Consider the following 57671-nt stretch of genomic DNA (forward strand, 5'->3'; position numbering starts at 1 on the left):
AACATCCCGTCGCCGTTATGCCCGACTCCGGGAACTTCCACCAGGCGCTGATTCACTCCCTCCGGGTGCCGGCGCAGCAGATAACCGAAATACAACTTGCCACGCTCCAGGCGATAAGCCCCTTGCGCCTGGGCGGCGCAACTCTTGTCCAGCGCAGGGTGCTGCGGGTCGATGTCCTGCTGCCCGAGCAGATAAGTCACCTCACGTTTGACGTAACGGCTCTCAAGCTGCAATGGCGTTTGCCCTCCGGCGTACACCGGCATGTCTGACAGGCCGTACTTCCAGCGATTGAAGCCCAGACACTGCGCGTGGTCGAAGGCCACGGGGCGCTGTTCATTGAAGTAGGCATAGGACGACGGGTTGGCGACCACGTAGCGCAAGCCGATGCCATTGACCTTCAGCGCTGGCTGATCCTTGGCGAGCAACGCATAACGCTGCACCACCTGACCGCCACCGGAGTGGCCGAAGATCACGATCTGCTTCACGTCCGGAAACTGCTTGCGATCACTGATCCGCGCGACGATCTCGTCCAGTGCCGCGTAAGAACTCAACGGATTGGGGCCTGTGGATAACCCGCCGCCCATCCATTCATTGTCTTTCCAGCGCAGCAACGTCTCGGGCAACGAATACAGCGCCACATCACTTTCGTTGAGAAATTGCGGGGCGATCACCAGCGTATGTGCGGTTTGTCCGGCCAGTTCGGCGGCGCTTTCCGCGCTTTTGCGATAGGTCTCGGCGTTGCGCAAGCGGCCATGAACAACGATCAGGACGCGCTCTATTTTCTCCGGTGCCGGACCAATCCCGACCGCCATTTCCCCGGCCTTCAATTGCAGGCGACCGGGGCTGATGGCGTCGACGCCGGCGGCTTGCGCGGCGCTGCCAATGAACAGTAGAACCCAAAGCCATTTGTGCATTTACAGGTTTTTCGCCGCGAAGGTGTCGCACTGACCGACCTGGCCTTGCGCGAATCCGGTTTTGAACCAGCGCACCCTTTGCGCCGACGTACCGTGGGTGAACGAGTCAGGCACCACACGGCCCTGACCCTGTTGTTGCAAGCGATCATCACCGATGGCGTTGGCCGCGTTCAAGGCTTCGTCAATGTCGCCCGGTTCCAGCCAGTTCAGACGCTTCTGCGCGCTGTAGGCCCAGACACCGGCCAGACAGTCGGCCTGCAATTCCTGGCGCACCAGCAGGCCGCCGTCGCCTTCCATCTGCCGACCTTGCTGGCGGGCTGTCTGAATTTTCGCCGAGACGCCGAGAAGCGTCTGCACATGGTGTCCGACTTCGTGCGCGATCACGTAGGCCTGGGCGAAATCGCCGGCCGCCTTGAAGCGCTGCGACATTTCCTGGAAGAACGCCATGTCCAGATAGACCTTCTGATCGGCCGGGCAATAGAACGGGCCAGTGGCGGAAGTTGCCAGACCGCAGGCGGAATTGACCCGGTTGCTGAACAGCACCAGCGTCGGGTCCTTATATTGCCGGCCGGCCTGCTGGAAAATCGCGCCCCAGGTGTCTTCGGTATCGCCGAGGATCGAACGCACGAACTCCGCCTGTTCATCGTTGGCCGGCGGAGCCTGGCGGGTTTGCGAGGTCGGCGCCGATGACTGTGTGGATTGCCCGGCGAGTTGACCGAGGATCTGCAATGGATCTTGCCCGGTGATCCAGCCGATGCCGACGATCAGCAGAATCGCCCCGAGGCTCAAGCCCTTGCCACCACCGAACCGCATCCCGCCACCGCCGCCGGTCTCATCACCACGGGCGTCGACGACGTTGTCACTGCGTCGGCCTTTTTTCCATAGCATGTGGGAATCCTCTTCGTATGCGGTGTGAACGGTTGCGTGGGGTTGAGTGTTGCTGGTGTGTGAGTGTGGCGCCAGTCCGGTCGTCCGTCTATTCGCACACGCAAACAGGCCCGGCCTCGCATGACGAGGTCGGGCCTGTTATTGACGTTCATACGGCCGGCGAATTCAATTGCGTGGCGAAGTCAAGTCGTGGCTATCAACGATGTAGTGCCGAGGCGATCTCCTGTTCGAAAGCAGTAATGCCGGCAATGTGCCGGGCGGCGATGTAACCGAACGTCAGCGCCGGGCCGATATTGATGCCGCCCGCCGGGTAGTGGCCGCCCATGATGCTGGCCATGTCGCCACCCGCCGCGTAAAGCCCTGTGATGGGGTGTTCGTTGGCATCCAGCACTTGCGCGTGCGGGTTGACCTTGAGCCCGGCGAAGGTGCCGAAGCAGCCCGGCTGGACTTTCACGGCGTAGAACGGGCCAGTGTCTATTGCGGCAACGCAGGGGTTGGGCAGGTTCGCCGGATCACCTTGCTTACGGTTGTAGGGTGTCGTGCCGCGGCCGAACAGTGGGTCCTCACCATGACGGGCATGGCGGTTGTAGTCGTCGACGGTGTGACGCAATCCGCTCGGATCGATCCCGCAGGCGCGGGCCAATTCTTCAATGGTGTTGCCGCTTTTCAGATAGCCGCTGCGGATGAATTCTGACACTGGCAGCGGAAACGGCCGCGAAATGCCCAGACCGTAGCGCCGTTGAAAGGCATGTGAGCAGATCAGCCAGGAGGCGACTTCTTCGCCTTCCGGTGCTGCGTCGACCATGGCACTGACGTAGTCAAAGTAACCGTTGGCTTCGTTGACGAAGCGCTGGCCGTTGCGCAGCACGCCGATGATGCCCGGTTTGCCACGCTCGATGATGTGTGGGAAATGGCCGATGCTGCCGTCGGAATGCGGCACTTGCGAGACCGGTGCCCACGCCACGGGGGACGCGACATCGGTGTTGATCCGGGCTCCGACGCTTTCGCCCAGGCGCAAGCCATCGCCGTTGACGGCCAGCGGTGGCAATGCCCAGTGTTCATGGCCGGTCGGTGTGCGCGGGAACAAAGCTTTACGCCGCTCGATGTCATTGGCGAAACCACCGGCGGCGAGCACCACGGCTTTGCCTGCATGAATGCGGATCGGGCCTTTGGCGGTGCTGACGACCGCGCCCGAAACGCGTGAGCCCTCACGCAACAGTTCGGTGACCGGCGCCGATTCCCACAGCAACACACCGAGATCCTCGGCGGATTTCGCCAGCCGCGCCACCAGTGCGACGCCGTTGACCAGTTGCATGGCGCGGCCATGGACGGCGAGATCGAACAAATGCCGGATGACGCGCTTGGTCACATGCCATGCGGCTTTCGGCGAGCGCGTCAGATTGAGAAAAGCGCTGAGGTCAGCACCGGCCATGATCGGCATGCCCATGAAGGACGTTTCGCGCATCGTTGTACGAAGGCGTTTGAGCAGGCGTCCGACTTTGCGTCCGTTATAGGGCGCAGCGATCACCGAGCGGCCACCCGTGCCGGCCCCCGGCGTTGCACCATGAATGTCGGCGATGGCGTTGCCGTCAGCGAACTGCAACGCCGTGTGTTGTTGAAAAAACGCGACCATGCGCGGCCCGGCTTCAAGGAAGGCGTCGATCATTGCCGGGTCAAAGTGCTCGCCCAGTTCATGGCGCAAATAGGTGCGGGGCAACTCGACGTCTTCAATGATGCCGGCGTGTCGGGCCAAGGGATTGCAGGGCACCCAGGCCCAACCGCCGGACCACGCAGTGGCACCGCCGAATACCGCATCCTTCTCGACGACGATGACCTTCAGGCCATGCCATGCCGCAGTGACAGCTGCCGACAAACCGGCGGCGCCGGAGCCGATCACCAGTACATCGCAGTTGATATCAGCAAGTTCGGCAGGCATCCGACAAGGCTCCAGTGCAAGATTTTATTGGAATTTGATTCCAGAAAATAACCAGCGCTGGTGGTCGCCGACAAGCCAGAAGTACGTAAAGTGGGCGGTTATCGAACGGTCGGTTCCAGATTTTGCTTTGCTGTCGATGTCTTCTAGAATCGGTGAAATTTCATCTGGATTCACCCATGGCCGGTAGTCAAATCGAACGGGTTTTCAGCGTGCTGGAAAGCCTCACCAGTGAACCGCGCGGGCTGCCGATGCAGACCCTTGCCGAGCAACTCGACATCCCCAAAAGCGCGACGCATCGCTTGCTCGCCGAACTGATCCGCTTGGGTTACGTGCGCCAGAATGCGGAAACCCTGCGTTATCACTTGTCGACGAAACTGGTCGCGATGGGCTTTCAATATTTGTCGAGCAGCGGCGCCGACATTGTGCAACCGGTCCTGGATCGGCTCGCTCAAGAGACCGGCGAACTGGTGCGCCTGGGGGTGATCGATGGCGAGCGCCAGACCTGGATTGCCAAGGCCCAGGGCGCGCGCACCGGGTTGCGTTATGACCCGGACATGGGCCGCGATGCGCCGCTGTTCTACACCGCCTCCGGCCATGCGTGGCTGGCGTGCATGAGCGACGCCGAGGCGCTTTCGCTGGTCGAGCGCCAAGCGGCGGAGGTGCCGGCGGATGTCGGGCCGAATGCGCCACGCTCCAATATCGAATTGCTGGAACGGCTGCGTCTGGCGCGGGAGCAGGGTTACGCCTGCGTTGAGGACAGTTCGGCGGTGGGGACCTCGGCGATTGCGGCGGTGGTGAAGCATCCAACGGATGGACGTGTGATCGGGGTGCTGAGTATCGCCGGACCGAGTGCGCGAATGCCGGGGGCGCGTCTGCATGAGCTGGCGCCGTTGTTGCTGAAGTTTGCCGAGGAAATGTCGGCGGCCAGCCTGGCCTCTGAACTGTTTCCCTAGTTCGTACTCAGCTTGTGGGAGCGAGCCTGCTCGCTCCCACAATTGATGTTGGGTTCTTCCAGAAGTTGTGCGGTGTTCGCACGGTTTTGCCATTCACGGGTGTTTGATTCTGGAACTCGATTCTAAATTGTTGGTGGAGTGTTAGTCCGACAACAATCACAAGAGGATCGCGCCTTGAATTCGCCCCTTCGAATCGCCCTGATCGGCGCCGGCAATATGGGCCAGCAACATCATCGGTATCTGCAAACGCTCAGCGATGCCACACTCTGCGCCGTGGCTGACCCCGGCCCGCAGGCAGCAGCGTTGGCACACGCGTGGGGTGTAAGGCATTTCACCGATCACTGTCAGATGCTGGAGCAAATGCGACCGGATGCGGTGATCGTCGCCAACCCCAACAATCAACACGTCAGCACCGCACTGGATTGCCTGGCGGCGGGCGTCCCGGTGTTATTGGAAAAACCCCTCGGCGTGCATCTGGACGAGGTGCGCGAGTTAGTGGCAGCGGTAAAGCGCAGCGGTGTGCCAGTGTTGGTCGGCCATCATCGTCGGCACAATCCGTTGATCGTGCGGGCCCATGAACTGGTGCAGAGTGGGGCGCTCGGGCGCCTGACCACGGTCACCGCGTTGTTCCAGTTGCGCAAGCCGGACAGCTACTTCGAGATCCCGTGGCGCCGCGAGCCGGGAGCGGGAATGTTGCTGACCAACCTGATTCACGACCTCGATCTGCTGCGCCACTTGTGCGGCGAAGTGCGCTCGGTACAAGCGATCACCGATAACGCCGTGCGCGGTTTTGCCAACGAGGACAGCGCTGCGGTGTTGCTGCAATTCGAGGGCGGTACGCTGGGCACGTTGAGCGGGTCCGATGCGGTGGCGGCACCGTGGAGTTGGGAATTGGCTTCGGGGGAAAATCCGGTGTATCCGCGTCAGACCGATCAGCCGTGTTATCTGCTGGCCGGGACTGCCGGCGCACTGAGCATTCCGCAACTCAAACGCTGGCATTACGCCGCTGATCAGGTCGACGCCGGTTGGCATGAACCCTTGTTGAGGGTCGAAGAGTCCTGCTGCGGTGACGAAGCTTTGCGCTTGCAGTTACAGCATTTCGCAAGCGTAGTGCGGCGTGAAGTCGAACCGCTGGTAAGTGCCGCCGATGCCGCCCGCACGCTGGCGTTGATCGAAGCCATCCGTGAGGCTGCCGCCACTGGCCGCGCTTGCGCCCCTGCACTGATCGAGGCTTGAACATGAGCGAACGAATCCTCTCACTGGCCAGCCTGACGGTCCTGGAGTTGTCGCCACCACAAATGGTCGAGGTCGCGGCGCGTGCCGGTTACAGCCACGTCGGCCTGCGCCTGGCGCCGGCGACGCCTGAGGAATATCACTTTCCGTTGGTGGCCGATGGTGATTTGCGGCGTCAGACATTGGCACAGTTGCGTGACACTGGCATCCGCGTGCTCGACGTGGAAATCCTGCGCTTGCAGCCGCAGACCGTCGTCGCCGATTTCGAGAAGCTTCTGACGGTCGGCGCGCAATTCGGCGCCAGTGAATTACTCGTCGCAGGTAACGATCCGGATGCGCAACGACTCACCGATAACTTCGCGGCGCTGTGTGATCTGGCAGCGCCTTACGGGTTGAATCCGCATCTGGAATTCATGCCCTGGACCGACGTGCGCAACCTTGAGCAAGCGCTGCGAATTGTCGAAAACGCTGACCGGGAAAACGCGGCGGTGCTGGTCGACGCGTTTCACTTTGATCGCTCCGCATCGCGGCTGGAAGACCTGGCGAAAGTGCCGCCGTCAAGCCTGCGCTATGCGCAATTGTGTGACGTGGCGGGGCCGCGTCCGACGGACATGGCCGAGATCTTGCGTCAGGCGCGTCACGAGCGGCGGTTTCCTGGCGAGGGCGACTGCGACTTGCTCGGGTTGCTGAAAGCGTTGCCGGCTAATATTCCCCTCAGCCTGGAAATTCCTGCGGTGAAATTACTGGAGCAGGGCGTGAGCGGATTGCAGCGGGCGCAGATGGCGATTGATACCACCCGAGCGTTGTTGGCGCGGCTGTAAGCAGTGTTGCGCACCTATCGTGGGCGCGCCACGCGCCCACAGAGTCAACGCCTTTCCTGTGGCCGCGCGAACTGCCCGCGAAGCTTTTGATCTTTTATGGCGACACGAGGACATTCAATGACCGTCAGCACCCCGCTCTCCGGTGTCAATCAACCCTTCAAGGGGATCTTGCTGATTGTCGTGGCAACCTTCCTGTTTTCCAGCCATGACGCGCTGTCGAAATACCTCTCCGGTTTCTATCCGATCGTGATGGTGGTGTGGGCGCGTTATGTGGTGCACACCTTGTTGATGGCGGGGATTTTTCTGCCGCAGTCGGGGTTGCGCGTCCTGCGCACCAAGAAGCCTTTGTGGCAGTTGGTTCGGGCACTCTGTCTGCTTGGCACCAGCCTGTTTTTCACCACGGCGCTGCTGTACATCCCGTTGGCTGAAGCCACAGCGGTCAACTTTCTCGCGCCGGTTCTGGTGACTGCCTTGTCCGTGCCGTTGCTCAAGGAACGGGTGACGCGTGGTCAATGGATCGCAGTGATCTGCGGCTTTATCGGCGTGCTGATCATCGTCCATCCCGGCGGTGAGTTGTTCACCCCGGCAGTATTACTGCCGTTTTGTTCGGCGCTGTTTTTCTGCTTCTATCAACTGCTGACCCGCAAACTGGCCGGGGTGGACAGCCCGACCACCAGCAACTTTTTTGCCGGGTTGTGCAACACGTTGGTGATGAGTGCGCTGGTGCCGTTCTTCTGGCAGGTGCCGACGTTGACGCATGCCGGGTTGATGCTGGCGCTGGGCAGTTGCGGGATGACCGCACATCTGTTTCTGACCCAGGCGTTCCGCCATGCCGCGCCGGCACTGCTGGCGCCGTTCGGTTATTGCCAGATTGTGTTTGCGGGATTGTTGGGCTGGCTGCTGTTCAGTCACACGCCGAGCCTGTTGACGGTGATCGGCATTGCGGTGATCTGTTGCAGCGGTCTGGCGGCAGCGTGGCAGCAGAGCCGCCGCTGAAGAAATCGACCCGCCCCTGTGGGAGCGAGCCTGCTCGCTCCCACAGGGGGGTAGTTATTTTATTCGGTGACGGTAGGAATCTTGCGCGGTGCCATGAAGTACATCCACGTCAGCGCAATGAAGTACATCGCCGGAATCAGGGTGAACAACACCGTGTAGTTGTTGTTGGTGACGGTGAGGATATGGCCGACGATCTGGGTCATGAACATCCCGCCAATCGCCGCGCACATGCCGCCGAAGCCGAACACCGTGCTCATCATGTGCTTGGGCGTGTAGTCCATCACCAGGCTCCAGATGTTCGCGGTCCAGGCCTGGTGAGCACCGATGGCCAGGGAAATCGCGGCCACTGCAACCCACAGGTTGGCGGAGCCGGCCGCCATCACGACACCGATGATGCAGCAGGCGAACAGGAACATTGATAGCAGCCGCGCCTTGATCGGGTTCATGCCACGACCGATCAGGAACGAAGACAGAATGCCGCCACCGACGCTGCCGAAGTCGGCGGTCACGTAAATGATGATCAGCGGAATGCCCATCTGGGTGACGTTGATGCCCAGGTTGTATTGCTGATTGAGAAACGGCGGCAGCCAGTACAGGTAGAACCAGAACACCGGCGCGGTCAGCGAGTAGGCGAGGGCGAAAGCCCAGGTGCCACGCATGCGCAGGATTTTCGAGAACGGCACGCGGGCCTGTTCCGGTTCGACTTCTTTCTGGATGTACTCAAGCTCCGACTGTTTCACGCTCGGGTGATCTTCCGGGTTGAAGTACTTCAGGCCCCAGAACAGCAACCAGATCCCGCCCAGCGCCGCCATGCACAGGAACGCCGCTTGCCAGCCCCAGACGTGCAGGACCAGTGGCAGCAGCATCGGCGTGAACATCGCACCGACGTTGGTGCCGGCGTTGAAGATGCCGGTGGCGACCGCACGTTCGCCGGCCGGGAACCACAGGCGCGTGGTTTTCACGCAAGCCGGGTAGTTGGCCGCTTCAGTCAGGCCAAGAATAAATCGGCAGACCATGAAGCCAACGGCTGAAGTTGCCAGACCATGGGCACCGGTGGCCAGGCTCCACAACAGTACGGCGCAGAAGAACACGCGCTTGACGCCGACCCGGTCGATCAAGCGGCCCTGCAGCACAAAGCCGATGGCGTAGCCGACCTGAAACCAGAAGTTGATGTTGGCGTAATCCATCGCCGTCCAGCTCATTTCCTTGGCGAGGATCGGCTGCATGACGCCGAGGGCGGCACGGTCGATGTAGTTCAGGGTAGTGGCGAAAAACACCAGCGCCAGCATGCCCCAACGGGTCTTGCCGACAGCCATGGCGCCACGGATCTTGTCGCCGATGCCACCCGTGGCAGTGCTCATGGCCGGTGCCATGCGGGAAGTCTGTGAAGGAATCATGTGTTCCACCCGTTTTTGGATTTGTTATTTGGTGTGCTTCTTTTAATTGCACGCTGCGACCGGTGGTTCAGAGCCGGACTCAATGTGCAGTCGATGTTGGGCAGTGGACGAAAAATCGTCAATTCGCCAAACCGCCATTGTGTTCGATAATCGCACGCAAAACTAACCGGGTAGTACACTTTAAATTGCTGCCACGTTCGATGCAGCCAATAATTTCACTCACTACAAAAACCATCCTGTGCAGGAGTTGCCGAGGACTGCGATCCTGGCTTTTCAGGATCAGAAAACCGCAGTCTTCGGCAGCTCTTGCATTAAAACGGCGCAGTCCGGGAGTTGAAGCATGCAGCGTTCCATTGCCACCGTTTCATTGAGCGGCACCCTGCCGGAAAAACTCGAAGCCATCGCCGCCGCCGGGTTCGACGGGGTGGAAATTTTCGAAAACGACCTCCTGTACTACGACGGTAGCCCGCGCGAAATTAAACAGATGTGCGCCGATCTCGGCATCGCCATCACCCTGTTTCAGCCGTTCCGCGATTTCGAAGGCTGCCGCCGTGATCGCCTGGCGCGCAATCTGGAGCGGGCTGAACGCAAGTTCGACCTGATGCAGGAACTGGGCACCGACCTGGTGCTGGTTTGCAGCAATGCCTCGGCCGACAGCGTTGGCGATCAGCAGGTGCTGGTCGATGACCTGCGCCTGCTGGCCGAACGCGCCGGCGCGCGGGGTTTGCGCATTGGTTATGAAGCGTTGGCCTGGGGTCGTCACGTCAACACTTATCAACAGGTCTGGGACATCGTGCGTCAGGCCGATCATCCGAGCCTCGGCGTGTTGCTCGACAGCTTTCATACGCTGTCGTTGAAGGGCGATCCGCGCGCCATCGCCGACATTCCGGGCGACAAGATCTTCTTCGTGCAAATGGCCGATGCGCCGATCCTGCAGATGGATGTTCTGGAGTGGAGCCGACATTTCCGTTGCTTCCCGGGGCAGGGTGAGTTCGATCTGCCAGGCTTCCTCGCCCCCATCATTCAGAGTGGCTACACCGGACCGTTGTCGCTGGAAATCTTCAACGACGGCTTCCGCGCCGCGCCGCCACGGGCCAACGCTGCTGATGGTTTGCGTTCGCTGCTGTATCTGGAAGAGAAGACCCGTCAGCGCCTGGAGCAAGAAGCCACGCCTGTGGCGAACCGCGAAATCCTGTTCGAAACGCCGAAGGCCAGCGAGTACAACGGTGTCGAGTTTCTCGAGTTCGCCGTCGATGAAGCGCTTGGCGCGAAACTCGGTCATTGGCTGGAACGCCTCGGTTTCGTCAAGGCCGGACAGCACCGCTCCAAGAGCGTGAGCCTGTTGCGTCAGGGCGACATCAACCTGATCCTCAACTCTGAACCCTATTCGTTTGCGCACAGCTTTTTCGAGGCTCACGGCCCGTCGCTGTGCGCCACCGCCGTGCGGGTCAAGGACAGCGCCAGTGCCCTGGCCCGCGCTGTCGCCTACAAAGGCCAGCCCTATCGCGGACTGGTCGGCCCCAATGAGCTGGAACTGGCCGCAGTGCGCGCACCCGATGGCAGCCTGATTTATCTGGTGGATGAAGACGCGGATGTCTACGGCACCGACTTCAATCTGCGGGTGGATGCCCAGGCCCGTGGCGGCCTCAAGCGTATCGATCACATGGCCATGGCATTGCCGGCCGACAGCCTCGACAGTTGGGTGCTGTTCTATAAAAGCCTGCTGGATTTCGAGGCTGACGACGAAGTGGTGCTGCCCGACCCATACGGTCTGGTGAAGAGCCGCGCGCTGCGCAGCCGCGACAGTTCGATCCGTTTGCCGCTGAATATTTCCGAGAACCGCAACACCGCGATTTCCCATGCGCTGTCCAGCTATCGCGGCTCCGGGGTGCATCACATCGCCTTCGATTGTGACGACATCTTCGCCGAAGTCAGTCGCGCGAAAGAGGCTGGCGTGCCGTTGCTGGATATCCCGCTCAACTACTACGACGACCTTGCCGCGCGCTTTGATTTCGACGACGAATTCCTCAGCGAACTGGCGTACTACAACGTCTTGTACGACCGCGACGCCCAGGGTGGTGAGTTGTTCCACGTCTACACCGAGCCGTTCGAAGGGCGCTTCTTCTTCGAGATCATTCAGCGTAAAAACGGCTATGCCGGATACGGCGCGGCGAACGTTGCGGTGCGACTGGCGGCGATGGCCAAATCTCGCAGTGGTACGGTTCGCCAGGCGAAGTTGTAGGAAATTCGTAAACGCGGGATTAAACACGGGCCGCGCGCCTTCCTTCACTGTGCTGCGCGGCCCATAATCGCCGACTGTGCAGTGATGGCCGTGAGCCCGCAATGACGATGAATACAGAACTTTCCGCAGCTACTGAAGTTTCCGCTGCAGAGCCGCGCAAGAGTCGCAAGAACAACCCGGAAAAAACTCGCGAGAACATCCTGCAAGAGGCGATCGTCGAGTTCGTCCAGCAAGGTTTGTCCGGTGCTCGCGTCGACGCGATCGCTGAGCGTATCCACACCTCCAAACGCATGATCTATTACTACTTCGGCAGCAAGGAGCAGTTGTACGTTGAAGTGCTGGAGAAACTTTACGGCGACATCCGCACGACCGAGAACCGTCTGCATCTGGCGGAGTTGGCGCCGGTGGACGCGATTCGTCGATTGGTCGAATTCACCTTCGATCACCACGATCTCAACGTCGATTTCGTGCGCATCGTCAGCATCGAAAACATCCACAATGCTGAATATGTGAAGCGTTCCGACGCGATCAAGGCGATGAACAACACCATCCTCGATTCACTCGGCGAGATTTTGCGTCGTGGTGCTGCTGAAGGGGTTTTCCGTGCGGGGCTGGATGCGCTGGATGTGCATTTGTTGATCAGTTCGTTCTGCTTCTACCGCGTGTCGAACCGGCACACGTTTGGCGAGATTTTTCAGATCGATCTGCCGGATGAAAGCATCAAGCAGCGGCATCGCGAGATGATTTGCGAGTCGGTGTTGCGCTACCTGCAAGCCTGATATCGTCCCCGTGGGAGCGAGCCTGCTCGCGAAAGCGATGTGTCAGTCAGTAAATATGTTGACTGAAGGTACGTCTTCGCGAGCAGGCTCGCTCCCACAGGTTTTTAGCCATTCATGCTTTGAAAATGCGCCAGCATGCGCTGCGCGTCCGGCGCCACACCGCTGAACAATTCAAACGCCTTTACTGCCTGAAACACTGCCATGTTGCCGCCGTCCAGCGTCCGGCAACCCAGCGCGCGGGCGTTGCGCAACAGTTCGGTTTCCAGGGGGAAGTACACAATCTCCGCCACCCACAGTTCCTTGCGCAGCAACTCGACCGGCACCGGCATGCCCGGCAGTTTGGCCATGCCCATCGGCGTGGTGTTGACCAGGCCATCGGCCTGATCCAGCGTGCTCGGCAGATCCCGCCCGGCGACTGCACGGCCGTAGCCGAAATGCTGGTTGAGATTGTTCGCCAGGCTCTCTGCGCGCTCACTGTCGACGTCGAAAATGCTCAGTTGCTGCACGCCTTCCGCCAACAGCGCGTGGGCCACTGCCGCGCCTGCGCCTCCGGCACCCATCTGGACGACACGCTCGCGGGCGGCGTCCTTCAGACCACGGCGAAAACCTTCGGCGAAACCGAGGCAGTCAGTGTTGTGGCCGACACGCTTTCCGTCCTTCAACACCACCGTATTCACCGCGCCGATGCCCCGCGCCTCAGGCGACAGCTCATCGAGCAGCGGGATAATGGCCTGCTTGCAAGGAAATGTAATGTTCAGCCCGGTGTAGTTCATCCGTTGCGCCGCCAGCAGCAGATCCGGCAGGGCCGTGCTATCTATTTTCAGTTGATCGAGATCGATCAGGCGATACAGATAACGCATGCCCTGGGCATCGCCTTCGTGCTCATGCAACGCAGGCGTGCGAGATGCCTGAATGCCAGCGCCAATCAGCCCGGCGAGTATTACGTTAGAGCGAGACATGCGCGTTACCCCTTCAGCCGCTGGCTGAAATGTTCGAGTGCCAATCGATAGCCGTGACTGCCGAACCCGCACATCACCGCCGTGGCGATGGCCGAGACGAACGAGTGATGACGGAACGGTTCGCGAGCGTGAACGTTGGACAGGTGCACTTCGATCACCGGCAATTCACTGGCTACCAGTGCATCGCGAATCGCCACCGACGTGTGTGTCCACGCCGCCGGATTGATCACGATCCCGGCGCAACGGCCGCGAGCCGCGTGAATCCAGTCGAGCAGTTCGCCTTCGTGATTGGTCTGGCGAAACTCCACGGCCAGGCCGAATTCCTCTGCAGCGCGCCCGCACAGCGCAGAAATATCCGCCAGGGTTTCGTGACCGTAAGTCGCCGGCTCGCGGGTGCCGAGCAGGTTCAGGTTCGGGCCGTTGAGCACCAGAACGATAGGGGGCATGAGGGGTAACTCCACTTATTGTTTTTGGCTTTGGCCGAGGGTTTCAGCCTGTGGAGATAAAATGTACTAGATGGTTACATGGGTCAATTGAACGAAGTTTGCCTCGGTGAATTTTGTTCGGTGATCGCACAATCAAAAGCGAGCACCCACAAAAAAGCCGTCAATCACGACGGCTTTCTGTTTCCCGCATCGGCTTTCAGCGGCGAGTCAGCAGTACGCCGGACTCCATGTGATGCGTCCACGGGAACTGGTCGAACAACGCGCACTGGGTGATGCGGTGCGTGTCGTGCAACTGGGCGATGTTGGCCGCCAGGGTTTCCGGGTTGCAGGAGATGTACAGAATGTTGTCGAAACGCCGGGTCAGCTCGCAGGTGTCCGGGTCCATGCCGGCGCGTGGCGGGTCGACGAAGACGCTGCCGAACTCGTAGCTTTTCAGGTCGATGCCTTGCAGACGGCGAAACGGACGCACTTCGTTGAGCGCTTCGGTCAGCTCTTCGGCAGACAAGCGCACCAGGGTAACGTTATCCACAGCGTTTTCGCTGAGGTTGCTCAAGGCCGCGTTGACCGAGGTCTTGCTGATTTCCGTGGCCAGAACTTTGCGCACGCGGGTTGCGAGCGGCAGGGTGAAGTTGCCGTTGCCGCAGTACAACTCCAGCAGATCGTCGTTGCGATCACCCAGCGCTTCGTATGCCCAGTTCAGCATCTTCTGGTTCACGGTGCCGTTGGGCTGTGTGAACGCGCCTTCCGGCTGGCGATAACTGAAGGTGCGGCCGCCGACGTCGAGTTTTTCGACCACGTAATCGAGGCCGAGCACTTCGCGTTTGCCTTTCGAACGACCAATGATGCTGACGCCCAGATCCGCCGACAGCCTGGTCGCTGCCGCATGCCAGTGTTCGTCCAGCGGACGGTGATAGCACAGGGTGATCATCGCATCACCGGACAGCGTGGTCAGAAACTCGACCTGAAACAACTTGTGGCTCAGCGCCGAACTGGCCTGCCACGCAGCCTTCAACTGCGGCATCAACTGGTTGATGCGCAGGCTGGCAATCGGGAATTCCTCGATGAGGATCGGCGTGCGTTTGTCGTCCTGGGAGAACATCGCGTAATGCCGCTCGCCGCCCTCGCGCCACAGACGGAATTCGGCGCGCAGACGGAAGTTCTGCAGCGGCGAGTCGAACACGGTCGGCTCGGGGGCATCGAACGGCGCCAGCAGATCACGCAGGCGCGTGACCTTGGCTTCAAGTTGCTCGGCGTAAGCCTGGGAATCGAAAGTCATGCGTTGAACCAACCCAACTTGATCACGAACAGAATCGACAGAATCACCAGCGCCGGGTTCAGTTCACGGGCACGGCCCGACAGCAGCTTGATCGCGGTCCAGGCGATGAAGCCGAAGGCGATGCCGTTGGCAATCGAATACGTGAACGGCATGGCCAGCGCGGTCACGACGACCGGCGCGGCGACGGTAATGTCTTCCCAGTCTATTTCCGCCAGGCCCGACGTCATCAACACGGCGACGAACAGCAGGGCCGGTGCCGTGGCGAACGCCGGAACGCTGGATGCCAGTGGCGAGAAGAACAGCGCCAGCAGGAACAGGATCGCCACGACGATGGCGGTCAAACCGGTACGGCCGCCAGCGCTGACGCCGGCAGCGGATTCGATGTAGCTGGTGGTGGTCGACGTGCCCAGCAGCGAGCCGGCCATGGCCGCGGTGCTGTCGGCGATCAGTGCGCGACCCATTTTCGGCATGTGGCCGTCCTTGCCCATCAGGCCGGCGCGCTTGGCGACGCCGATCAGGGTGCCGGAGTTGTCGAACAGGTCGACGAACAGGAAGGCGAAAATCACGCTGACCAGACCGATGTCCAGTGCGCCTTTGATGTCCAGTTGCATGAACGTCGGGGCCAGCGAAGGTGGCATCGAAGTCACGCCGCCGAATGGGGTGAAGCCCATGGCGATGGAAATGATGGTCACTGCCAGAATGCCGATCAGCACGGCGCCGCGCACTTTCAGTGCTTCGAGGGCGACGATCAGGGCGAAGCCGAGGGTGGCGAGGATCGGTGCCGGGGCTTTCAGATCACCGAGGCCGACCATGGTCGCCGGGTTGCTGACCACGATGCCGGCGTTGTGCAGGGCGATCAGCGCCAGAAACAGGCCGATACCGGCGGCAATCGCCGAGCGCAGCGGCAGCGGAATGCTGTTGATGATCCATTCACGGATGCGGAAGATCGACAGCAGGAAGAAGCACACCGCCGAGATGAACACCGCGCCCAGCGCCACTTGCCAGGTGTGGCCCATGTGCAGAACCACGGTGTAGGTGAAGAAGGCGTTCAGACCCATGCCCGGAGCAAGGGCAATCGGGTAGTTGGCGATCAGGCCCATGGTCGCCGAGCCGATGGCGGCGGCCAGACAGGTGGCGACAAACACCGCACCCTTGTCCATGCCGGTCTCGCCGAGAATGCTCGGGTTGACGAACAGAATGTAGGCCATGGCCAGGAAAGTCGTGATGCCCGCGAGAATCTCGGTGCGCACGTTGGTGTTGTGTGCCTTGAGTTGAAACAGCCTTTCCAGCATGTCTGCTCCCCGTGGCGCGCGTAGCGCCGTGAATGTATCGACCTCAACAGCAAAGCACAGACCGTTGCTCGCGCCTGAAAAATTGTGGTGGGCCGGAAAAAGCCGCGCATCATACCAGCAGCGTGAGGAATATGGCGGTTGTTGGTGTCGATCATCGGCGAAGTTTTGCGTTGAGGCCAACTGCGCCATACTGCGCGCTGATTTTTTCGGGGCGGGAAGCGCATGAGCAGGTGCTGGATGAAGATTCCGGGTTTGATTGCAACGCTGATGGCCGCGACGCCATCGGTGTTGGCGGCCTCGGCGGAGCCGTTGACCCAAGTGAAAGTGATCAAGGTGCAATCGCCGGCCTGTGGTCTGGAAGACATCGGTGATGGCCAGACCCAGACCCAATGCAATCACAACGGACCGAGCATCAAGGTCTATGTTCTGGAAGTCGGATACGGCCAGAACCAGCCGCATGCCACTCTGGATGGTTTCGAGGTGAACGGCACCCGGGCGCCGGTCTGTGCCTTTGATAATGGCAACCTGACCGAGTGCACCCCGGGCCGCAACACCGTGGGGTCTCTTTATACCTTCGATCTGGCGGGCAAGCAGGCAGGCACCTTCAGCTTCAGCAACACCTCGATCAACGCGCCACGCAACACGATGTCGACCCAGCTTTACATCAAGTAACGACAGTCTGCGAACAGGGCCGGACAAAGCTGACTACGCTTGGAAGATCACCCAGCGGATGACGCCCATGACCTTTAGAGCCCTGATTACCCTCGCCGAGGGCATCGATGATCTGCAAAGCGTGACCCTGATCGACGTGCTGCGCAGGGCCGGCATCGAAGTGATGGCGGCCAGTATTGAAGGACGGCGCATGCTCACCTGCGCCCGTGGCACACGCCTGACCGCCGACGGCATGCTGGTCGATGTACTGGCGCAAACCTTCGACCTGATCGTCCTGCCCGGCGGCGCCGTTGGTTCGCAACACCTGGCCGCGCACCAACCGCTGCAACAGGTGCTCAAGGATCAGGCCAGCGCCGGACGCCTGTTCGCCGGCATCGCCGAATCCCCGGCCGTCGCCCTGCAAACCTTTGGCGTCCTGCGCCAGCGGCGCATGACCTGTTTGCCCGGCGCGAGTCATCAACTGTCGGGTTGTACGTTTGTTGATCAACCGGTGGTGGTCGATGGCAATTGCGTCACAGCTCAAGGCTCCAGCGCTGCGCTGGAATTTGCCTTGACGCTGGTCGAGCAACTGGGTGGCAAGGCCTTGCGGGCGAAGGTGGCGGGGGCGTTATAAATCCAATTGGCGTCAGACCTTCACCTCTTGCACCGGCACATGCATCCGGTCCCGGTTCGCCAGTGTCGGAAACAGCTTGATCCACGTCCCCGTCACCACCAGCGTGCCTATCCCGCCCATGACTACTGCTGGCACGGTGCCGAACCAGTGTGCGGTGAGCCCGGATTCGAATTCCCCCAGTTGATTCGAAGCGCCGATGAACAGGCCGTTGACCGCGCTGACCCGGCCGCGCATTTCGTCCGGTGTCTCCAGTTGGACGAAGGAGGCGCGGATCACCATGCTGATCATGTCCGCCGCGCCGAGCACCACCAGCACCGCGAGGGAGAACCAGAACGAGGTTGAGAGTCCGAAAGCGATGGTCGCGACGCCGAAAATGCCGACGGCGGTGAACATCACCCGACCCACATTGCGCTCCACCGCAAACCGCGCAAGAAACAGTGACATCCCCAGTGCGCCGACCGCCGGTGCCGAGCGCAGCAGGCCGAGGCCCCATGGCCCGGTCAGCAGGATGTCCTTGGCGAATACCGGCAGCAAAGCCGTGGCTCCGCCGAGCAGCACTGCAAACAAATCCAGCGAAATCGCCCCGAGAATGTCCGGGCGGCTGCGAATGAAGCGAATCCCGGCCAGTAAAGAGTTCAGCGTGGCTTTGCCTTTGTTCAGCGGCGTTTGCCGCGCGGGCAGGTTGAGCATCAAGGTGCAGGCAATGACGTAGAGCAACACGGTCGGGCCATACACCCAGACACTGCCGAACGCGTAGAGCAAGCCGCCCAGCGCCGGGGCGACGATGGTTGCCGACTGCTGCGCCGATTGCGCCGCCGCGACGGCCCGGGGAAAGAGCGCGCTGGGCACAATACTGGGCAGCAACGCCTGTGTGGTTGGCATCTCGAACGAACGCGCGGCGCCAAGCAGGAAGGCGAGGATGAAGATCATCTCGCGAGTGACGTGATCGGTGGCGCTGCCGATGGCCAGCGCCAGGGCGATCAATGCCTGCAGCGACTGGCAGATCGCGGCTACTTTGCGTCGGTCATAGCGATCAGCGACATGCCCGGTGTGCAGCATGAACAGCACACGCGGAGCGAATTCGACCAGCCCGACCAGCCCCAGATCGAGGACGTTGCCGGTCAATTGGTAGAGGTTCCAGCCAATCGCCACGGTGAGCATTTGGAAACCGCTCGCGGTAAAAATCCGTGCGAACCAGAAAGCGAGAAACGGACGATGGTGACGTAACAGCAGGGGCTCTTGGCTGGGCATCTGAAGGCAGGTCTGGCTCGATTTAAACCGCGAGGTTATCACCAGTCTGTAACAGGAAGTTGCTATGACAAAAAATTCAGTCAGCCAGACATCGATTTCTTCGGGCTCGCCGCAGGAAATCCGCTGCACAACCTTGCTGGGGCAGTGAGGCAACTTGTCACGCGGCAAACGACCACGCAGTTCAACGGCAAAAATGGGACTACTCTTTCAACGTTGCTTGATCCAGATCAAGACCCAAAACGGACTTGATCAGACTCCCTGCGTTGCGATGGTTGTAAAAAAAGAACGAATCCGAATTCGCCGCACTCCATATCCGTGGGGGCAGTAGGTGCAGGGGCCAAAAGCCCCGCAGCCGGTTTTACCTGACAGAGGAAGCCATATGTTCGGTTTAGAGGCACTAGATCTCGCCCGAATTCAGTTCGCGTTCACCATCTCGTTCCACATCCTGTTCCCTGCCATCACCATCGGCCTGGCGAGTTACCTTGCGGTGCTCGAAGGCCTGTGGCTGAAAACCCGCAACGACACCTACCGTGACCTCTACCATTTCTGGTCGAAGATCTTTGCCGTCAACTTCGGCATGGGTGTGGTCTCCGGGTTGGTCATGGCCTACCAGTTCGGCACCAACTGGAGCCGCTTCTCGGACTTCGCTGGCGCCGTCACCGGGCCGCTGCTGACCTATGAAGTGCTCACGGCGTTTTTCCTCGAGGCCGGTTTCCTCGGCGTCATGCTGTTTGGCTGGAACAAAGTCGGACGCGGTCTGCACTTCTTTTCCACCGTGATGGTGGCCATCGGTACGCTGATTTCGACGTTCTGGATTCTCGCCTCCAACAGCTGGATGCAGACCCCGCAGGGGTTCGAGATCGTCAACGGTCAGGTGATCCCGACGGACTGGCTGGCGATCATTTTCAACCCGTCGTTCCCGTACCGCCTGATGCACATGGCGACAGCGGCGTTCGTCGCCACGGCGTTCTTCGTCGGCTCGTCGGCAGCCTGGCACTTGCTGCGCGGCAAGGACAATCCGGCCATTCGCACCATGCTGTCGATGGCAATGTGGATGGCGCTGATCGTCGCGCCGATTCAAGCGGTCATCGGCGACTTCCATGGCCTGAACACCCTCAAGCATCAGCCGGCGAAAATCGCCGCGATCGAAGGTCACTGGGAAAACAAAGGCGACGAAGCGACGCCGCTGATCCTGTTCGGCTGGCCGGACATGAAAGAAGAGAGAACCAGGTACGCCGTGGAGATCCCTTACCTCGGCAGCCTGATTCTGACCCACTCGCTGGACAAGCAAGTGCCGGCACTCAAGGAGTTCCCGCCGGAAGACCGGCCGAATTCGACCATCGTGTTCTGGTCGTTCCGGATCATGGTCGGCCTCGGGTTCCTGATGATCTTCACCGGGCTGTGGAGCCTGTGGCTGCGCAAGCGTGATTCGCTCTACACCTCGCGACCGTTCCTGTATCTGGCGCTGTGGATGGGGCCGTCCGGGCTGATTGCGATTCTCGCCGGTTGGTTCACCACTGAAATCGGTCGTCAGCCCTGGGTCGTCTACGGCCTGATGCGCACGGCGGATGCGTCCTCCAACCACAGCTTCATGCAGATGAGCATCACGCTGATCATGTTTGTGGTGGTGTATTTCGCTCTGTTCGGCGCAGGTCTCGGCTACATGATGCGTCTGGTGCGCAAGGGGCCGAAGATCAGCGAGGGCACGGAAACGCCGGACGGTGGTCCAGGCAAGCAACGTACACCGGCGCGTCCGTTGTCCGCTGCCGACGATTCGGCCGATGCCGATCACGACGACACCCCCAGTCTGACCAAGGAGATTTGACTCATGGGTATTGATCTTCCGCTGATCTGGGCCGTGATCATCATCTTCGGCATCATGATGTACGTGGTCATGGACGGCTTCGACCTGGGCATCGGGATTCTCTTCCCGTTCATTCCCGGCAAAGTCGACCGCGACGTGATGATGAACACCGTCGCCCCGGTCTGGGACGGCAACGAAACCTGGCTGGTACTGGGCGGTGCAGCTTTGTTCGGCGCCTTCCCGCTGGCTTATTCGGTGGTGTTGTCGGCGCTGTACCTGCCATTGATCTTCATGCTTATCGGTCTGATCTTTCGTGGTGTGGCGTTCGAGTTCCGCTTCAAGGCCAAGGATGACAAGCGTCATTTGTGGGACAAAGCGTTCATCGGCGGGTCGGTCGCAGCAACGTTCTTCCAGGGTGTGGCGCTCGGGGCGTTCATCGACGGGTTGCCAGTGGTCAATCGGCAGTTCGCTGGTGGCTCACTGGACTGGCTGACACCGTTCACGCTGTTCTGCGGTGCCGCGCTGGTGGTGGCGTATGCCTTGCTCGGCTGCACCTGGTTGATCATGAAGACCGAAGGCAAGCTTCAGGAGCAGATGCATGACCTGGCACGGCCGTTGGCCTTCGTCCTGCTGGCCGTGATCGGTATTGTCAGTCTCTGGACGCCGATGGCTCATCCGGATATCGCAACCCGCTGGTTCAGCATGCCGAACCTGTTCTGGTTCATGCCGGTGCCGATTCTGGTGTTGGTCACGATGTACGGTCTGATCCGCGCCGTGGCGCGCAACGCCAACTACATGCCGTTCCTGCTGACCCTGGTGCTGATCTTCCTCGGCTACAGCGGCCTGGGCATCAGCCTGTGGCCGAATATCGTGCCACCGTCGATCTCGATCTGGGACGCCGCCGCACCGCCGCAAAGTCAGGGCTTCATGCTGGTGGGGACGCTGTTCATTATCCCGTTCATTCTGGGTTACACCTTCTGGAGCTATTACGTGTTCCGCGGCAAGGTGACTCACGAAGACGGTTATCACTAGACCTGTGGGAGCGGGCTTGCCCGCGATGGCGTCGGCTGCGACGCCATCGATCTGACTGAGGATCGAAACAATGCCCGGCAAACATTCCTTGCACGACATTAAAGAAGCCGAAAAAAAACCGCTGTGGCAGCGGCTCGGCTGGTTGGCCCTGATCTGGCTCGGCAGTGTGGGCGTGCTGTTTATCGCCGCCAGCCTGATGCGCATGTTCATGAACGCCGCAGGCTTGACCACTCACTGAATCATCCCGTCCCGGCGCCTTCGGGTTCGGCTTTGCAACCCTCCTCGCGGAGGGTTTTTTTTGCCTCGGGCTTACTTGCGAGCCTTGAGAATCACGAATTTAGGCGTAGCGGCCACTTGCTCGACGCCGCGGAACAACCGCGCCAGTTTGCTGTGATAGCCCAGATGACGGTTGCCGACGATGTACAGCGCGCCGCCCACCACCAAGGCTTCGCGCGCCTGCTGGAACATGCGCCAGGCGAGGAAGTCACCCACCACTTGTTGCTGATGGAATGGCGGATTGCACAGCACCACATCCAGTGATTGCGCAGCCTGACCGGCGAGCCCATCACCGGCACGCACGCTGACTTCGCGCTCACCGAGGGCCGCGCGCCAGTTTTCAGCCGCCGATTGCACCGCCATGAATGACTCGTCGACCAACGTGTAATGGGCGTCGGGATTCTGCAGGGCGCTGGCAATGGCCAGCACGCCGTTGCCGCAACCAAGATCGGCGACCCGGGCGTTGCCGAGGTTCTTCGGCAGATGCGGAAGAAAGGCGCGAGTGCCGATGTCGAGGCCTTCGCGGCAGAACACATTGGCGTGGTTGAGCAGTTCGATGGCCGGCTCATCGAGGTGATAGCGCGAAGGGTAAGGTGAGACGGCCGGTGTCCTGGTCTCGGGCGTAGCGATCAGCAGTCGGGCTTTCTTCACCGCCAGCGAGGCTTGCACCGGGCCGATATAGCGCTCCAGCAAATCACCCGCCGCACGGGGCAGGTGTTTGATCATTGCCGCCGCAATGACTTCGGCGCCGGGGGCAAGTTGCCCTTGCAGGCGGATCAGTTGTTCTTCCAGTAGCGCCAGGGTCTTTGGCACGCGAATCAGCACTCGGTCGAACGGCCCGAGCAACGGCTCGCTGGCGGGAATCGCGCGAATGGCATCGAAAGCCCGGCCATTGCGCAACAGGTTCTTTTCCAGCCCCAGAAAGCCAAGATACGAATCGCCACTGCTGCTGACGTCGACCTTGCCCAGCAGGCTGGCAGCCAAGGCGCCAAAGCTGTCATTGAGCACCAGCACCCGAGTGTTCGCCGCCGGTTGTTGCGCGGCGAGATGATTGAGCAGGTATTCGTCAGCCGCGTCGAAGGCTTGCAGCGGTTCATTCTGTTGTTCGGGCTGGCGGATCAGGTCGAGTTGGGCAAAGGGCGTATCGAGCAAAGGCATGGGGCGGGGACTCAGGGTAATCAACGGGTGTCCCGCGGCCCAGGGGATGGTGCGGCGGAACCGTCCGAGCGAACTGCGACGTGTAAGTCTCTGACGCCATCACTCAGGAAGGTTGCAAATGGTACGTTTTTTTCGGGGCAATTACTCGCAGGTTTTGGCCCGAGTGAAGTGTTCCGTCAGATTATCCCGATCCGGGCGGCGGCAATGACTGCCGAGATCTTGTTGCAGACTTTCAGCTTGATAATCACGTTCTGCACGTGATAGTTCACGGTGCGTTCGCTCAGGCAGAGAATCCTCGAGATTTCATAGGCCGTCTTGCCGACTGCGGACAGTTCCAGCACCTCCAGCTCTCGTGGTGACAGACGTGGTTTCGCAGGTTTGGCTGGCGGGATGGGCACGGTACTGGAGAAGAGATCATGCAAATGGTTGATCGCGTAGAACATGAAGCCAAAATGCTCGTACAGCTCCAGAGGGCTCAATGGGCGCTGTGGCCGGGAGAGGCTTACGATACTGCACAGCCCGGTCTGCTCATCGATGAATGATTGCGACCAACCGTGTTTGAGACCATGACTTTGCTGCGCATGCCATAAGTCCGGGGTTTGCGAATAGACCTCTTTGCTCCAGACGATTGGCAGTACTGAATGATTGCAGTGTGATATCGCTGGGTCCACTTTGCTGTAGTGGTTCTTTTCATAAAGGCGGTTGAATGTTTGAGGGTAATTGTTGATCTGCAAGGCATTGAAATCGACAGTCCGATTGTTCGTTGTAAAATTTACACCGCAGAAGTCAAAGCCAATGTTTTCGGCGAACCTTTGTAATATAGGGTAGGCAGCTTCTATTTCCCTCACGAAAGTCAGTTGCTTTAAATGCGACTCCTTCCACATTTCCATGAAAAACTCTCCTTGAGTCGTTTGATCCGGGGGGGGGCTTTTTGGATCCAGAGATCCGCCACGGAATAGAGTGTAGGATGATTCGTACAAAACACTTTGGATTTTTTTGCTCTTTGGACTAATCGCTTTTTATGAAAAAGTTATTAGAGGGTTGATTTTTTTAATATTGTGAGTGGCATATCACGTGGCCGTGTTGCTGTGTCGTTACAGTTTTTTAATGCGAATGATTTAACACCATTACAAAACGGCGTTGTTTAATTGCGCCGGTTTGCGCGAAACTGCGGCCATTCGTTCGATGGAGTGCCCCATGACCGCCCGCTCAGAGAAGTACACTGCGCAGACCTTGCTGGACGTACAACCCATAACCGAAAACCTGTTTACCCTACGCACCACGCGTGATGCCGGGTTTCGTTTCCGCGCCGGGCAATTCGCACGTCTGGGCGTGACCAAAGCGGATGGCAGCACTGTGTGGCGAGCGTATTCGATGGTGTCATCGCCGTTCGACGAGTTCCTGGAGTTCTTCTCCATCGTTGTCCCGGGAGGTGAGTTCACCAGCGAACTGAGCCGGCTTCAGGTGGGCGATACCTTGCTGGTGGAGCGTCAGGCCTTTGGTTATCTGACCCTGGATCGCTTTGTCGACGGGCGTGACCTGTGGCTGTTGTCCACCGGTACCGGCGTGGCGCCGTTTCTGTCGATCCTGCAGGATTTCGAGGTATGGGAAAAGTTCGAGCGGATCATTCTGGTTTACAGCGTGCGCCAGGCAAGGGAGTTGGCTTATGTGTCACTGATCGAGCAACTGCGCGAGCGGGACTATCTGGCCGAGCAGGTGCACAAGCTGCAATTCATCCCGACCGTGACACGGGAGCAGTACCCGGGCGCATTGAACGGACGCATCACCACCCTCATTGAAAACGGTGAACTGGAGCGAGCGGCGGGCGTGGCGCTGACACCTGAACACTCGCGGGTCATGCTGTGTGGCAATCCACAGATGATCGATGAAACCCGCGCCCTGCTGAAGCTGCGCGAGATGCGCCTGAGCCTGACCCGCAAGCCGGGCCAGGTGGCGGTGGAAAACTACTGGTAAAAAAACGGCACCTCGCAGGTGCCGTTTTCATTTGAACCGCAGGGTTCAGGGCCGATCATTCTGTGCCTTGAGCAGGTCACGAATTTCGCCCAGCAGTTCCTCTTCTTTGGTCGGAACCGGCGGCAGGGTAGGGGCCACGGCTTCTTCGCGCTTGAGACGGTTGATGGCTTTGACGCCCATGAAGATCGCAAAGGCGACGATGATGAAATCGAGAACGGTCTGGATGAATTTGCCGTAAGCCAGCACGACCGCTGGCGCGGTACCTTCTGCTGCCTTGAGCGTGACGGCAAGGTCACTGAAGTCCACACCACCGATCAGCAGGCCGATCGGCGGCATGATCACGTCACCGACAAAGGACGAAACGATTTTACCGAAGGCGGCACCGATGATGATACCGACGGCCATGTCGACCACATTGCCTTTGACCGCGAAGGCCTTGAACTCACTTAGCACGCCCATAGGTTATTTCCTTGTTACAGATGAGGTTGGTGTACGCAGTGTAAATCAGCAAAACGCGTCCTGCGCGAAACACCTTCTTACAATGCCCGTTTTTATCGACACACTAATCGACGAATAGTTTGCAAAGTGCCAGCAATCGCGCGCGAAATACGCTGTAACTGGCTGATCGGGAAGCCAATTTTTTCAATCATCACGTTACGAACTTTCTATTTATGTTCACGGGATTAGCCCTCTAGCCTCTGGTTGGCGCACCTGGATGCGCCCAAAAAAACCAGAGGAACCTGAGATGACTTCAACTTTTGGCCCAGGGATTTTTTCCCATCGCCGCACACTCTGCCTGCTCACCGCCAGCCTGTTGTCCTTGACCGCGAATGCCGATCCTCTGACCCGGGACAACGGCGCGGCGGTCGGTGACAACCAGAACTCGCAAACCGCCGGTGCCAATGGCCCGGTGCTGTTGCAGGACGTGCAACTGATCCAGAAATTGCAGCGTTTTGACCGCGAACGCATTCCCGAGCGCGTGGTGCATGCCCGTGGCACGGGAGCCCACGGCACCTTCACCGCGACCAGCGATCTTAGTGATCTGAGCAAGGCCAAGGTGTTTGCCGCCGGCGAAGTGACCCCGGTATTCGTGCGTTTCTCGGCTGTAGTACACGGCAACCATTCCCCGGAAACCCTGCGTGACCCACGTGGTTTCGCCACAAAGTTCTACACCGCCGATGGCAACTGGGATCTGGTCGGCAACAATTTTCCGACCTTCTTCATCCGCGATGCGATCAAGTTTCCGGACATGGTCCATGCCTTCAAGCCCGATCCTCGCACCAACCTCGACGATGATTCCCGTCGATTCGATTTCTTCTCCCATGTGCCGGAAGCCACCCGGACGCTCACCGAGCTGTATTCCAATTCGGGTACGCCGGCCAGTTACCGGGAAATGGACGGTAACGGTGTTCATGCCTACAAGTTGGTCAATGCCAAAGGTGAAGTTCACTACGTGAAGTTTCACTGGAAGAGTTTGCAGGGGATCAGGAATCTGACGCCAAAAGAAGTCGGCAACGTTCAGGGGCAGGATTACAGTCATATGACCAATGATCTTGTGACAAATATTAACAAAGGTAACTTCCCTAAGTGGGACTTGTACATTCAGGTGCTGAAACCACAAGATTTGTCCAAGTTTGATTTTGATCCATTGGATGCCACCAAGATCTGGCCCGGTGTAGTAGAGCAAAAAGTTGGACAAATGGTATTAAACCGAAACCCGGCAAATGTCTTCCAGGAAACCGAGCAAGTTGCCATGGCGCCAGCGAATGTTGTTCCAGGTATCGAACCTTCGGAAGATCGTTTGTTGCAAGGCCGAGTGTTTTCATATGCCGATACGCAGATGTATCGTCTCGGTGCCAATGCTCTGCAGTTGCCAATCAACGCGCCAAAAGTTGCGGTGAACAATGGCAATCAGGATGGCGCGATGAACTTCGGTGCCAGCCACTCGGGCGTGAATTATCAACCGAGCCGTTTGCAGCCACGGGAAGAAACCGAAACCGCGCGCTACAGCCAGTCGGCGCTGACGGGCAGCACGCAGCAGGCGAAGATCCAGCGTGAGCAGAATTTCCGACAGGCCGGCGATTTGTATCGCTCATTCAGCCAGCAGGAGCGTCAGGATCTGATCGCCAGTTTCGGCGGCTCGCTGGCCACCACTGACGACGAGAGCAAGCACATCATCCTGTCCTTCCTTTATAAGGCCGACCCGGAATACGGCACGGGCGTGACCAAAGTGGCCAAGGGGGACCTGGGCCGGGTCAAGGCACTGGCGGCGAAACTCACCGACTGATCGCCACACATTGCAGCGCGGGGTTGAATCAGTCCCGTGCTGCTCAAGGAGCAACCCATGCGTGTTTATCTATGCTGGCTGATGGCATTGCTGTCGTTTGCAGCGCTGGCGGCTCCGGCCGAACCGAACCCGCAGGCGATCAAGGCGCAGTTGCAGGAATACTATTTCGACGCCGCCCGGCGTGGAGATGTGCCGATGCTCGCGACGTTTATCGAGTCCGGATATTCCCTTGATACCCGTGACGGCAAGGGTTACACCGCGCTGATTCTGGCGGCGTATCACGGCCAGTCTGCTGCAGTTGAGCAACTGCTGGCCGCCGGGGCGGATGCCTGCGCTCAGGATCAACGCGGCAATACCGCGCTGATGGGCGCTATTTTCAAGGGCGAAGTGCAGATCGCGCGGCGCTTGATGGCCACTGAATGCAGCCCTGATCAACGCAATGGCGCCGGGCAGACGGCGGCCATGTACGCCGGGCTTTTCAAGCGTCTTGAATTGCTCGATGCGCTGAAAGCCAAGGGTGCTGACCTGAATGCCGAAGATCCGTTGGGCAACAGCGCCGCGCGGCTGGCCAACGGTGAGTTCCGCAACGCCGCGCCGCGCTGATCCTGCGTTATCATCGACGTTTTGCTCCGGGGGTTTTGAGATGGCCAAGGCCAAGCGCATGTACGGCTGCACCGAGTGCGGCGCCACTTTTCCCAAGTGGGCCGGGCAGTGTGGTGAATGCGGTGCGTGGAACACGCTGACCGAAACCATGATCGAAAGCGGCGGCGCAGCGGCGCCCGCAGGGCGGACGGGTTGGGCCGGGCAGCAGGCGCAGATCAAGACGCTCGCCGAAGTCAGCATCGAAGAGATTCCACGTTTCTCCACCGCCTCCGGCGAGCTGGATCGTGTACTCGGTGGTGGTCTGGTCGATGGCTCGGTGGTGCTGATCGGTGGTGACCCGGGCATCGGCAAATCGACAATCCTGTTGCAGACCCTGTGCAATCTCGCCAAGAGCATGCCGGCACTGTACGTCACCGGCGAAGAATCCCAGCAGCAGGTCGCGATGCGCGCGCGCCGTCTCGGCTTGCCGCAGGACCAGTTGCGGGTGATGACCGAAACCTGCATCGAAACCATCATCGCCACTGCTCGTCAGGAAAAACCCAAGGTGATGGTGATCGACTCGATCCAGACGATCTTCACCGAACAATTGCAATCGGCGCCGGGGGGCGTGTCCCAGGTGCGCGAGAGTGCGGCACTGCTGGTGCGCTACGCCAAGCAAAGCGGCACGGCGATCTTCCTTGTCGGCCACGTGACCAAGGAGGGCGCGCTGGCCGGTCCGCGGGTACTGGAACACATGGTGGACACCGTGCTGTATTTCGAAGGCGAGTCAGACGGACGTTTGCGCCTGCTGCGTGCGGTGAAAAACCGTTTCGGCGCGGTCAACGAACTGGGCGTGTTCGGTATGACTGACAAGGGCTTGAAAGAAGTCTCCAACCCGTCGGCGATTTTTCTCACTCGTGCGCAGGAAGAAGTCCCGGGCAGTGTGGTGATGGCGACGTGGGAAGGCACCCGACCGATGCTGGTGGAAGTACAGGCGCTGGTCGATGACAGTCACCTGGCCAACCCGCGCCGCGTGACGTTGGGGCTGGATCAGAACCGCTTGGCGATGTTGCTCGCGGTCCTGCATCGTCATGGCGGCATTCCGACTCACGACCAGGACGTGTTCCTCAACGTCGTCGGTGGTGTGAAGGTGTTGGAAACGGCTTCGGATCTGGCACTGATGGCGGCGGTGATGTCGAGCCTGCGCAACCGGCCATTGCCCCATGATCTGCTGGTGTTTGGCGAAGTGGGCCTGTCCGGCGAAGTGCGGCCGGTGCCAAGCGGCCAGGAGCGGTTGAAGGAAGCGGCCAAGCATGGCTTCAAACGCGCCATCGTGCCGAAGGGCAATGCGCCGAAAGAGTCCCCGCCCGGTCTGCAGATCATCGCCGTCACTCGCCTCGAACAGGCCCTCGACGCGCTTTTCGAATAACAGCCCATAATCTTTGTGGGAGCGGGCTTGTGTATTGGCGCTATATTTCGATCAGCGCGCCGAGTTCGCGCTCCAGCTCGGATTCGTCCGCCAGATTGAGCTCGATCAGTCGCCGCAAGCGCTGGATCGATTCCAGACTGATATGCCGGCAGACAAACCCCAACTGGCCGTTCTCTTCATGGGCCAGTTGCACATCCATTTCGATATCGACCTCGTCGCTCAGATGAATGTCGACGAAAAAATCCTTCTGCGCATCGCCCAGCCAGGGCTCCGGTCGCTCGATCAGCAACCCTTTAAGCGACAGGTCGATCAGCTTGACAGGCCAGATGTACTCGCCCTGGCTCAGCTCGGTTCTGGCATCGAACGCAATACGTTTGAAACGACGACGGTTGGCTGGGTGCTCGCTCATGGCGCAATCCTCCAAAGGTTCGCTGACTATAGACCCGCATCGTTCAGGCATGCCAGCGCAAACAGGCCAGCTAGACCAATGTCGGGGTATGGTCTTTGCCGCCAGTAGCGCTAAACTCGGGGTGGCTGTCTTTCTTGTCCACCCTGGCTGGAATAATAAAATGAAAAATAATAATAGCCTGCTACGCCACATACCCTGGCTAGTGCTGGCAATCGTGGGAGCGTGCGCCCTGGGCGTAGTGGCATTGCGCCGCGGCGAGGCGATCAACGCCTTGTGGATTGTGGTCGCTGCCGTGGCCATTTATCTGGTCGCGTACCGTTACTACAGTCTGTTCATCGCAAACAATGTGATGCAACTCGACCCGCGTCGGGCCACCCCCGCCGTGCTCAACAACGACGGTCTGGACTATGTGCCGACCAACAAACACATTCTGTTCGGTCACCACTTCGCAGCGATCGCTGGCGCCGGCCCCTTGGTCGGCCCGGTACTGGCGGCGCAGATGGGCTATCTGCCTGGCACGCTGTGGCTGATCGCCGGCGTGGTGCTGGCGGGAGCGGTGCAGGACTTTATGGTCCTGTTCATGTCGACCCGTCGCAACGGCCGTTCCCTGGGCGACATGGTGCGTGAAGAAATGGGCCGCATACCCGGTACCATCGCCTTGTTCGGCTGCTTCCTGATCATGATCATCATCCTCGCGGTGCTGGCCCTGATCGTGGTCAAGGCACTGGCCGAGAGTCCGTGGGGCATCTTCACCGTGATGGCGACCATCCCGATCGCGATGTTCATGGGCATCTATATGCGCTACATCCGTCCGGGTCGCATTGGCGAGATCTCGGTGATCGGCGTGTTGCTGCTGCTCGGTTCGATCTGGCTGGGCGGGCAGATTGCTGCTGATCCGGTGTGGGCCAAGGCGTTCACCTTTACCGGCATTCAAATCACCTGGATGCTGATCGGTTACGGTTTCGTTGCCGCAGTGCTGCCGGTATGGCTGATTCTGGCGCCGCGTGACTATCTGTCGACCTTCCTCAAGATCGGCACCATCGTCGCGTTGGCAATCGGCATTCTGGTGACCATGCCCGAGCTGAAAATGCCGGCGCTGACCCAGTTCGTCGACGGCACCGGTCCGGTATGGAAGGGCGGTCTGTTCCCGTTCCTGTTCATCACCATTGCTTGCGGTGCGGTCTCCGGTTTCCATGCGCTGATCTCTTCCGGCACCACGCCGAAGCTGCTGGACAACGAAACCAACGCCCGTTACATCGGATACGGCGGCATGCTCATGGAGTCGTTCGTCGCGATCATGGCCATGGTTGCTGCCTCGGTGATCGAGCCTGGCGTGTACTTCGCCATGAACAGCCCGGCCGCCGTGGTCGGCAGTGACGTGGCATCGGTTGCGCAAATGGTCTCCAGCTGGGGCTTTGCGATCACGCCGGAAGCGCTGCAAGCCGTGGCGCATGACATTGGTGAAACCACCATTCTGGCCCGTGCCGGTGGTGCGCCGACCCTGGCGGTCGGTATCGCGCAGATCCTGCACAGTGTCCTGCCGGGTGAAAACACCATGGCGTTCTGGTACCACTTCGCGATCCTGTTCGAAGCGCTGTTCATCCTCACCGCTGTCGACGCCGGCACCCGTGCCGGACGTTTCATGCTGCAGGATCTGCTCGGCTCCTTCGTGCCGGCGCTGAAACGCACCGAATCGTGGACGGCCAACCTGATCGCCACCGCCGGTTGTGTGGCAATGTGGGGCTGGTTGCTGTACCAGGGCGTGATCGATCCACTGGGCGGCATCAACACCCTGTGGCCACTGTTCGGTATCTCCAACCAGATGCTGGCCGGTATCGCGCTGATGCTCGGCACCGTGGTTCTGATCAAGATGAAGCGCCAGCGCTACATCTGGGTGACTCTGCTGCCAGCTACCTGGCTGCTGATCTGCACCACGACGGCTGGCTTCATCAAATTGTTCGATGCCAACCCGGCCATCGGCTTCCTGTCGCTGGCGAAGAAATACAGCGATGCGTTGGCCAATGGTCAGGTGCTGGCACCGGCAAAAAGCGTCGAGCAGATGCAGCACGTGATCTTCAACGCCTACACCAACGCAACGCTCACCGCGCTGTTCCTGTTCGTGGTCTTCAGCATCCTGTTCTATGCGCTCAAGGTCGGCATCGCCGCCTGGGGCAAAAAAGAACGCACGGATAAAGAATCGCCATTCCAGGCTTTGCCGGATGCGTAACCAGAGGATTGCACCATGTTCAATGACCTGAGTCGCCTCGGTAAATACCTCGGTCAGGCCGCACGCCTGATGGTCGGCATGCCCGACTACGACACCTACGTCGAGCATATGCAAACCAAACACCCGGACAAACCGGTGATGAGCTACGAGATGTTCTTCCGCGAACGTCAGGAAGCCCGTTACGGTGGCAAGGGTGGGCCGAAGTGCTGTTGATCAGAGCCTGAGGTCCAGGCTATCCCCTGTGGGAGCGAGCCTGCTCGCGAATACGGAGTATCAGTTGATGAATCCATTGGCTGACACACCGCTTTCGCGAGCAGGCTCGCTCCCACATTTGTTTTGTGTTGTTCATTCATGTTGTGAAGGAGATCGAGTTTTGTCCTCTCCCATCCCGGTCACGGTACTCAGCGGTTTCCTCGGTGCCGGCAAGACCACCTTGCTGCGTCATCTGCTTAAAGCCGAGCACGGCCTGAAAATTGCCGTGATCGAAAACGAATTCAGCGACGCCGGTATCGATACTCAGTTGTTGGGTGACGAACCGGTACAAGTCATGACCCTGGCCAACGGCTGCGTCTGCTGCACCATTCACACCGATCTGACCAAAGCGCTGTACCTGCTGCTTGAGCGCCTCGACAGCGGTGAGATCGCCTTTGACCGCCTGGTGATCGAGTGCACCGGTCTGGCCGATCCGGCGCCGGTGGCGCAGACCTTTTTCATCGACGAGGAACTGCGTGAGCGTTACCTGCTCGACGGCATCATCACCCTGGTCGATGCCGCGCATGCAGAAGTGCACCTGACCCAGACCATCGCCCAGGCGCAGATCGGTTTCGCCGACCGTTTGCTGGTGAGCAAGACCGATCTGGTCGACGAGGCCACGTTCACTGCGTTGAGCGAACGCCTGACGCGGATCAACCGCCGCGCGCCGATCCGCTTGGTCGAGCACGGCAACATTGATCTGGCGGAATTGCTGGACGTGCGCGGCTTCAATCTCAACGCCGATCTCGGCGGTGGATTGAGCCTGCGTCCGGTGCGCAAGGCACCGTCGATTGATCGCATTTCCAGTCTGGTGTTGCGCACCGATCAACCGCTGGATATCGATCAGCTCAGCGAGTTCATGAATGAATTGCTCGAAGAGCACGGCAAGCAATTGCTGCGCTACAAAGGCGTGCTGAACATTGCCGGCGAGGATCGGCGACTGGTGTTTCAGGGCGTGTTGAAGCTCTACGGTTTCGACTGGGACACCGAGTGGGCCGAGGGTGAGGCGCGGGAAAGTGTGATCGTGTTTATTGCCGATGATTTGCCGGAAGAGAAGATTCGTGCGGGGTTTGCCAGAGTGGCTTCTGTCTGATGGATCTTGGTTGTCTGTGAAGGCCTCTTCGTGAGCAGGCTCGCTCCCACAGTCATTCGCATTCTGTCAGGAGGAATGCCATTCACTGTGGGAGCGAGCCTGCTCGCGAAGGCGATCTAACCGACAGCACAACGTTCAACGTCTGAACCCAGCAATGTCTGCTCAAGATGATCGAGATGCCGATTCATCAATACCCCGGCTTGCGTCGTATCGCCGCGTTCAATGGCATCGACAAGCGCCACATGCTCCTGCCACGCGCAACAGCTGTGCGTGCGACACGCACTTCGCGCAATCGCCAATGACGTCATGGGCACCAGGCTGCCAAGAAAATGCGCCAACGGTGCATTCCCTGCCATCTGCGCCAATGTCAGATGAAACTCCCCTGACAAGCGAATCGCCGCCCCACGCCGATCCTGCTCGACGGCTTGACGCTCGCGCTCGATCAACCCGCGCAAGCCATTCAACACGTCCGCCTGCGGACGCTGGCACGCCAGACGCACCAGCGTGTTTTCGGTCAGGCGCCGTGCATGCAGGGCCTGACGCGTCTGCTCCCTATCAGGTGCCGCAATACGCGGCCGATGATTGGCCCGCAGTACAACAACGTGCTCATGGGACAACTGCGTCAGCACCCGGCGAACGTCTGCACGACTGGCGCCGAACATTTCTTTCAGGCTGTCCTCGGTGAAACGACTGTGCGCATCAAGGCGCTGTTCGAGAATCGCGTCGAGCAAGCGCGGATACAGATCCTCTGCCAGCACCCGCAGCTGGGCGAAGGGCAGGGGCGCGGCGGTCGGCTGCAGGTGCGAGGGTGAAGCAAAACTGTTCATGGCCTGTCTCCTATGAGGGATCAGTGGCTCAGGTTGTCATCCGGAATGTTCAGTTCGATGCCCATGCGCTGGCCTTCACGCAGAATATGCCGGCGCATTTCGGCGCTCGCCTGGGCGCTGTTCTTGCTGCGAATCGCACGCACCACGGCCTCGTTTTCTTCGAGGCGTTCGGCCAGATGCTCCGGGGAATTGCGCAACACTTCGGCGCTTTGCTTGAGGGCATTGCTGGTCTGTTGCACCACGCTCTGAAAAATCGGATTCGAGGTCAGGGTGAACAGCTCTTCGTGGAAGGCGATGTAGGCGCTGACCCCGGCCTCGCTGTCACCGGCGTCGAGGGCTTCGCGCATGTCCATCAGGGTCAGGCGCAACTGGCCGACTTCCTTGCTGCTGATGGATTGCGCCACCAGGCCGACGATGAACGGCTCGAGGGTGTAGCGCAGTTGCAGGACATCTTCGAGGCTGGCCCCGGCCACCGCACTGTCGTGGCTCTGGCTGTCGCTCGGTTGTGCGTCGAGGACGACCACGCCTTTGCCCGGCATCGAGCGCACCAGGCCGAGGGTTTCCAGGACGATCACCGCTTCGCGCAGGCTTGGGCGACTGATGCCCAGTTGTTCGGCCAGTTCGCGCTGGCCCGGCAGCATGTCGCCGGAGCGCCACTGACCACGAGCCAGTGCGGCGCGGAGTTTTTCTACCACTGAGTTGACGACGGTTGATGTGGTAATCACTTGTCTTGCTCCGTGAGCCCGTCGGGGCCGCAGGCAAGATCAAAAGATCGCAGCCTGCGAGCGCCTGCGGGGTTGAAATCAGAACTCTTGCTGGTGTGCCGGAGTTGCTGGTTTACGCGGTTGAAAGGTGTAGCCCTGCTGACCGCTGAGTACTTTGTTGGCGCGTTGTACGTCGATGTCCTTTTCCCAGCGCGCGATGGCCACGGTCGCGACGCAGTTGCCGATCAGGTTGGTCAGCGCGCGGCCGATGCCCATGAACCAGTCCACCGCCAGCACCAGCACCAGACCGACCACCGGAATCGCCGGGATCGCCGTCAGTGTTGCTGCCAGAATCACCAGCGCCGAGCCAGGAATGCCATGGGCGCCTTTCGAGGTGATCAACGACACCAGCAGAATCGTCAGCAAGTCGGTCATCGCCAGCGGTGTGCCGGTGGCGTTGGCGATAAAGACAATGGCCAGAGTCAGGTAGATCGAGAAACCGTCGAGGTTGAACGAATAGCCGGTGGGAATCACCAGGCCGACGGTCGAGCTGCCGATGCCGAGGTGTTCGAGTTTGCGCATGATCTGTGGCAGCACCGCATCGGAAGACGCCGTGCCCATGACGATCAGCAGTTCTTCACGCAGGTACTTGAGTAGCGGCCACAGCCGCAGGCCCGAAGCGCGCATCACGACGCCGAGAATCACACTGACGAAGGCCACGCAGGTGAGGTAGAACAAACCGACCAGACTGCCCAAATGTTGCAGCGAATCGAGGCCATATTTGCTGGTGGTGAAGGCGATGGCGCCGAACACGCCAATCGGCGCCAGACGCACGATCATGCCCATGATGCGGAAGATCACATGGCTGAGTTCATTGATCAGTCGGGAAATCCCGGAAGCCGCTTCGCCAACCAGATTCAACGCGCTGCCGAACAGTACCGAGAACAACAGCACTTGCAGAATGTTGTTGTCGGCAAAGGCGCCGATCACCGAAGTCGGGATCAGGTCCATCAGGAATTGCGTGGTGGTGTGCATGTGCTGGCTGCGTTCGGCGAGATCGCCCATGTCGGCTGCGGACAGCTGCTCCAGATGGATATTCGCGCCGCTGCCGATGCCGGTGCTGAAAGCGAATACCAAGCCAATCACCAGAGCGATGGTGGTCAGCACTTCGAAGTAGATCACTGACTTGAGGCCGATGCGCCCGACCTTCTTCAGGTCGCCCGCACCGCTGATGCCGCTGACCACCACGCAGAACACGATCAGGCCGATGAGCATCTTGATCAGTTTGATGAAGCCGTCGCCGAGCGGTTTGAGCTGGGCGGAGTATTCAGGGAGGGTCAGCCCGCAGACGATGCCGAGCATCAGTCCGAGAACCACTTGCAGGAAGATTGAACGCGAGCACCATCTGAGCATGGGAGGAATCCTGGTCGGTGTCCTGGTTGCCGTGCGCTTGGCGCATCAGATTCAGGACTTAATTATTGTGGTCTTACCGGTATGTCCAGTGCAGGCGCAGTCTACGCTCGGGTTTTTCTGGAATACAAGGGGAAAACACAAAATTGGCATGACCGGTCTGACCAGTGGTGCTGACGTCGGAACTCTCGTGGGGCAACTCTGCTGGCAGAGAAGCCCGGCCATGATCGACCGGGCGGCATCGGGCTGACGCTGTCGGTCAGTAAGGCACGTTGCGCTGCAGGATATTCAGTTTGAACTCCAGGACACTTGCACTGCGATTTGGATCGGTTCGCACGAACGTGCCCACCGCAGGGTCGTATTTATTGCGGCTTTTGCCGGCACTCAACAGGGCGCCGCTGCGCGTCTGGATTCTCAGTGTGGGTGTGTCGGTGTCTATTTGATCGAGGGTGATGATTTTACCGTTGCTGTTCAGCAAGTTGAACGTGGTCTGATCACCGTCTTCGGTTGAATAGGCATTCAGAAAGTCCTTTTCTTCCCGGCTGACGGTTCGGTAGTAATACGCACCAGGGGTGAAGATATAGATTGTGTAATAGTCGTCGAGGCAACGGAAATAAAACGTCAGCGCGTCCGGTGCGACATCGGGCTTGAGAAACAGATAGTCTGAAACATCTACATGGCTAGAGAAAGAAAATGCCTCATAGTCGGGGCGAGGTGTTTTGATTGTTCGGCCGTAGGTCAACTTCGGAAAGTGCGGATAACCGAAGCGAGTGCTCAGCGTTGCAGTAAAGGATTTTTCCTGATCGGTGCTCATAAATAATTTCACATGTTTTAAGTTGGATAAATTGAACGTCGGGTACTAATGGCGTAAACAGAAACTGTTTACGCTGTATTGTCAGACTTCGTCGGGATCACTGAGGAAAGAGGCGTTGCGTTCGATGATTCGCAGCGTGAACGCAATGCCGTCATTTGCAGTCCCGGCCAGGTAGCTGTAGGGCGCACCGCGCCGGCGCACGCTGCCGATGTGCTCGGCGTTGCGGGCCTTGAGCCGAACCCGCTGGATGTCTCGACCCATGTCGGCCAGGGTGATGGTCCGGTTGTCCAGGTCCAGCAGGTTGAACGAGGTGGTGTCGCTGCCGTCAGGCAGGAAGGCACCCAGCACACCGGCCGCATCCTTGCTGATGCAATGACCGGTATGAGTGGCGTGGGAACGGATATAAAGGTGGTAGTAGTCGTCTGTGCAGCGGAAGTAGATGTTCATGGGCGAAGCGTTTTTTACTTCCTCATGCACACGCCGGCCCAATAGATGCGCGTCATCGACTTTGATCGCGGCTCCGGTATAAAAGCCACCCGAGAAGGATACGTCAGTGCGCAAGATCGGGGTTTCATATAAAGCCCCAAGAACGTTCAGATGATGTTGGTCGATTTCAAGTGTGGCTATGAAAGACTTTTGTCGGTTGGTGGTCATGCACTCTTCCTTGAGTTTAAGTGTGTTGATCCTGGATGATTACTGTCTGGTTTGATTGTTTTGTTATTTGCTTTTTGCTTGTCTTGGATAAATCCTAACAGCTAGGTTTTATAAGAGGTGATGTTTTTGCCTGTGTTGTTGTTTCAAGTTTTAAGCAGTGACACTGAAAATCGCGAAGAGCGGGCTTAAAGATTACTTTCTTGCAGACGAAAAAAAACCGGCCAATCACTTGGCCGGTTTTTATGTTGCGGGTTTAACGTCGCAATTAAGCGCCGTATACCGGCAGTTTCTTGCAGATGGCTTTGACTTTCTCACGAACGGCGTCGATCACCGCTTCGTTGTTCAGGTCAGCCAGGATGTCGCAGATCCAGCCAGCCAGCTCTTTGCACTCGGCTTGCTTGAAGCCGCGAGTGGTCACAGCCGGGGTTCCGAAGCGCAGGCCGGAAGTGACGAACGGCGAGCGTGGATCGTTTGGCACGGAGTTCTTGTTCACGGTGATGAAGGCTTTGCCCAGAGCGGCGTCAGCGTCCTTACCGGAGATGTCCTGCTTGATCAGCGACAGCAGGAAAAGGTGGTTTTTGGTACCGCCCGAAACCACGTCGAAACCGCGCTCGATGAATACTTCGGCCATGGCCTGGGCGTTCTTGACGACTTGTTCCTGATAGGCCTTGAACTCTGGCTGCAGCGCTTCCTTGAAGCAGATCGCTTTAGCGGCGATCACGTGCTCCAGCGGGCCACCCTGGGCACCCGGGAATACCGCGGAGTTCAGTTTCTTCTCGATGTCGGCGTTGGCGCGCGCCAGGATCAGACCGCCACGTGGACCGCGCAGGGTCTTGTGCGTGGTGGTGGTCACGACGTCAGCGAAAGGTACCGGGTTCGGGTAAACACCAGCGGCAACCAGACCGGCTACGTGAGCCATGTCGACGAACAGGTAAGCACCGACCTTGTCGGCGATGGCGCGAAAACGCGGGAAGTCGAGGATCTGCGAGTACGCAGAGAAGCCGGCCACGATCATTTTCGGCTTGTGCTCAACCGCCAGGCGCTCGACTTCGTCGTAGTCGATCAAGCCGTTGGCGTCGATGCCGTACTGCACGGCGTTGTACAGCTTGCCGGAGGAGGAAACGCTGGCGCCGTGGGTCAGGTGACCGCCGTGGGCCAGGCTCATGCCCAGAATGGTGTCGCCACCTTGCAGCAGGGCCAGGTAAACAGCGGCGTTGGCTTGCGAACCGGCGTGCGGCTGAACGTTGGCGTAATCGGCGCCGAACAGTTCCTTGGCGCGGTCGATGGCCAGTTGTTCAACAACGTCAACGTACTCGCAACCACCGTAGTAACGCTTGCCTGGGTAGCCTTCAGCGTACTTGTTGGTCAGGACCGAGCCTTGAGCTTCCATCACCGCTGGGCTGGTGTAGTTTTCCGAAGCGATCAGCTCAATGTGTTCTTCCTGGCGCTGAGCTTCTTGCTCCATGGCGGCAAAAAGGTCGGCGTCGTACTTGGCAATAGTCAAATCACGGCTGAACATGGCGGTCCTCAAGGATCGGGGGCAGAAAAGGGGGGCATTCTAACCCAATGGGTTTTGGATGGCATATGAAACGACATCATGTCGCAGACAAGTGGCGTTCATGACAGATGTGCGGTGCTTTTGAAGGCCGCTTCGCGAGCAGGCTCGCTTCCACAGTAATCGAGGGAGGACTGCGATTTTGTGATCGAAATCAATCCCTGTGGGAGCGAGCCTGCTCGCGAAGGGCGCGCCGCCGATCTTCAGTCGAACATGAAGAGCGCGTCATTGCTGAACTGCGCCTCGAACCGGCTCGCCGGCATCGGCCGCCCGAACAGATAGCCCTGAACCTCATCGCAACCATGCTCGCGCAGGAAGTCCAGTTGTTCATGGGTCTCCACACCCTCGGCGATCACCGCCAGGTTCAGGCTGTGGGCCATGGCGATGATCGCCCGGGCAATCTGCGCGTCCTGCTCGCCGGACGGCAGGCCATCGACGAAAGTGCGGTCGATCTTCAGCACGTCGATGGGGAACTGTTTGAGGTAGTTCAGCGATGAATAACCGGTGCCGAAGTCGTCGACCGCGATGCTGAGGCCGAGATTTTTCAGGCCGGCGAGAATCTGCATCGCCTCGCTGACTTCGCGCATCAGGATACTTTCGGTCAGCTCCAGCTCCAGGCACGCCGGCGGCAGCCCGGTTTCGCGCAGGATCGTGGCGATCCGCGTGCCGAGCTGGCCATCGGAGAACTGCCGCGCGGAGATGTTCACCGAGACCTTCGGCACGCGCACGCGGCTCTGGTGCCAGGTTTTCAGTTGGCGGCAGGCCTCGCTGATCACCCAGTCGCCGACGTCGACCACCAGACCGAGTTCTTCCAGCACCGGAATGAAATCCCCCGGCGGCACCAGGCCACGGCGTGGATGGCGCCAGCGCAACAGCGCTTCGGCGCCGGTCAGGCGTTTGCCGTCGCCACTGAATTGCGGCTGGTAATAGAGGACGAATTCGTTCTGCTCCAGCGCATGGCGCAAGTCGCTTTCCAGTTCCAGACGCTCCAGTGCGCTGGCGTTCATGTCGGCCTGATAGAACTGGAAGTTGTTCTTGCCGCGCTCCTTGGCGTGGTACATCGCGGTGTCGGCGTTCTTCATCAATTGGCTGAGTTCGTTGCCGTCCTGCGGGCTCAGGGCGATGCCGATACTGGCGGTGACGAAAAACTCGCGGCCCTCCAGCACGAACGGCCGCACCAGACTGGCGAGAATCTGCTCGGCGACGTGAATGGCCCGGTTCAGCGCCAGTTCGCGGCTGGAGCGATGTTGCAGCAACAAGGTGAACTCGTCACCGCCCATGCGCGCCACGGTGTCGTCATCGTCGACGCAGGCCAGCAGGCGTGTGGCCATGTCTTTCAACATGCGGTCGCCGGCGGCGTGGCCGAGGGAGTCGTTGATCGGCTTGAAGCGGTCGAGGTCAAGGAACATCAGCACTACCCACGACTTCTGTCGCTCGGCCGATTGCAGCGCGGTGTGCAGGCGATCCTGGAACAGCGTGCGGTTCGGCAAATGGGTCAGGGCGTCGTAATAGGCGAGGCGGTGAATGCGTTGCTCGCTGGCCTTGCGCTCACTGATGTCGCTGAAGAAGCACACGTAACTGGCCAGATCGCCCTCGTCGTCGAGCACGGCGGTGATGCCGACCCACGCCGGGTAATGCTCGCCGTTACGGCGCTTGAGCCAGACTTCGCCTTCCCAGGTGCTGTGCTGATGCAGTTGCTTGAGCACGTAGCGCAGGTGCGCGTCTTGCTGCTCGTCGACAGTGAGCATGTTCGGCAGTTGGTCGAGCACTTCGCTGACGGCGTAACCGCTGACCCGGCTGAAGGCTTCGTTGGCCTGAACGATGTAGCCGGCAGGGTCAGTGATCAGGATCGCCGAGGTCGAGTGTTCGAACACCGTGGCGGCCATGCGCAGGTCTTTCTCGGCGCGACGTTGCTGGCTGATGTCGCGACCGACGCCGAGCACGCCTTCAAACGCGCCGTGCTCGTCCCACACCAGCACCAGACGCAGCTCGATCGGGATCTTGCGGCCATCGGCACGCAGGCAGTCGAACAGAAACAATTGCGTCTGCACCTGGCTGCGCAAAATGGCCAGTTGGTCGGGTTTATCCAGCGCTTTGCTGACCCGATCCATCAGCGTGTAAATGCCGCTCAGTTGTAACGGGTTGGCGATGGTCGATTGCCAGCCGTTCTGGAAAATCCACTCGGAGTCGTACCCCAGCACCGCTTGCACTGACGGGCTGACGTAATTGAGCGAGAGCTTGCTGTCGGTGGAGAAAATCACGTCGCTGATGCTTTCGGCGAGCATGCGGTAACGCTGTTCACTGTCGCGCAGGGATTCACTGGCCTCGATCTGCTCGGTGATGTCCTTCGCTACTCCGATGATCCGCGTGACCTGATCGTGTTTGTCCCGGGCCAGGGCTTGCTCGCGGATATCGAAACGCCGCCACTTGCCATCGCGATGACGGAAGCGCAACTGACATTGCAGCAACTGGCTGTAACCGGCGTGGCGCTGCATCTGGCGCGAGCGATGGTAGTAATCGGCGTCTTCCGGGTGCAGAAGGATTTCCCAGAAGTACTCGCCCATCTGGTGCAGCTCGGTGCGGTTGTAGCCGAGGGTCTGACCGAGGTGGTGGTTGCTGAAAATCATCCGCTGGCTGATCACGTCCTGCACATACAGATGATCCGGCACGGTGCGCACGACGTCCGACCAGAACCCTTCGCGTTCGAGCAGCGACAGTTCGATCAGTTTTCGGCTGGTGATGTCGTTGATGCTGAGGATCACCGCTTTGTAATCGTGCTGCTCGGTCGGCAGGCGCAACACCATCCACAGGTGCTGGTCGCGACCATTGATGTCCGGCAGTTTGATTTCCAGTTCCAGCTGTTTTTGCTGCTGGAGCACAGCGTCGAGCACCTGATTGCCGATGGCGCACTGACGGTGCGGATGACCGTCGATCAGCAGTTGCCAGGCATGCTCGCAGGAATTGACATTGAGCAGTTGCAGCGCGACCTGATTGACTTCGGTGACCCGCAGTTCCTGCAGCAATTGCTGGCGTTGCTGCGGCTGATCCAGCCAGGCCTTGAGTTGATCGCTGGTCTGGATCTGCGCCTTGTCGAACACCTGCTTGAGCCCGGACAGGTCGAGCACGCACAACGCCACGCCAGTGCCTTCAAAGATGTCCTGATAACGTCGGCGACCTTCATGCAACTGACGTTGGCGCCGGCGCATGTTCAGCAGTGCGATCACCGGCAACATCGAGAACGCCAGGCCGAGCAGGCATTTGCCGATGAACGCCGGCAGCAGTTCTTCAAGCACGCGCTGGCGGTCGAACAGGCCGCGCAGTTGCCAGTCGCTGCTGCTCAGCGGCACGGTGAGCACGGTGTTGGCCAGATCGTCCGGACTCAGCACGCCAGGCTTGCCAGAGGACAACGCTTCGTCGCGGCTGATGATCTGATGGTTGATACGGTTTTCCACCAGCCACAGTGGACGCAGGCCGGTCTCGCTCTGTTTGGTCAGCGAGTCGAAAAAGGTCGGTGTCAGGCGCAAGGCCCAATAGCCGCGGGTGCTGCCACTGGCCTGATGCAGCAAGAGGTGCACCACCGAGCCGTCATCGGCATTGCTGAAGTAGTGCGCCTGCGAGCGGCTGCGGCGTACCAGTTCGGTGAGGTAGTCGGCGTCGGAGCTGTCGGCGGCGCTGTCGTTGATGATGCGGCCTGAGGGGCTGAGCAACGCCATGCTGCGAAGATCGGGCAGCGATTGCTGAAGCTTGCGCAGCAGGGCCTGCTGTTCGTCGGCTGATTGCGGTTGTTCGACGATCGGTAGCAGGTTGAGAGCGATTTGCGCGTTCAGTGCCATGTTCAGGCTGACTTGCGAGGCCAGGTCAGCGGTGTAGTCGATGGTGTACTGGCGCTGGTTTTTCTGGGTTTCGCGCAGTTGATCGAGCAGTTGCCAGAACAGCAATGCCAGTAATAAAAGCACGAGGGTTGCCAGCGCACCCTTCAATGTCCCGCGCAGGGGTGAGCCGGGCGCCGGTTGGGAGCTGCTCACAGAGGCGGGCGGAGTGACATTGGACAAGCTGTGATCCTGCGGTTTGGCTGGACTGGCGCGACGTGCACTATAAGCCGGACGCCCAAAGGGCGGCTAGCATGCCTTGAGTCGTGGCGAAGTGCCAGCCCTTCGCGGCTGGACTGCCACCGGTCATTCAGGTAGCTTTGCCGGTTACGCGGGAGCGTTCCAGCTCCTAGACTCAGACTTTTCAGCGCGCACGCATTGATAACCATCAAGTGAACGACGCGCATGGTCTGGCCGGGCTTCGCCTGCGCTGCAATCATTCATCTGTCACTGACCCAAGGTTCTCCATGGCTCAATACGTCTTCACCATGCATCGGCTGGGCAAAGTTGTTCCGCCGAAGCGGGAAATTCTCAAAAACATTTCGTTGTCCTTCTTCCCCGGCGCCAAGATTGGCGTGCTCGGCCTCAACGGTTCGGGTAAATCCACGCTGCTGAAAATCATGGCTGGCGTCGACACCGAGTTCGAGGGCGAAGCCCGTCCGATGCCGGACCTGAACATCGGTTATCTGCCGCAAGAACCACAACTTGATCCGGCCAAGACTGTGCGTGAAGTGGTCGAGGAAGCGGTCAGCGTGATCAAGGATGCGCAGGCGCGTCTCGACGAGGTCTACGCGGCCTACGCCGACCCGGATGCCGACTTCGACAAACTGGCAGCTGAACAGGCCAAGCTCGAAGCGATCCTGCAGGCCAGCGACGGTCACAACCTTGAGCGCCAGCTGGAAGTCGCCGCCGATGCGCTGCGTCTGCCGGCCTGGGACGCGAAAGTAGAACACCTGTCCGGTGGTGAAAAACGTCGTGTGGCGTTGTGCCGTCTGCTGCTGTCCGCCCCGGACATGCTGCTGCTCGACGAACCGACCAACCACCTGGATGCCGATTCCGTCGCGTGGCTGGAGCACTTCCTGCACGACTTCCCGGGCACTGTGGTCGCGATCACGCACGACCGTTACTTCCTCGACAACGTGGCGGGCTGGATTCTGGAACTCGACCGCGGTGCGGGCATTCCATACGAAGGCAACTACTCGGGCTGGCTCGAAGCCAAGTCCGATCGACTGGCCGCTGAATCCAAGCAGCAGTCGGCTCACGAAAAAGCCATGAAGGAAGAACTGGAGTGGGTGCGCAAAGGCGCCAAGGCCCGTCAGTCGAAATCCAAGGCGCGTCTGCAACGCTTCGAAGAAATGCAATCGCAGGAATTCCAGAAGCGCAGCGAAACCAACGAGATCTACATTCCGGCCGGTCCGCGCCTGGGTGACAAGGTCATCGAATTCAAGAACGTCACCAAGGGCTACGGCGATCGCGTGCTGATCGACAACCTGTCGTTCTCCATGCCGAAAGGCGCCATCGTCGGCGTGATTGGTGGTAACGGTGCCGGTAAGTCGACTCTGTTCCGCATGCTGATGGGCAAGGAAACGCCGGATTCGGGCACTATCGAAGTCGGTGAAACCGTGCAACTGGCCTGCGTCGATCAGAGCCGCGAAGACCTGGATGGCAGCAAGACGGTGTTCCAGCAGATCTCCGACGGTTCCGACCAGATCCGCATCGGCAACTACGAGATTCCGTCGCGTACCTACGTCGGTCGCTTCAACTTCAAGGGTGGCGATCAGCAGAAGTTCGTCAAGGACCTGTCCGGTGGTGAGCGCGGTCGTCTGCACCTCGCGTTGACCCTGAAGGAGGGCGGCAACGTCCTGCTGCTCGACGAACCGTCCAACGACCTCGACGTTGAAACCCTGCGCTCCCTGGAAGAAGCCCTGCTGGACTTCCCGGGCGCTGCCATTGTGATCTCTCACGATCGGTGGTTCCTTGACCGCGTGGCGACGCACATCCTGGCGTATGAAGACGACTCGCAAGCGGTGTTCTTCGAAGGTAACTACACCGAGTACGAAGCTGATCGCAAAAAGCGTCTCGGCGAAGCGGCTGCCCAGCCACACCGGGTACGTCACAAGAAACTGGCCTGATTCGGGTCGGTTGCATAAAAAGCGGAGCCTTCGGGCTCCGTTTTTTTTGCCCGGTTTTTTTCAGGTTTACCGAGTCGCACCGTGGCAGCAAGCTTGCTCGCGAAAGCGGTATGACTATTGGTGCATAACTCAAATCCTGAATCACCATTCAGGTGCAAAACAGGACCAAAAACAGGCCTTATTTATATCCTGTGCACCATTTAATTTCATAACTGCGACATTTTGCTCTGTTCCTGTGCGCAATCCGTTTGTTACAGTCCGGCCCAATCTCCTCCAACGACAATAAATTTGCCGAGACTTTTCCCATGATCGAATCCGTTGAATCCTTCCTTGCCCGTCTGAAAAAACGCGACCCGGATCAGCCCGAATTCCACCAGGCCGTCGAAGAAGTCTTGCGCAGCCTGTGGCCGTTTCTCGAAGCCAATCCGCATTACCTGACCTCAGGGATTCTCGAGCGCATCTGCGAGCCGGAGCGGGCGGTGGTGTTTCGCGTGTCGTGGGTCGACGATCAGGGCAAAGTCCAGGTCAATCGTGGTTTCCGCATCCAGATGAACAGCGCCATCGGCCCGTACAAGGGCGGCCTGCGTTTCCATCCGTCGGTGAACCTGGGTGTGCTGAAATTCCTCGCCTTCGAACAGACCTTCAAGAACTCCCTGACCTCACTGCCGATGGGCGGCGGCAAGGGCGGTTCCGACTTCGATCCGAAGGGCAGGAGCGACGCAGAAGTCATGCGCTTCTGCCAAGCGTTCATGAGCGAGTTGTACCGCCATATCGGCGCTGATGTTGACGTGCCGGCCGGCGACATCGGCGTCGGTGCGCGAGAGATCGGTTTCCTCTTTGGCCAGTACAAGCGCCTGAGTAACCAGTTCACCAGCGTGCTGACCGGCAAAGGCATGACTTACGGCGGCAGCCTGATTCGCCCGGAAGCCACCGGTTTCGGCTGTGTGTATTTCGCTGAAGAAATGCTCAAGCGCCGCGAGCAGACCGTCGAAGGCAAGCGGGTGGCGATCTCCGGTTCCGGCAACGTCGCGCAGTACGCGGCGCGCAAGGTTATGGACCTGGGGGGCAAAGTGATCTCCCTGTCCGACTCCGAAGGCACGTTGTATTGCGAGGCCGGGCTGAGTGAAGAGCAGTGGCTGGCGCTGCTGGAGTTGAAAAACGTCAAGCGCGGACGCATCAGCGAACTGGCAAACGCCTTCGGTCTGGAGTTCCGCGCCGGTCAATTGCCGTGGTCGCTGCCGTGCGACATCGCGCTGCCGTGCGCCACGCAGAACGAACTCGACGCCGAATCCGCGCGCACGCTGCTGCGCAATGGCTGCGTATGTGTGGCCGAAGGCGCGAACATGCCGACCACGCTTGCGGCAGTGGATATCTTTATCGAGGCCGGCATTCTGTTTGCGCCGGGCAAAGCATCGAATGCAGGCGGCGTCGCAGTCAGCGGACTGGAAATGTCGCAGAACGCCATGCGCCTGCTGTGGACGGCGGGCGAGGTCGACAGCAAGCTGCACGCGATCATGCAGTCGATCCACCACGCTTGTGTGCATTACGGCGAAGAGAACGGGCGGATCAACTACGTCAAAGGCGCGAACATCGCCGGCTTTGTCAAAGTTGCCGACGCGATGCTGGCGCAGGGTGTGGTTTAAGCCGGTTCGATGCGGATCACCTCGATCACTTGATCACCAACGGGGCGCTGCCACAGCACCTCGTCGTTAAGGCGGGCGCCCAGCAGCGCCCGGCCCAGCGGTGAACCCCAATTGATCAGGCCTTTGCCGGCATCGGCCTGATCTTCGCCGACCAGTTGCACCCGGCGTTCGGTGTCGTGTTCGTCGGCGTAGGTGACCCAGCTGCCGATCTGCACCTTGTCGGTGGACGTGGCGGCAACCGCGACTTGTGCGCTACCCAAACGTTGATTGAAGTAACGCAAATCCCTTTCCAGATCCGCCAGCCGCTGTTTGTCAGCCTGTTCGCCTTTGGCCGATTGCTCGGCATGCAGGGTTTGCAGTTCGGCGACTTTCCCCTGCAACTGCGCCAATCCCTGCGGCGTGACGTAATTGGGCTGCGCGCTGACCTGACGTTCGACTGGTTGATCGGCTTGTGCGGCGGCGTTGTCTTCGTTGACGAATGCGCGACTCATGGTGTCCTCCTCGTATGAGGTTTGGGCCATGCTCACAGGCATTTGGTTTCACTGGATGTCTGTAAGCGACCTACTGCGAGCGATAGGCCCGCGCCGCGCCCTGCTCTTTCTGCTGCTGCCAGGCGCGTTCGCGCTCGTCCCAGTGTTCGTTGCGATAGTCTTCACGATCCTTGTTTTCCAGCATCGCCTGGCACTGGCGGAAGCCGTCGGTCCAGCCTTCGGCGTATTGGTTGTCCTTGAGATAGCGCGGCACGTTCTTGCGAAACTCGCCGCTGATCGAACCGGCGGCCTGTCGGCCACTGACACAGCCGTCATCGAAGCCGTCGGCGAAGGCCGGTGGATAACCTTTGGTGATCAAGTCTTCGTGGGTGGACTGACAACCGCCCAGCAACAGCACAACACCCAACAACCCCGCACACCGCCACATTGCACTCTCCCGCGCCGGCACTCGGCTCATGGGGAAAGTCTAGAAGGGGATTCGTTGGGCGTTGGTGAAAGGCATGTGAGTAAATCGTCAATCACTGGAGATCCCTATGGGAGCGGGCTTGCTCGCGAAGGCGTCGTGTCAGGCGACTCTGATATCGACTGATCCACTGCTTTCGCGAGCAGGCTCGCTCCCACAGGGGGGGATTTATCGGCCTCCGATCAGTAGTGATACCACTTCACCTCAAGCATCACTTCCGTTTCCGGCGTCGCCAGATGGCTGAACTCACGCTGGGCACTGAGGCGTAAACCGAGGTTGCGCGACAACTCCCATTGCTGATTCAAACTGAGGCTGCGGCGCACTTCGCCATTGAAGAAGTAATCACCCTTGGCCTCCAGACTGAGATTGCCCAGCGGGTTTTTCCACAACACGCCGGTATTGAAACCGCCGGCCGGGGAGACGAACTCGGCGAAGTCATTGTTGTGCTCGACGCGCACCGTGCCGAGGGCAAAACCCAGCACATCGTCACCCAGCGCCCACGTGCCACCGCCGCCTCCATTAACGTGGCTGACCAGCGTTTCGTCATCATGCTTGCCCGGTACACGTTCCAGGCCACCGGTAACCTGCCACGACAGCGGCTGCAACAACTCATTGCGCGGCGTCAGCGAACGAATCGTCGCCAGATCCAGTTGCTGGAACTGCCAGTGATTGCCCTCGTACTGACGCAACTTCATCTGCAGGATTTCAATCTGCGCGCCGAGCGGGAAGCTTTCGGCGTTGTCATTGAGGTCATGGTAAGCCATGCGCAAACCGTACTCACCGAATGCGCGGTCGCCACGGGTGCCGAGACCGGCCTGCCAGGTGCGTGATTCATGGCCGTCTTCGGGTAGGCCCGGTTGCGGAATCTCCAGCTCCGGCGCCGGGTTCTTGTTGATCGCCCGCAGCAGTTCAAAGCTGCGCTGCGCCCGTTGCGGATCACGCTCCTGGCCGTTGGCGCGGTAGCGCTCCAGGCGATACGCCGCATCGATGATCAACGCTTGACGGGCACGGGGCAGGGCTTTGAACGCCGGCTCCTGCAACACCTGTTGATCGGCGCTGACGTTCAGCACCCATTGCTGTTCGTCACTGTTCAATGGCTCGGCACGACTGAGCAGTTCGCGCTCGCGGGACGGGCGGTATTCGATACTTTCCACCAGTCCGGCTTCCTTCACCGCTTTGACGGTGTCGGTGGGGATGGCGGTCAGCGGGAACTGTTCGGTCAGGCGCAGGCTCGGGCGTGCCACCTGCAGCAGTTCGAGCAAACGGTACGAGCAGTTTTCATCGAAGAAGAAATAGTCGAACTGAATCTGCTTCAGCTCCCACACATGTTCGACCATGCGTGCGGTTTCTTCCTGGGTCAGGTTCAGCCGGTACTCCCACAGGTCGCGGTTTTCCAGGCTGCGGTATTCCGAGAGTTTTTCCTGATACGGCACCAGCGCGAACAGCCCCGGATAGCCGCCCATCAAGCCTTTCCAGGCGTAGAGAATGCTGTTGTCCGAGCCTTCGATGTAGGCGCCGAAGTTGATTGCGTAACTGAGCAGAGAGGTCTTGTCGGTCTGCACGTCAGCCTGGTCGATGCGCAGCAGGGTGTGGCCGAACATCGATGACGGGCTGTTCAGATAGGCCGCCGGGAAGATCATCACCGCGCTGTGCGGCGAAACATCCTTGAACCATTTCTTGTACTCGGCGCATGCCGGCGCTGGCAGATCGCTGAGATTGAGCTGTGCCTTCAACCAGCGGGTACGGGCCGGGTAAACGCATTGCGCATGTTGCTCGCCGAGGCTGGCCGGGGCGTACAGCGCTTGCACGGTGGCCGCCAGTTCGCGGTCGGGATGTTCATTGCCATCGGGTGCGAGGAAGAATTTCTTGTCGCTGACATAGCTGCGCCAGCCGCCAAGCTTGGCGGTTTCGTAGTGACCGAGGGAAATCCAGAAGCGGTCGTTGGCCAGTTGCTGCAAACGTTGAGGGTCGATATGAGGCGCGGCGGACAGCGGGGCGCAGACACAGAGCGCCAGCCAGGCAAGGCGTTTGAGCATAGTCGGCAACTTGAACAGGAAAGAAATTAAGACCCAGGGAGGGCGGGCCGAAAAAACAAAACCCGCTTCCCGAAGGAAGCGGGTGGGGTCGAGCTTAAGCCTGAGTTGCGTACTTGGCCAGACGAGGGTCCGATTTCAGTACGGCCAGGGTGTTGGTATGCACGTCTTCAGCGGTCACGTCAGCTTTGCTGAAGATCTGCTGGAAGTGCTCGTGAGTCACGGCTGCGAAGTGCGCGCGATCTTCCGGCGCCACGCCCAGTACCACGGCGTAAGTTGTCAGCGCTTCGCCGTTGCCTTTGGCCATGTCTTCGGACAGCTCGTTCATCATGCCATTCATGGCAAACCAGGATTTGCCGCCGTAGGTCAGCGATGCGTTGGTCGAGCAGCCGTTGGTGCCGGACGTCATCCCGAAGGTAGCGTTACCGGACGTGCCGTTGGTGGTGGAAGCGAGGAAGTGAGCAGGGGTGCCACGCTGACCTTCAAACAGCATGTTGCCCCAACCGCAATCCGGGCCGCCTGGAGCTTGCGCCATTGCGTTGATGGATACAGCGGTGAAGAGAGTACCGAGAAGAATCCGTTTCATAGCTTTGTTCTCTTTATGTGCATACCAATGGACAGGGTTCTGGCCCCCCAAGCTCTGTACGAAACAGATCAAAACGAAGCCAGTGGGCCGGTATTAGTTCCAGCCGCGCAGTTTGGAGTTTAGGCACGTTCCAGGGGTTCCGTGGTTTTTTGCAAAATATTTGGAATAAACCCCGGTTTCAGGGGACGGACAGTCGGCATGGCCGGTTGTCTATGCTTTGTCGTATGGCGCGCCTTGCCAGTGGGGCACGGGCAGCGCCAGAATGCCGCTATCTGCCCCGCCTGATTGTTAAGGAAGCCCGATGCCTGATCCTGTTGCTGCCAGCTTGCGTCTCGCGCCTGAAGCGCTGACCCGTCCGTTTTCCGCTGAACAGTTCAGCTTCACTACCACCAATGATCTGGAGCCCTTTCGCGGTGTGCTCGGCCAGGAACGCGCTGTCGAAGCCTTGCAGTTCGGTGTGGCCATGCCACGCCCCGGTTACAACGTATTCGTCATGGGCGAGCCCGGCACCGGCCGGTTCTCGTTCGTCAAACGCTACCTGAAGGCCGAAGGCAAACGCCTGCAGACCCCGGCGGACTGGGTCTACGTGAATAATTTCGATGAGCCGCGCGAGCCGCGCGCACTGGAGCTGCCCTCGGGCACTGCCGGCGCGTTCATCGGTGACATCAACGGTTTGATCGATAACCTGCTGGCGACGTTTCCAGCGGTGTTCGAGCACCCGTCCTACCAGCAGAAGAAGAGCGCCATCGACCGCGCGTTCAATCAGCGCTACGACAAGGCCCTGGACATCATCGAGCGTCTGGCCCTGGAAAAAGACGTTGCCCTGTATCGCGACAGCAGCAACATCGCCTTCACGCCGATGCTCGATGGCAAAGCGCTGGACGAGGCCGAATTCGCCCAGTTGCCGGAAGCTGATCGCGAGCGTTTCCATGATGACATTTCCGGCCTCGAAGAGCGCCTGAACGAAGAACTCGCCAGCCTGCCGCAATGGAAGCGCGAGTCGAACAACCAATTGCGCTCGCTCAACGAAGAAACCATCACCTTGGCCTTGCAGCCGCTGCTGTCGCCGCTGTCGGAGAAGTACGCGGAAAACGCCGGGGTCTGCGGTTACCTGCAAGCGATGCAGGTCTATCTGCTGAAAACCGTGGTCGAGCAACTGGTCGACGACAGCAAGACCGATGCCGTGGCGCGCAAGTTGCTGGAAGAGCAATACGCGCCCAGCCTGGTGGTCGGTCATCCGGTCAGCGGCGGGGCCCCCGTCGTTTTCGAGCCGCACCCGACTTATGAAAACCTCTTCGGGCGTATCGAATACACCACCGATCAGGGCGCGCTCTACACCACTTATCGTCAGTTGCGTCCGGGAGCCTTGCACCGCGCCAATGGCGGTTTCCTGATCCTTGAGGCGGAGAAAATGCTCAGCGAGCCGTTTGTGTGGGATGCGCTGAAACGCGCCCTGCAATCGCGCAAGCTGAAAATGGAATCGCCACTGGGCGAGATGGGCCGTTTCGCCACCGTGACCCTCAATCCGCAGCACATTCCGTTGCAGGTCAAAGTCATCATTATCGGTGCGCGGTCGCTGTACTACACGCTGCAAGACCTCGATCCGGACTTCCAGGAGATGTTCCGCGTATTGGTCGATTTCGACGAAGACATCCCGATGGTCGACGAGAGCCTGGAGCAGTTCGCCCAGTTGCTGAAAACCCGAACCTCGGAAGAAGGCATGGCGCCGCTGACCGCCGACGCGGTGGCGCGTCTGGCAACTTACAGCGCACGACTGGCCGAGCATCAGGGGCGTTTGTCGGCGCGCATTGGCGACCTGTTCCAACTGGTCAGCGAGGCGGATTTCATCCGGCATCTGGCCGGCGATGAAATGACCGATGCCGGCCATATCGAGCGCGCATTGAAAGCCAAGGCCACGCGTACCGGGCGCGTGTCGGCGCGGATTCTCGACGACATGCTCGCCGGGATCATCCTGATCGACACCGATGGCGCAGCGGTCGGCAAATGCAACGGTCTGACCGTGCTCGAAGTCGGCGATTCGGCGTTCGGTGTGCCGGCGCGGATTTCCGCCACGGTGTACCCGGGCGGCAGCGGCATCGTCGACATCGAGCGTGAGGTCAACCTCGGTCAGCCGATTCACTCCAAAGGCGTGATGATCCTTACCGGATATCTGGGCAGCCGTTACGCCCAGGAATTTCCGCTGGCGATTTCCGCGAGTATCGCGCTGGAGCAATCCTACGGTTACGTCGATGGCGACAGTGCGTCGCTGGGCGAGGCGTGCACGTTGATCTCGGCGCTGTCGAAGACGCCGCTCAAGCAGTGTTTTGCAATCACTGGCTCGATCAACCAGTTTGGCGAAGTGCAAGCGGTGGGCGGGGTCAACGAGAAGATCGAAGGCTTCTTCCGTCTTTGCGAAGCACGCGGGCTGACCGGCGAGCAGGGCGCAATCATTCCGCAGGCCAACGTGGCGACGCTGATGCTGGATGAGAAGGTATTGGCGGCGGTGCGTGCCGGGCAGTTCCACGTCTACGCGGTGCGTCAGGCCGATGAAGCGCTGAGCCTGCTGGTCGGTGAGCCGGCCGGTGAGCCGAACGCCGAGGGAGAATTCCCGGAGGGCAGCATCAATGCGCGGGTGGTGGAGCGCTTGCGCGACATCGCCGAGATGATCAGCGAAGAAGACCTCAAGGAAGCTGAGAAGGAGTTGGCCCAGGAAGCTTTGGCCGAAGCCAAACCGGCTTAACAGGCTTGCAATGAACCCTGTGGGAGCGAGCTTGCTCGCGAAAGCGGTGTATCAGTCGACGAATCAGTTGCCTGACACTCCGCATTCGCGAGCAAGCTCGCTCCCACAGTTGTTTTTGCATATTGGTTTTTGCACTGATCTTCCGGAAATTCGCCACTAGTCTGGCGCCAGAATTCACACAATGACCATTCGGCGCCTTCTGGTTTCATCCGGCTTGCTCAGCGGACTTTTCTTCTATTCTCAGCTCAAGGATATCGACAGTATCACTGGATCGAGCCAGTCCTCCCGTGGGGGCTGAATACCGGCTTCACCGAGGGTCGCCGCCATGTCGCGCAACCTCTGCCTCACCCGTCAATGCCTGGGTCTTGTGACCCGAATCGAATGCGCCATCAAGCCGTTGGCCGGCGATAACGGCATGTGGACGCTGCTCTTCGCGGCCGGTATGGCCGGCGAACAACCTTCCGCCATCAAAGCCCAAGGCCCGTTTCACGGACCGATTGCTGCCGAGTCGATTCTCGACACCATTGTTGAGAGCCTGACGCTGCATGGTTATGAACTGGCCGACGATCCGCAGATCTGGAGCCTGCACTTGCAAGCCCAGTTGCGGCAGATCAACGGCGGGCGCAGCCGCAGTCTGAATTAGGATTTACGCCTGCAGGCGCTGGCGCAGGCGTGATCTGTTGATCTTGCTGTTCAAGGCGTTGTCTCAGGCATTTGCGCCTTGTCCAGTTTGACCTCGAAGCCATATTGCACGGTGCTGAGCTCGGTTCGCTGATAGGCCTCCACGTGGGTTGGATGGCCATAGAAGTAGTGCACGCCGAACAGCGCTGGGCCTTCTGCGCCCGCATCGTGGCTGACCGACAGAATCTGCTTGAGGTAGTTACCGCTATCGTCCTTGACGAAGAACCGCCATTCGTTGGCCGGGAACAGCTTCAAATCCACCACCAATGTGTTGTTCTTTATCTCCAGGCCCTTGGGCAGGGATTGGCTGTCGTATGCCTGTTTTGCCACGGAGGCCAGAAACAGCGGCATCGAACCGACAGCAATCGCCGGGGTTTCCGGGAACAGATTCAAATCGTAAGTAATCGTCGCGCGCAACGGATCGACCTGATAAGCCTCGGGTGGCAGTTCGATCGGCTCGTCGAGCTTGCCGTTGTGTTTCTCGGTGAAGAACGTCACCGGGCTCTCGCCGGGGTTGAAGTCGTCGCCGAGCAACTCATCGTTGAAGGTCCGGCGGTGGGAGAACTCGATGCGTGCGGCGCTCGGGTCTTCCACGGACTGATGTATGCGAATGCCAGCCTTCAATTGGTCTTCGGTCAGGCTCGCACCCTTGAGCCAGTTGGCGGCCTGATCGTCATAGACCACCACCGGCAGATCCAGTGGCTGGATGGCTTTTTCCGTGGTGTGCTGGTTGAAGGCGTGGATAGGCAGGTCGAGAGACTTGCGGGTCACGGTGACGGATGAGAAGTCGAGGACGCTGACTTCCAGCGTTTCGATGGGGCCGTTGAAGTAAACCTTGTTGTAGCGTCGCGGATGTTGTTGTTCGAAGCCTTGCTGGGCGTCGCCCAGCTGTTTTTCCAGGGTATCGCTCCAGCTCTTTTGTTGTTGCAACTGCGTCAGTTGTTTTTCGTAGAAGGCGACCTGCTCAGGACTCTCGTTGATCGAACCGGCACGCACCAGATATTGCCCGGTGGTGTCACGGGCCTGGACGATCAGCGGATTGAACTGGGCGCCGGCCACTTCCGGCGCCAGTGGCAGGTCGTTGCTGACTTCGACTTCCGCGTAGTTTTTTTCCAGCTTCAACAGTTTGACGCTGAGGTTGTCGTTGCTGCGGGTCTGGCCGATGTCCTTCTTCGTCAGGTCGAAGCTGTACAGGCGACGCGGCGCGATGACTTCGACCTGACCTTGCAGGCTGACCGGTTGCGGCAGGCTTTTCTTGTCGACATTCAGGCCTTCAATGAACGGGTAGGTCACCGTCAGGTCATCGGGATTGGTGACGTTGGAGCTGGACGGGCTGAGCTGTATACCGGGATCGGTTTCCGACCATTCCGGCTGAAAGCCGATGACGCGTTTATTGCTCAGGGTGACCGATTGCCATTCCACGCCATGGGGGAACAGGAAGCCGCCGGGAATATTGAGGTTGAAAGGGAACACCGGTTGCAGGTCGGTGAGGTAGTCGGAACTGGAATCCTTATGCAGCACGAACAGGCCATCGATGAAGGTGTCGACCAGCGCCTGCGGGGTCGGGTAGTGCTTGAGCACGCCGAGGGCATCTTCACCGTATTCGGTTTTCGCCGGGATACTGTCGAGTTTCAACTGTGCGCGCTGGAGCAATAACAGCGAACCGCCGAGTTCGCTGATGGCGTCCTTGAGTCTCGGATCAGTGACGGCGTCCAGTGACTGTTCGAATCTGGCGGTTTTTTCCTCAAGGCTGGCGGTGTGGTGTTCGTCATCGGGCGAGCAACCGCCCAGCAGCAGGGCAAGGCAAATTCCGGCAGTCGTTATCGGCAATCGCACATCCATTTCAACGCGTCCTGTCCACTGTCACGGGGCTGTCAATGGTTTGGACACTAGCAGAAAAACTTTGACACACACACGCAGGTGGCGGATTTCCGGACGGTTTATGGCTGTCACAGGTGGCTGGTATACTCGCCGCCATTTCCAGCCCCTTGTGTGAGATTCAATGGAACGCTTTATCGAAAACGCAATGTACGCCACGCGCTGGCTGCTGGCGCCGATTTACATCGGCTTGTCCCTCGGTCTTTTGGCGCTGGCACTGAAGTTTTTCCAGGAAATCATTCATATCCTCCCCAACGTGTTCGCGATGGCCGAGTCGGATCTGATTCTGGTGCTGCTGTCGCTGATCGACATGGCGCTGGTCGGGGGCCTGCTGGTGATGGTGATGATTTCCGGCTACGAGAACTTCGTCTCGCAACTGGACATCGACGAAGGCAAGGAGAAGCTCAGTTGGCTGGGCACCATGGACTCGTCGTCGCTGAAGATGAAAGTCGCGGCCTCGATTGTGGCCATTTCTTCGATCCACTTGCTGCGCATCTTCATGGATGCCAAGAACGTCGATCCCGAGCACCTGATGTGGTACGTGATCATTCACATGACATTTGTAGTCTCGGCGTTCGCCATGGGTTACCTGGACAAGGTCACCAAGCACTGATCCACCTTTGATCGCTGCAAAAACACCGCCCGTCTGTTGCGAAACAGACGGGCGGTGTCGTTTGTGGCTTGTGCTTTGATGTGCGCGGGCATATCCCTGTAGAGGTGCTGATTCACCACTGTGTGAGGTGCCTTCATGAACCTGCAAGAGTTGAATGCGTTTGCCATTGCCAGGAAGGTCGATGAGTTGAACCTGATCTCCATGGAAGGCGGAATTTATCTGCTCGAGGCGCGGATGCATGGAGCGGCCTATCCATTGAGCGATCTCAAGGGCAACATGCTGACGCTGCGTTCGGTCGAGCATGCGCGGGATTTGCTGCATGCCTTTCCGGTGCTGCCGTTCAATCTCGTCCACACCTCGGTACACGATGAAATGTGTGGCTTGAGCACGATCGGCGAGGAAAGCCTGAAAGTGCCGCTGGTCTGGCGTTCGGCCCTGTAGGCCTTACGCGCCATCGCCCGGGCATCTGTGCTAGTCTGCTCGCCCTTTTGGTTCCGGGCGCGCCGGGACGCGCTGTGCATGCACGGCATGTCTTGTGGCCGTCCGCACAGCGGAGCAGTGTCATGTCCGAAGTAAATCTGTCCACCGACGAAACCCGCGTCAGCTACGGTATCGGCCGTCAGCTGGGTGACCAGCTGCGCGACAACCCGCCACCGGGCGTTAGCCTGGACGCAATCCTGGCTGGCCTGACCGATGCGTTCGGCGGCAAGCCAAGCCGTGTAGGTCAGGAAGAGATGTCCGCCAGCTTCAAGGTCATCCGCGAAATCATGCAAGCCGAAGCGGCAGCCAAAGCGGAAGCCGCTGCTGGCGAAGGCCTGGCCTTCCTGGCTGAAAACGCCAAGCGCGACGGCATCACCACCCTGGCTTCCGGCCTGCAATTCGAAGTGCTGACTCAGGGCGAAGGCGCCAAGCCGACCCGTGAAGACCAGGTGCGTACTCACTACCACGGCACCCTGATCGACGGCACTGTGTTCGACAGCTCTTACGAGCGCGGCCAGCCTGCAGAATTCCCGGTTGGCGGCGTAATCGCTGGCTGGACCGAAGCCCTGCAACTGATGAATGCCGGCAGCAAATGGCGCCTGTACGTGCCGAGCGAACTGGCTTACGGCGCTCAAGGCGTTGGCAGCATCCCGCCGCACAGCGTTCTGGTATTCGACGTCGAGTTGCTGGACGTTCTGTAATTCCGTGCCCGTCTTGATGGCGGGCTAATGTGGGAGCGGGCTTGCTCCCACAGTTTTTACCGCGTTTCATACTTCGATCTTGTGATGCAGCTCATTGGTCGGGCGCAACGCCCGGGCATAGCAGAACAGGAACAGATTGCGCACCAGCTCCTTGAGCACCAGTGGTTCGCTGGAGTTCAGGCTGCTGACATCCAGATCCCCCTGAT

General features: G+C 59.6%; 51 protein-coding genes (2 of these 51 cut by a window edge). 25 read left to right on the forward strand and 26 right to left on the reverse strand.

The features are described from left to right. From AACY19_RS15750 to AACY19_RS15760, 3 genes are all read right to left on the reverse strand, one after another. Positions 1-914: the 5' portion of an alpha/beta fold hydrolase gene (locus AACY19_RS15750; protein ID WP_339451665.1), read on the reverse strand. It extends 40 nt beyond the left edge of the window; the window shows 914 of its 954 coding nt (coding positions 1-914); its start codon is at positions 912-914; its stop codon lies off the left edge, out of view. Then, positions 915-1802, reverse strand: coding sequence for a KPN_02809 family neutral zinc metallopeptidase (gene ypfJ / locus AACY19_RS15755; protein ID WP_339451667.1), 888 nt, complete (start codon positions 1800-1802; stop codon positions 915-917). It lies immediately after the preceding gene. Between the two features lie 196 nt (positions 1803-1998). Then, entirely contained in the window at positions 1999-3738 is a 1740-nt protein-coding gene (locus AACY19_RS15760; RefSeq protein ID WP_339451669.1) for an FAD-dependent oxidoreductase, read from the reverse strand. A 176-nt stretch (positions 3739-3914) separates the two neighbouring features. On the opposite strand from AACY19_RS15760, the gene AACY19_RS15765 reads away from it, so the two are divergent. From AACY19_RS15765 to AACY19_RS15780, 4 genes are all read left to right on the forward strand, one after another. Beyond that, on the forward strand, positions 3915-4691 hold the full coding sequence (locus AACY19_RS15765; RefSeq protein ID WP_339451671.1) for an IclR family transcriptional regulator: 777 nt from the start codon (positions 3915-3917) through the stop codon (positions 4689-4691). Between the two features lie 174 nt (positions 4692-4865). Further along, positions 4866-5927: a Gfo/Idh/MocA family protein gene (locus tag AACY19_RS15770; RefSeq protein WP_339451673.1), complete on the forward strand. Its 1062-nt coding sequence runs from the start codon at positions 4866-4868 to the stop codon at positions 5925-5927. Positions 5928-5929: 2 nt separating this feature from the next. Beyond that, positions 5930-6745, forward strand: a complete 816-nt coding sequence (locus AACY19_RS15775; protein ID WP_339451675.1) for a sugar phosphate isomerase/epimerase family protein — start codon at positions 5930-5932, stop codon at positions 6743-6745. Positions 6746-6862: 117 nt separating this feature from the next. After that, entirely contained in the window at positions 6863-7741 is an 879-nt protein-coding gene (locus AACY19_RS15780) for a DMT family transporter (protein WP_339451677.1), read from the forward strand. Positions 7742-7800: 59 nt separating this feature from the next. Here AACY19_RS15780 and AACY19_RS15785 read toward each other — a convergent pair whose 3' ends face one another. Continuing rightward, on the reverse strand, positions 7801-9138 hold the full coding sequence (locus AACY19_RS15785; RefSeq protein WP_339451679.1) for an MFS transporter: 1338 nt from the start codon (positions 9136-9138) through the stop codon (positions 7801-7803). Positions 9139-9478: 340 nt separating this feature from the next. On the opposite strand from AACY19_RS15785, the gene quiC reads away from it, so the two are divergent. Next, entirely contained in the window at positions 9479-11380 is a 1902-nt protein-coding gene (gene quiC / locus AACY19_RS15790; RefSeq protein ID WP_339451681.1) for a 3-dehydroshikimate dehydratase QuiC, read from the forward strand. 101 nt (positions 11381-11481) lie between these two features. Then, positions 11482-12159 (forward strand): TetR family transcriptional regulator, encoded by a 678-nt coding sequence (locus AACY19_RS15795; RefSeq protein WP_339451683.1) that lies wholly within the window; start codon positions 11482-11484, stop codon positions 12157-12159. Between the two features lie 104 nt (positions 12160-12263). On the opposite strand, the gene AACY19_RS15800 is transcribed toward AACY19_RS15795, so the two are convergent. The 4 genes from AACY19_RS15800 to AACY19_RS15815 form a co-directional block, all read right to left on the reverse strand. Beyond that, on the reverse strand, positions 12264-13118 hold the full coding sequence (locus AACY19_RS15800) for a shikimate dehydrogenase (protein ID WP_339451685.1): 855 nt from the start codon (positions 13116-13118) through the stop codon (positions 12264-12266). 5 nt (positions 13119-13123) lie between these two features. Continuing rightward, on the reverse strand, positions 13124-13564 hold the full coding sequence (gene aroQ, locus AACY19_RS15805) for a type II 3-dehydroquinate dehydratase (RefSeq protein ID WP_102899935.1): 441 nt from the start codon (positions 13562-13564) through the stop codon (positions 13124-13126). A 196-nt stretch (positions 13565-13760) separates the two neighbouring features. Continuing rightward, entirely contained in the window at positions 13761-14840 is a 1080-nt protein-coding gene (trmA, locus tag AACY19_RS15810) for a tRNA (uridine(54)-C5)-methyltransferase TrmA (protein ID WP_339451688.1), read from the reverse strand. After that, positions 14837-16132: an NCS2 family permease gene (locus AACY19_RS15815; RefSeq protein WP_339451690.1), complete on the reverse strand. Its 1296-nt coding sequence runs from the start codon at positions 16130-16132 to the stop codon at positions 14837-14839. Before AACY19_RS15815 ends, trmA begins: the two co-directional genes overlap by 4 nt. 237 nt (positions 16133-16369) lie before the next feature. On the opposite strand from AACY19_RS15815, the gene AACY19_RS15820 reads away from it, so the two are divergent. Further along, a complete protein-coding gene (locus AACY19_RS15820) occupies positions 16370-16804 on the forward strand; it encodes a DUF4879 domain-containing protein (protein WP_445262310.1) in 435 nt (144 codons plus the stop codon). A 67-nt stretch (positions 16805-16871) separates the two neighbouring features. Continuing rightward, a complete protein-coding gene (locus AACY19_RS15825; RefSeq protein WP_339451694.1) occupies positions 16872-17417 on the forward strand; it encodes a DJ-1 family glyoxalase III in 546 nt (181 codons plus the stop codon). Positions 17418-17429: 12 nt separating this feature from the next. On the opposite strand, the gene AACY19_RS15830 is transcribed toward AACY19_RS15825, so the two are convergent. Beyond that, positions 17430-18668, reverse strand: coding sequence for an MFS transporter (locus AACY19_RS15830; protein WP_339451696.1), 1239 nt, complete (start codon positions 18666-18668; stop codon positions 17430-17432). Between the two features lie 379 nt (positions 18669-19047). Here AACY19_RS15830 and AACY19_RS15835 point away from each other — a divergent pair, with 379 nt between their 5' ends. From AACY19_RS15835 to AACY19_RS15845, 3 genes are all read left to right on the forward strand, one after another. Further along, positions 19048-20493, forward strand: coding sequence for a cytochrome ubiquinol oxidase subunit I (locus AACY19_RS15835; RefSeq protein WP_339451698.1), 1446 nt, complete (start codon positions 19048-19050; stop codon positions 20491-20493). A 3-nt stretch (positions 20494-20496) separates the two neighbouring features. Continuing rightward, the gene (gene cydB, locus AACY19_RS15840) at positions 20497-21504 is read left to right on the forward strand and encodes a cytochrome d ubiquinol oxidase subunit II (RefSeq protein ID WP_339451700.1); all 1008 of its coding nucleotides are present in this window, start codon (positions 20497-20499) and stop codon (positions 21502-21504) included. A 70-nt stretch (positions 21505-21574) separates the two neighbouring features. Then, positions 21575-21742: a DUF2474 domain-containing protein gene (locus AACY19_RS15845; protein WP_339451702.1), complete on the forward strand. Its 168-nt coding sequence runs from the start codon at positions 21575-21577 to the stop codon at positions 21740-21742. A 71-nt stretch (positions 21743-21813) separates the two neighbouring features. On the opposite strand, the gene AACY19_RS15850 is transcribed toward AACY19_RS15845, so the two are convergent. Both AACY19_RS15850 and AACY19_RS15855 read right to left on the reverse strand, forming a co-directional pair. Further along, on the reverse strand, positions 21814-22938 hold the full coding sequence (locus AACY19_RS15850) for a class I SAM-dependent methyltransferase (RefSeq protein WP_339451704.1): 1125 nt from the start codon (positions 22936-22938) through the stop codon (positions 21814-21816). A 176-nt stretch (positions 22939-23114) separates the two neighbouring features. Beyond that, positions 23115-23828 (reverse strand): autoinducer binding domain-containing protein, encoded by a 714-nt coding sequence (locus AACY19_RS15855; protein ID WP_339451706.1) that lies wholly within the window; start codon positions 23826-23828, stop codon positions 23115-23117. 307 nt (positions 23829-24135) lie between these two features. Here AACY19_RS15855 and AACY19_RS15860 point away from each other — a divergent pair, with 307 nt between their 5' ends. Beyond that, positions 24136-24912, forward strand: a complete 777-nt coding sequence (locus tag AACY19_RS15860) for a ferredoxin--NADP reductase (protein WP_339451707.1) — start codon at positions 24136-24138, stop codon at positions 24910-24912. Positions 24913-24957: 45 nt separating this feature from the next. Here the strand turns inward: AACY19_RS15860 and mscL are convergent, their stop codons facing one another. Then, the gene (gene mscL / locus AACY19_RS15865; RefSeq protein ID WP_339451708.1) at positions 24958-25371 is read right to left on the reverse strand and encodes a large-conductance mechanosensitive channel protein MscL; all 414 of its coding nucleotides are present in this window, start codon (positions 25369-25371) and stop codon (positions 24958-24960) included. Between the two features lie 286 nt (positions 25372-25657). On the opposite strand from mscL, the gene katB reads away from it, so the two are divergent. From katB to radA, 3 genes are read left to right on the forward strand one after another with little or no spacing between them, the layout of a single operon-like run. Continuing rightward, positions 25658-27199, forward strand: a complete 1542-nt coding sequence (katB, locus tag AACY19_RS15870) for a catalase KatB (RefSeq protein WP_339451710.1) — start codon at positions 25658-25660, stop codon at positions 27197-27199. Between the two features lie 57 nt (positions 27200-27256). Beyond that, complete coding sequence (locus AACY19_RS15875; RefSeq protein WP_339451712.1) at positions 27257-27802, forward strand: ankyrin repeat domain-containing protein; 546 nt, start codon at positions 27257-27259, stop codon at positions 27800-27802. 40 nt (positions 27803-27842) lie between these two features. Then, a complete protein-coding gene (gene radA / locus AACY19_RS15880; protein WP_126366560.1) occupies positions 27843-29210 on the forward strand; it encodes a DNA repair protein RadA in 1368 nt (455 codons plus the stop codon). A gap of 40 nt (positions 29211-29250) precedes the next feature. Here radA and AACY19_RS15885 read toward each other — a convergent pair whose 3' ends face one another. Then, complete coding sequence (locus AACY19_RS15885) at positions 29251-29619, reverse strand: PilZ domain-containing protein (protein ID WP_339451717.1); 369 nt, start codon at positions 29617-29619, stop codon at positions 29251-29253. A gap of 160 nt (positions 29620-29779) precedes the next feature. Here AACY19_RS15885 and AACY19_RS15890 point away from each other — a divergent pair, with 160 nt between their 5' ends. The 3 genes from AACY19_RS15890 to yjiA all read left to right on the forward strand — a co-directional run bounded on the left by AACY19_RS15890 (position 29780) and on the right by yjiA (position 33191). Further along, complete coding sequence (locus AACY19_RS15890) at positions 29780-31846, forward strand: carbon starvation CstA family protein (protein ID WP_339451719.1); 2067 nt, start codon at positions 29780-29782, stop codon at positions 31844-31846. A 15-nt stretch (positions 31847-31861) separates the two neighbouring features. Then, the gene (locus tag AACY19_RS15895) at positions 31862-32059 is read left to right on the forward strand and encodes a YbdD/YjiX family protein (protein ID WP_003228401.1); all 198 of its coding nucleotides are present in this window, start codon (positions 31862-31864) and stop codon (positions 32057-32059) included. A 160-nt stretch (positions 32060-32219) separates the two neighbouring features. Next, positions 32220-33191: a GTPase gene (gene yjiA / locus AACY19_RS15900; RefSeq protein ID WP_339451721.1), complete on the forward strand. Its 972-nt coding sequence runs from the start codon at positions 32220-32222 to the stop codon at positions 33189-33191. Positions 33192-33307: 116 nt separating this feature from the next. On the opposite strand, the gene AACY19_RS15905 is transcribed toward yjiA, so the two are convergent. The 7 genes from AACY19_RS15905 to morA all read right to left on the reverse strand — a co-directional run bounded on the left by AACY19_RS15905 (position 33308) and on the right by morA (position 43207). Continuing rightward, the gene (locus AACY19_RS15905; RefSeq protein ID WP_339451723.1) at positions 33308-34018 is read right to left on the reverse strand and encodes a GntR family transcriptional regulator; all 711 of its coding nucleotides are present in this window, start codon (positions 34016-34018) and stop codon (positions 33308-33310) included. A 20-nt stretch (positions 34019-34038) separates the two neighbouring features. Next, positions 34039-34743 carry a FadR/GntR family transcriptional regulator gene (locus tag AACY19_RS15910; protein WP_339451725.1) on the reverse strand — a complete coding sequence of 235 codons (705 nt, stop codon included), beginning with the start codon at positions 34741-34743 and terminating at the stop codon, positions 34039-34041. A 78-nt stretch (positions 34744-34821) separates the two neighbouring features. Then, positions 34822-36135, reverse strand: a complete 1314-nt coding sequence (locus AACY19_RS15915; RefSeq protein ID WP_339451727.1) for a C4-dicarboxylate transporter DctA — start codon at positions 36133-36135, stop codon at positions 34822-34824. Positions 36136-36391: 256 nt separating this feature from the next. Further along, positions 36392-36946: a hypothetical protein gene (locus AACY19_RS15920; RefSeq protein WP_339451728.1), complete on the reverse strand. Its 555-nt coding sequence runs from the start codon at positions 36944-36946 to the stop codon at positions 36392-36394. An 81-nt stretch (positions 36947-37027) separates the two neighbouring features. After that, on the reverse strand, positions 37028-37600 hold the full coding sequence (locus tag AACY19_RS15925; protein WP_339451730.1) for a hypothetical protein: 573 nt from the start codon (positions 37598-37600) through the stop codon (positions 37028-37030). 265 nt (positions 37601-37865) lie between these two features. Next, the gene (gene glyA, locus AACY19_RS15930) at positions 37866-39119 is read right to left on the reverse strand and encodes a serine hydroxymethyltransferase (RefSeq protein WP_329695841.1); all 1254 of its coding nucleotides are present in this window, start codon (positions 39117-39119) and stop codon (positions 37866-37868) included. A 239-nt stretch (positions 39120-39358) separates the two neighbouring features. Beyond that, a complete protein-coding gene (morA, locus tag AACY19_RS15935; protein ID WP_339451736.1) occupies positions 39359-43207 on the reverse strand; it encodes a cyclic di-GMP receptor MorA in 3849 nt (1282 codons plus the stop codon). Positions 43208-43491: 284 nt separating this feature from the next. On the opposite strand from morA, the gene ettA reads away from it, so the two are divergent. After that, positions 43492-45156: an energy-dependent translational throttle protein EttA gene (ettA, locus tag AACY19_RS15940; RefSeq protein WP_186748043.1), complete on the forward strand. Its 1665-nt coding sequence runs from the start codon at positions 43492-43494 to the stop codon at positions 45154-45156. A gap of 305 nt (positions 45157-45461) precedes the next feature. Next, positions 45462-46799, forward strand: coding sequence for an NADP-specific glutamate dehydrogenase (gene gdhA / locus AACY19_RS15945; RefSeq protein ID WP_339451742.1), 1338 nt, complete (start codon positions 45462-45464; stop codon positions 46797-46799). On the opposite strand, the gene AACY19_RS15950 is transcribed toward gdhA, so the two are convergent. The 4 genes from AACY19_RS15950 to AACY19_RS15965 all read right to left on the reverse strand — a co-directional run bounded on the left by AACY19_RS15950 (position 46796) and on the right by AACY19_RS15965 (position 50372). Beyond that, positions 46796-47290 carry a GreA/GreB family elongation factor gene (locus AACY19_RS15950; protein ID WP_339451744.1) on the reverse strand — a complete coding sequence of 165 codons (495 nt, stop codon included), beginning with the start codon at positions 47288-47290 and terminating at the stop codon, positions 46796-46798. The genes gdhA and AACY19_RS15950 overlap by 4 nt on opposite strands. Before the next feature lie 70 nt (positions 47291-47360). Further along, the gene (locus tag AACY19_RS15955; RefSeq protein ID WP_339451899.1) at positions 47361-47717 is read right to left on the reverse strand and encodes a hypothetical protein; all 357 of its coding nucleotides are present in this window, start codon (positions 47715-47717) and stop codon (positions 47361-47363) included. 218 nt (positions 47718-47935) lie between these two features. Then, positions 47936-49789 carry an Lnb N-terminal periplasmic domain-containing protein gene (locus AACY19_RS15960; protein ID WP_339451746.1) on the reverse strand — a complete coding sequence of 618 codons (1854 nt, stop codon included), beginning with the start codon at positions 49787-49789 and terminating at the stop codon, positions 47936-47938. Between the two features lie 94 nt (positions 49790-49883). Next, positions 49884-50372 carry a DUF3015 domain-containing protein gene (locus tag AACY19_RS15965; RefSeq protein WP_007909797.1) on the reverse strand — a complete coding sequence of 163 codons (489 nt, stop codon included), beginning with the start codon at positions 50370-50372 and terminating at the stop codon, positions 49884-49886. A 301-nt stretch (positions 50373-50673) separates the two neighbouring features. Here AACY19_RS15965 and AACY19_RS15970 point away from each other — a divergent pair, with 301 nt between their 5' ends. Together AACY19_RS15970 and AACY19_RS15980 are read left to right on the forward strand one after the other, a co-directional pair. Beyond that, positions 50674-53112 (forward strand): Lon protease family protein, encoded by a 2439-nt coding sequence (locus AACY19_RS15970; protein ID WP_339451748.1) that lies wholly within the window; start codon positions 50674-50676, stop codon positions 53110-53112. Positions 53113-53437: 325 nt separating this feature from the next. Continuing rightward, positions 53438-53755 (forward strand): PA4575 family protein, encoded by a 318-nt coding sequence (locus AACY19_RS15980; RefSeq protein ID WP_064392388.1) that lies wholly within the window; start codon positions 53438-53440, stop codon positions 53753-53755. Between the two features lie 50 nt (positions 53756-53805). Here AACY19_RS15980 and AACY19_RS15985 read toward each other — a convergent pair whose 3' ends face one another. Then, entirely contained in the window at positions 53806-55635 is a 1830-nt protein-coding gene (locus AACY19_RS15985) for a hypothetical protein (protein WP_339451751.1), read from the reverse strand. A 160-nt stretch (positions 55636-55795) separates the two neighbouring features. Here AACY19_RS15985 and AACY19_RS15990 point away from each other — a divergent pair, with 160 nt between their 5' ends. The 3 genes from AACY19_RS15990 (at position 55796) to AACY19_RS16000 (ending at position 57465) form a co-directional block, all read left to right on the forward strand. Continuing rightward, on the forward strand, positions 55796-56284 hold the full coding sequence (locus AACY19_RS15990; protein ID WP_016773116.1) for a TIGR00645 family protein: 489 nt from the start codon (positions 55796-55798) through the stop codon (positions 56282-56284). A gap of 135 nt (positions 56285-56419) precedes the next feature. Further along, a complete protein-coding gene (locus AACY19_RS15995; RefSeq protein WP_339451753.1) occupies positions 56420-56725 on the forward strand; it encodes a DUF6482 family protein in 306 nt (101 codons plus the stop codon). A 122-nt stretch (positions 56726-56847) separates the two neighbouring features. Then, the gene (locus AACY19_RS16000; RefSeq protein ID WP_339451755.1) at positions 56848-57465 is read left to right on the forward strand and encodes an FKBP-type peptidyl-prolyl cis-trans isomerase; all 618 of its coding nucleotides are present in this window, start codon (positions 56848-56850) and stop codon (positions 57463-57465) included. 66 nt (positions 57466-57531) lie between these two features. Here AACY19_RS16000 and AACY19_RS16005 read toward each other — a convergent pair whose 3' ends face one another. Continuing rightward, positions 57532-57671, reverse strand: partial view of a PA4570 family protein gene (locus AACY19_RS16005; protein ID WP_158960869.1) — the 3' portion only. Its footprint extends 118 nt past the window's final position; only the last 140 of its 258 coding nucleotides appear in the window; its start codon lies off the right edge, out of view — the gene reads right to left on this strand; the stop codon is at positions 57532-57534.

The sequence above is a fragment of the Pseudomonas sp. EA_5y_Pfl2_R50 genome (assembly GCF_963970475.1).
Taxonomy (GTDB): domain Bacteria; phylum Pseudomonadota; class Gammaproteobacteria; order Pseudomonadales; family Pseudomonadaceae; genus Aquipseudomonas.

Bases quoted from the DNA above. Each gene is read 5' to 3' on its own strand.
- ypfJ (WP_339451667.1), bottom strand. From the start codon at position 1,802: ATGCTATGGAAAAAAGGCCGACGCAGTGACAACGTCGTCGACGCCCGT.
- AACY19_RS15760 (WP_339451669.1), bottom strand. From the start codon at position 3,738: ATGCCTGCCGAACTTGCTGATATCAACTGCGATGTACTGGTGATCGGC.
- AACY19_RS15765 (WP_339451671.1), top strand. From the start codon at position 3,915: ATGGCCGGTAGTCAAATCGAACGGGTTTTCAGCGTGCTGGAAAGCCTC.
- AACY19_RS15775 (WP_339451675.1), top strand. From the start codon at position 5,930: ATGAGCGAACGAATCCTCTCACTGGCCAGCCTGACGGTCCTGGAGTTG.
- AACY19_RS15780 (WP_339451677.1), top strand. From the start codon at position 6,863: ATGACCGTCAGCACCCCGCTCTCCGGTGTCAATCAACCCTTCAAGGGG.
- AACY19_RS15785 (WP_339451679.1), bottom strand. From the start codon at position 9,138: ATGATTCCTTCACAGACTTCCCGCATGGCACCGGCCATGAGCACTGCC.
- quiC (WP_339451681.1), top strand. From the start codon at position 9,479: ATGCAGCGTTCCATTGCCACCGTTTCATTGAGCGGCACCCTGCCGGAA.
- AACY19_RS15795 (WP_339451683.1), top strand. From the start codon at position 11,482: ATGACGATGAATACAGAACTTTCCGCAGCTACTGAAGTTTCCGCTGCA.
- AACY19_RS15800 (WP_339451685.1), bottom strand. From the start codon at position 13,118: ATGTCTCGCTCTAACGTAATACTCGCCGGGCTGATTGGCGCTGGCATT.
- aroQ (WP_102899935.1), bottom strand. From the start codon at position 13,564: ATGCCCCCTATCGTTCTGGTGCTCAACGGCCCGAACCTGAACCTGCTC.
- trmA (WP_339451688.1), bottom strand. From the start codon at position 14,840: ATGACTTTCGATTCCCAGGCTTACGCCGAGCAACTTGAAGCCAAGGTC.
- AACY19_RS15815 (WP_339451690.1), bottom strand. From the start codon at position 16,132: ATGCTGGAAAGGCTGTTTCAACTCAAGGCACACAACACCAACGTGCGC.
- AACY19_RS15820 (WP_445262310.1), top strand. From the start codon at position 16,370: ATGAAGATTCCGGGTTTGATTGCAACGCTGATGGCCGCGACGCCATCG.
- AACY19_RS15825 (WP_339451694.1), top strand. From the start codon at position 16,872: ATGACCTTTAGAGCCCTGATTACCCTCGCCGAGGGCATCGATGATCTG.
- AACY19_RS15830 (WP_339451696.1), bottom strand. From the start codon at position 18,668: ATGCCCAGCCAAGAGCCCCTGCTGTTACGTCACCATCGTCCGTTTCTC.
- AACY19_RS15835 (WP_339451698.1), top strand. From the start codon at position 19,048: ATGTTCGGTTTAGAGGCACTAGATCTCGCCCGAATTCAGTTCGCGTTC.
- cydB (WP_339451700.1), top strand. From the start codon at position 20,497: ATGGGTATTGATCTTCCGCTGATCTGGGCCGTGATCATCATCTTCGGC.
- AACY19_RS15845 (WP_339451702.1), top strand. From the start codon at position 21,575: ATGCCCGGCAAACATTCCTTGCACGACATTAAAGAAGCCGAAAAAAAA.
- AACY19_RS15850 (WP_339451704.1), bottom strand. From the start codon at position 22,938: ATGCCTTTGCTCGATACGCCCTTTGCCCAACTCGACCTGATCCGCCAG.
- AACY19_RS15855 (WP_339451706.1), bottom strand. From the start codon at position 23,828: ATGGAAATGTGGAAGGAGTCGCATTTAAAGCAACTGACTTTCGTGAGG.
- AACY19_RS15860 (WP_339451707.1), top strand. From the start codon at position 24,136: ATGACCGCCCGCTCAGAGAAGTACACTGCGCAGACCTTGCTGGACGTA.
- mscL (WP_339451708.1), bottom strand. From the start codon at position 25,371: ATGGGCGTGCTAAGTGAGTTCAAGGCCTTCGCGGTCAAAGGCAATGTG.
- katB (WP_339451710.1), top strand. From the start codon at position 25,658: ATGACTTCAACTTTTGGCCCAGGGATTTTTTCCCATCGCCGCACACTC.
- AACY19_RS15875 (WP_339451712.1), top strand. From the start codon at position 27,257: ATGCGTGTTTATCTATGCTGGCTGATGGCATTGCTGTCGTTTGCAGCG.
- radA (WP_126366560.1), top strand. From the start codon at position 27,843: ATGGCCAAGGCCAAGCGCATGTACGGCTGCACCGAGTGCGGCGCCACT.
- AACY19_RS15885 (WP_339451717.1), bottom strand. From the start codon at position 29,619: ATGAGCGAGCACCCAGCCAACCGTCGTCGTTTCAAACGTATTGCGTTC.
- AACY19_RS15890 (WP_339451719.1), top strand. From the start codon at position 29,780: ATGAAAAATAATAATAGCCTGCTACGCCACATACCCTGGCTAGTGCTG.
- AACY19_RS15895 (WP_003228401.1), top strand. From the start codon at position 31,862: ATGTTCAATGACCTGAGTCGCCTCGGTAAATACCTCGGTCAGGCCGCA.
- AACY19_RS15905 (WP_339451723.1), bottom strand. From the start codon at position 34,018: ATGAACAGTTTTGCTTCACCCTCGCACCTGCAGCCGACCGCCGCGCCC.
- AACY19_RS15915 (WP_339451727.1), bottom strand. From the start codon at position 36,135: ATGCTCAGATGGTGCTCGCGTTCAATCTTCCTGCAAGTGGTTCTCGGA.
- AACY19_RS15920 (WP_339451728.1), bottom strand. From the start codon at position 36,946: ATGAGCACCGATCAGGAAAAATCCTTTACTGCAACGCTGAGCACTCGC.
- AACY19_RS15925 (WP_339451730.1), bottom strand. From the start codon at position 37,600: ATGACCACCAACCGACAAAAGTCTTTCATAGCCACACTTGAAATCGAC.
- glyA (WP_329695841.1), bottom strand. From the start codon at position 39,119: ATGTTCAGCCGTGATTTGACTATTGCCAAGTACGACGCCGACCTTTTT.
- ettA (WP_186748043.1), top strand. From the start codon at position 43,492: ATGGCTCAATACGTCTTCACCATGCATCGGCTGGGCAAAGTTGTTCCG.
- gdhA (WP_339451742.1), top strand. From the start codon at position 45,462: ATGATCGAATCCGTTGAATCCTTCCTTGCCCGTCTGAAAAAACGCGAC.
- AACY19_RS15950 (WP_339451744.1), bottom strand. From the start codon at position 47,290: ATGAGTCGCGCATTCGTCAACGAAGACAACGCCGCCGCACAAGCCGAT.
- AACY19_RS15955 (WP_339451899.1), bottom strand. From the start codon at position 47,717: ATGTGGCGGTGTGCGGGGTTGTTGGGTGTTGTGCTGTTGCTGGGCGGT.
- AACY19_RS15960 (WP_339451746.1), bottom strand. From the start codon at position 49,789: ATGCTCAAACGCCTTGCCTGGCTGGCGCTCTGTGTCTGCGCCCCGCTG.
- AACY19_RS15965 (WP_007909797.1), bottom strand. From the start codon at position 50,372: ATGAAACGGATTCTTCTCGGTACTCTCTTCACCGCTGTATCCATCAAC.
- AACY19_RS15970 (WP_339451748.1), top strand. From the start codon at position 50,674: ATGCCTGATCCTGTTGCTGCCAGCTTGCGTCTCGCGCCTGAAGCGCTG.
- AACY19_RS15980 (WP_064392388.1), top strand. From the start codon at position 53,438: ATGTCGCGCAACCTCTGCCTCACCCGTCAATGCCTGGGTCTTGTGACC.
- AACY19_RS15985 (WP_339451751.1), bottom strand. From the start codon at position 55,635: ATGGATGTGCGATTGCCGATAACGACTGCCGGAATTTGCCTTGCCCTG.
- AACY19_RS15990 (WP_016773116.1), top strand. From the start codon at position 55,796: ATGGAACGCTTTATCGAAAACGCAATGTACGCCACGCGCTGGCTGCTG.
- AACY19_RS15995 (WP_339451753.1), top strand. From the start codon at position 56,420: ATGAACCTGCAAGAGTTGAATGCGTTTGCCATTGCCAGGAAGGTCGAT.
- AACY19_RS16000 (WP_339451755.1), top strand. From the start codon at position 56,848: ATGTCCGAAGTAAATCTGTCCACCGACGAAACCCGCGTCAGCTACGGT.